A 55,543-nucleotide genomic window follows, 5' to 3' on the forward strand; every position below is an offset into this window, starting at 1 on the left:
GCCTGCACGCGTTCCACCAGCCGAGAGCACAAAGCCTCGTGGCGCACCGCTGGATGCCGCCGTTTCGGTGCCGCGTTCAGCCGGGGTGGCAGATGCGACGGCCCGACCGATAGCGTCAAAGACGCCACCACGCCGGGGCGCGGGTTTTCCGCCGTGGCCAGCACAATCCTTGTGCCCGGCATATCGAAACTTGCCAGATCTTCGCAATCCCATGTCAGCTGGCGATCTTTATCGTGGAACCGCGCCAGCACAGCATCCAGATCAGCCACCAGTCGGGCAAAGTTCAGGTTAGGCGATTGTAGAAACAACAACTCGGCAATCGTACTGAACTGTATGTCGGGATGAACCTTCATCGCGAAACCTCCATCAGTGGTTGCATAGTGTTGCCCGCAGATTGTGCCTGCATCTGGAAGGCATTGCGGCGTTTACAAGTTATTAACCGGAAGTTGAGTGCTGTTTCCGCCTTAATTGCTATTCTTACTTTCGGGGCAGGATTGTCCTCGCTTGTACCCGAAACGCGAAAGGCCGCCCAAGGGGGCGGCCTTTGCGTGCTCTAACCCTTTGGGTTTAGCAGGAGTAATACATCTGATACTCGATCGGGTGCGGCGTGTGTTCGTAGGCGTAAACCTCTTCCCACTTCAGCGCCATATAGGATTCCAGCATCGGACGGGTGAACACGTCGCCCGACAGCAGGAAATCCATGTCTTTGTCGAGTGCTTCCAGAGCCTCACGCAAGGATCCGCAAACGGTCGGGATCACGGCGAGTTCTTCGGGCGGCAGATCATAAAGATCTTTGTCCGAAGCGGGGCCCGGGTCGATTTTGTTGCGGATGCCGTCAAGGCCAGCCATCAGCAGGCCCGCGAAGGCCAGATAGGGGTTCGCCGCCGGATCGGGGAAGCGGGCTTCGACACGTTTGGCTTTCGGCGATTCGGTCCACGGAATACGGACCGCACCCGAGCGGTTGCGGGCGGAATAGGCCAGCAGAACCGGGGCTTCAAAGCCGGGGATCAGGCGTTTGTAGCTGTTGGTCGATGGGTTGGTCAGCGCGTTCAGGGCTTTGGCATGTTTGATGATGCCACCGATGAACCACAAAGCCTCTTGGCTGAGGTCCGCGTATTTGTCGCCTGCGAACAGCGGTTTGCCATCCTTCCAGATCGACATGTTGACGTGCATCCCCGAGCCGTTATCGCCCTTCATAGGTTTCGGCATAAAGGTGACGGTCTTGCCATAAGCGTGCGCCACGTTGTGGATCACATACTTATATTTCTGGATGTTGTCAGCTTGCTCGACCAGACCACCGAAGATCATCCCGAGTTCGTGCTGACAGGTGGCAACCTCGTGGTGGTGCTTGTCAACGCGGATGCCGATGCGCTTCATCGTCGACAGCATCTCGCCGCGCAGGTCTTGCGCTTCGTCCACTGGGTTGACCGGGAAATAGCCGCCCTTGTGGCCCGCACGGTGGCCGTAGTTGCCGCCTTCGGTCACGGTGTCGGTGTTCCAAGCCGCAGCCTCGGCGTCGATTTCGTAGGAAACCTTGCGCGGGGTCACCGAGTAACGCACGTCATCGAAGATGAAGAATTCAGCTTCGGGACCGAAATAGGCGGTCTCGCCGATGCCGGACGACTTCATGAAAGCTTCGGCTTTCTTTGCGATCTGGCGCGGGCAACGATCATAGGCCTCGTTGGTGTCGGGTTCCACCACATCGCAATGGATGCACAGGGTCTTTTCGGCATAGAACGGGTCGATATAGATCGAGGTCGCATCCGGCATCAGTTTCATGTCGGATTGATCAATCGACTTCCAGCCCGCAATCGACGAGCCGTCGAACATGAAGCCTTCTTCAAAGAAGTCTTCGTCGACAAGGTCGGTGACCAAGGTGACGTGCTGAAGTTTGCCTTTGGGATCGGTGAAGCGGATATCGAGATACTCGATTTCCTCGTCCTTGATCAGTTTCAGAGCTTTCGCAACTGCGCTCATCATGCTGCCTTTCGGTGTTTCGGGTTGAAAGTGGCGGCAAGGGTTGGCCTGCCGGGTTTTGGTTGTTCAGATCGCGCCGGGGTTAAATGGCGTCGTCGCCAGTTTCGCCAGTGCGGATGCGGATCGCCTGCTCGACAGGGCTTACGAAAATCTTGCCATCGCCGATCTTGTCGGTGCGGGCCGCGGCAATGATCGCGGCAATCGCGACATCGACCATATCATCGGTCAGCACGACTTCGATTTTCACTTTCGGCAGGAAATCGACGACATATTCTGCGCCGCGATAGAGTTCGGTGTGGCCCTTCTGACGGCCAAAGCCTTTGACTTCGGTGACAGACAAGCCCTGAATACCGGCTTCCTGAAGGGCTTCCTTCACCTCGTCCAGCTTGAACGGTTTGATGATTGCCTCGATTTTCTTCATCGCCTGCTCCCCAAGTCTTTTTACACGCAAATCATGGTCTATGCGGTAGTGATCACTTCCCTGCGGGGGCTTCAATTCTGTAGGAATGGGCGAAGGTGGGTTGCGGTTGGAAAAACGTGATGATGATTAAAATATAGGCGATATGCGCGATGTATGGGCGGTTTGCGAACATAAGGGCTGAAATATGAGCGAAGTGCTGACGGCGGCGCAGATGAAGGCGATTGAGGCGGCGGCGATAGCTTCGGGGGCGGTGACCGGGCTGGAGCTGATGGAGCGCGCCGGGGCAGGGGTTGTCGCCGCAGTGCTGGAGGAATGGCCGGAGCTGGCGCTGAGCTCGCAGCGGGCGGTGGTGCTGTGCGGGCCGGGGAATAATGGCGGCGATGGGTTTGTAGTGGCGCGGCTGTTGGCGGGGCGCGGGTGGGATGTGGAGGTGTATCTGTATGGTGATGCGGGCAAGCTGCCGCCGGATGCGCGGGTGAATTATGAGCGGTGGCGGGAGGTGGGGGAGGTGAAGCCGATGGGTTACTCATACGGCTCTTGCGATCTCGTTGTCGACGCAATTTTCGGCATTGGGATATCGAGACCGATTGATGACCCCATACTTTGGGAGATTCTCTGGGAAGTGGACGACGCTTGTGACGTGTGGGATGGACACGATCTATATGTGTTCCCGGATGCCAGTTCAGCTCAACATGGCAGGGCGCCGAGGACGGTCGCAGTAGATATACCGTCTGGGCTGCATTCAGATACGGGGGAGGTTGTTGGTAGCTGGCCGGACCACGGCCGTCGTGCGCCACGAGTCATGCTGACTGTCACGTTTCAAGCTGAGAAACTCGGACACCTACTTGGCGAGGGTGAGTTGCTGTGTGGGAAGGTGGTTGTCGTTGACCTTGGGATCGAACAGCCAGCGCTCACGTCGAGTGTCCGGTTGACGATCACCCCTAGAAACGGGGATTTAGTAAAATGGGGAGGCCAGCACCACAAATTCTCCCACGGCCACGCCCTGATCGTCTCGGGCGATCACGGTCATGCCGGGGCGGCGCGGATGGCGGCGCGGGCGACTTTGCGGATAGGGGCGGGGCTGGTGACTTTGGCCTCGCCGCTGGGGGCGATGGCCGAGAATGCGGCGCGGCTCGATGCGGTGATGTTGAAGCCGGTGGCAGATGCGGCGGGGTTGGCTGAGGTTTTGGCGGATGCGCGAATCAATGCGATGTGTCTGGGGCCGGGGATGGGGCTGGACGCGCGGGCGGCGGAGGTGGTGCGGGTTGCGCTGGAAACCTCGAGGCTCCGTCTCAAGGCCGGAGCTACGCAGGGATTGCGGTTGGTGCTGGACGCCGACGCGCTGACCTTGATCTCGCGGTATGCGGGGTTGTTTGGACTGTTGCATGAGGGCTGCGTGCTGACGCCTCATGCCGGCGAGTTTGCGCGGTTGTTCCCGGATATTGCCGAGAAGCTGGCGGCTTCGGCGGTGACGGGTCCGGCCTATTCCAAGGTAGATGCCACACGAGATGCTGCGGAGCGGGCGGGCTGTGTGGTGCTCTATAAGGGGGCGGATACGGTGATTGCCGCACCGGATGGTCGCTGTTCGATCAATGCGGCGGTGTATGAGCGCTCGGCACCTTGGCTTGCCACCGCAGGATCAGGCGATGTGCTGGCAGGGTTTATCACCGGGCTTCTGGCCCGGGGATTTCAACCGATGCAGGCGGCGGAGACGGCGGCTTGGCTGCATGTCGAATGTGCGCGCAGCTTTGGGCCGGGGTTGATTGCCGAGGATCTCCCCGAGGAATTGCCGAAGGTGTTTCGGGCTTTGGGGGTTTAGAGCGCCGCTGGCGGCAAGGCGATTTTCGCGCGAAAATCGTGTACGGAATTCGCGCGAATTCCGCTTAGGCGGCGACGGGCGCGCTGGTGCAGACGAGTTCCAGATCGCCCGCATAGATCACCACTTCTTCTTCAAAGCGCAGGGTGTAGAGGCGCAACTCGGGCAGCACCTCGGCCCGGATATACGCGCCATCTACAAGCCGCGCCGCAGGGATCAGCGCAACCTTGTCCCCCGTCAGGGCCTTCGCGCGCCAGTCGCGGATCAGGATGGGCTGATCTGGGGTGACGATCATATCGTCGGCGGGGCGATCCTTGCCCAGTACGCCTGCAGAGATTCGGATCATGCGGGCGTTTTGTACGACGCTCACCTCAATCGCCACCAGCTTGCGCGCTCCGGTGCGGGTGATCACCCGGTCGCCGGGGTGCAGGTACTCAACCGGCATCATGCCATCAAGACTGAGCACCGGAGTACCGATGGCCAGACCATGATCAAGCCCGGTGTTGGACTTGGCGGCGGTCACTTTGGCGTGGATGGTCATCGGCAATCCTCCGGCGCAGCAGCGCGTGGGGCAAACTTACCGCCAAATGGGGCGAGATTGCGGTCACGCCCTGACTTTTCGGGGAATTTCATCCCAAAAGAGTCTTTCACTTTTCCTCTCGCTTCCCTCGCGCGGCTTTGTTAGAAGGGCGCGGATTTCAGGGCGCACTTTCGGCCTTCGGGCAGGAATTTGCGCTTTGTTGACATATGCGGGTATGGCGAAATTGGCAGACGCACCAGATTTAGGTTCTGGCGCCGCAAGGCGTGGGGGTTCAAGTCCCTCTACCCGCACCAAAGGTTGATGAGAAGGACGGACACATGCAGGTCACCGAAACCCTGAAAGACGGCTTGAAGCGCGCCTACACCATCACGGTGTCCGCCGCCGAGCTGGAAGCCAAAGTTCAGGAAAAATTGCTCGAGGCGCAGCCCGAGGTCGAAATCAAGGGTTTCCGCAAGGGCAAAGTGCCGTTGGCGATTCTGAAAAAGCAATTCGGTCAGCGCCTGATGGGCGACGCCATGCAGGACGCCATTGATGGCGCGATGAAAGAGCATTTTGAGAAAACCGGCGACCGCCCGGCCTTGCAGCCCGACGTGAAAATGGTCGGTGGCGAGACTTGGAAAGAAGGCCAGGATGTTGTGGTCGAGATGGCCTATGAAGCCCTGCCGCCGATCCCGGAGCTTGATGCCTCCAAAATCGCTTTGGACCGTTTGTCGGTGAAAGCCGATGAGGCTTCGGTCGAAGAAGCTTTGAAAAACCTCGCGGCCACCGCGCAGAACTTTGAAGACAAGCCGAAGGCCAAAAAGGCCAAATCGGGCGATCAGGTTGTGATCGACTTCAAAGGTTCGGTCGATGGTGTGGCGTTCGAAGGCGGCGCTGGCGAAGATTACCCGCTGGTTCTGGGCTCGAACTCGTTCATTCCGGGCTTTGAAGACCAGTTGCTGGGCACCAAGGCTGGCGAAGATGTCACCGTCACCGTGACCTTCCCCGCAGAATATGGCGCGGCACATGTGGCTGGCAAAGAAGCGGTGTTTGCTTGCACCGTGAAAGTCGTGCGCGAAGCCAAAGCGGCGGAACTCGACGACGAATTGGCGAAGAAATTCGGCGCTGAAGATCTGGCTGCCCTGAAGGGGCAGATTTCCGAGCGTCTGGAAGCCGAATACAAAGGGGCTGCCCGCGCTGTGCTGAAGCGTTCGCTGCTCGACCAACTCGACGGTCTGGTGAAGTTCGACCTGCCGCCTGCGCTGGTCGATGCCGAAGCCAATCAGATTGCGCACCAGCTGTGGCATGAAGAAAACCCCGACGTGCATGATCACAACCACGGCTCGGTTGAGACCACGGATGAGCATAAGAAACTGGCCGAGCGTCGCGTGCGTCTGGGTCTGGTGCTGGCTGAAATCGGCCGTAAAGCCGAAGTCACCGTGTCGGATGCTGAAATGACCCAAGCGGTGCTGGCGCAGGCGCGTCAGTATCCGGGCCAAGAGCGGCAGTATTTCGAGTTCGTGCAAAAGAACCCGAACATGCAGCAGCAACTGCGCGCGCCGATCTTTGAAGACAAGGTTGTCGATCACATCGTGGCTGGTGCTAAAGTGACCGAGAAAGAAGTTTCCAAAGAAGAGCTGCAAAAGTTCATCGAAGCTTTGGACGAGATGTAATCTTAGACTTCTGCTAAGCATACGGGGCCGCCTCTTTGGGGCGGCCCTTTTCTTTCTGAACCGGAGGCTATGATGCCCGAATTCTTGCCCGATCTGCCCGTTGAAGGGATTCTAGAGTGCCTCAAACGTTCACCGGGGCATGAGGTCAATACGGGCAAGATGGATGGCCCGGAATCCTCTAGCGCTTTGACTGCCAACGCGTTTGGCTGGTTTTTGAACCGCGCGCAGGATCTGCCACCTTTGCCGGGGGTGCCAGCGGGGCAGGTGGCGTCGGTGACGCTAGAGGCCGAGATGCGGTTTCCGTGGACGGGCGGGCGGCATCCGTGGCTGGATGTCGCGATTGAAACCCACACCACGCTGATCGGCATCGAAGCGCGGCGGTATGAGCCGTTTCGCCCGATGAAGGCCAATGGCTTTGCCGAGATTTTTGATCGCCCAGTCTGGGGTGAAAAGCTGCCGCGCTTCACCAAGCTGCGCGATGATATGGTGGCGGGTGAGGCCGGGTTTCAGACCCTGGACGCCGTGCAATTGATCAAATCCGCCTATGCCATTCTGACGCGGGCCGAGAAGCGGGCGGTTGGCGGCGTGTTGGTGTATCTCTATGCTGAACCTGCGAATTGGGCATCGGGCAAACCCGTTGACCCCAAACGCATCGCATTGCACCGCCGCGAGGTGGCGCAGTTTGCCAAGCTGGTGACGGGCGACACCGTCAGCTTCGTGCCGATGCGGTGGGAGGATTTGTTGGATCAGTGGGGCAAGTCGGCTAAACTTGCGGGGCATGTGGGCAGGCTACACGACCGCTTCGGCGCTTTGGGGTGATCTGCGGCGTTCTTGCAGCAGCACGGACAGCCCAGCCCCTGCGATGATGCCGATGCCAAGCCAGCCTTGCGCATCCGGCCAGTCGCGCCAGAACAGCCAGCCCCACAGCACTGACCAGATCAGGCCAAGATACTCGAACGGTGCGACGGTGGAGGCTGCCGCGATGCGGTAGGCTTGCGTCAGCAGCCATAGGCCCATTGCGGCGACGACTCCGCAGGTCATCATCAGGGCGAGGTCTGGCGCAGTGGGGGTGATCCAGCCACGGGTGAGGAAGGCGAGGCTGGGGTGGCTGGTGACGGTGTGACTGCCATCGCGATAATACAGCGCCATCAGACCCGCGCAGCTTAAGAACACCGCATTGCCCCAGAACGCCAGTGCTGCTGCGGTCTGGGTGTCGCCCATCTTGCGGGCGGCGATCATCGAGATGCCATAGGTCAGGCCTGACAGGATTGGCAGCAAGGCCGCCCAGTCAAACAAATCCGATCCGGGGCGCACCATGATGATCACGCCGAGAAATCCGGTGAGAACGGCGGCCCAGGCGGCGGCGCTGACTTTTTCGGACAGGAACAGCACGGACAGCACGGTGATGAACAGCGGGCCGGAGTAGTAGAGTGCGACAGTTGTGGGCAAGGGCAGGCCAGCGAGGGCGATGTAAAAGCTGAAGTATGCGATAAACATCACCAGCCCGCGCAGGATCATCTTTGGCGCGCCCGGCGTGAACAGGGTGCGGATGCCGCCATCAAAATGCGCGAAAGCCAGAAGGAACGGGATGGAGGTGAAGCCCCGGATCAGCATCGCCTGATACAAAGGATAGCCGCCGGAGATCAGCTTCAGAATCAGGTCCTGCACCGAAAACACCGAGATACCGGCGATCAGGTAGATGATACCGAGAGAGGTGGTTTTGCGGGTCATTTTTGCAAGCTAGGGCGGGCGCAGGGCTTCGGCTGTTCGATTTGCGACATGGTTTGATCAAAAGCGGTGAGCGGTTGATCGGCGAGGGCGATCAGATCGCGGCGCAGGTGCTGCCGTCTTCGCCAGCACCCGATGATCGGCAGCAGGGTTGCGATCTCGCGCGGGTTTTGCCCGACCGGGCTTGCTGCAATCCAGCCTTAGAACAGGATGATATCCGAAGCGACCATGCTGACGTTGCCGGTAAATCGCATCAGCAGATAGGCCCCGTTGCCGGTATCCGACCACAACAGATCGCTGGTGTCGGTGTTGCTGTCGTATTGCAGCACGAACACCCCCGGTGTGCTGGTGCTGCCGCCGATCTGCAAATCGCCAGGGTCGAGCGGGCCAAGGTCGGGCGCGTAAATGCCGATGCCCGCGCCGGCGTAGCGGATATGATCCTCGCCGCTGGTGAAATCGGTGATGGTGTCGAGACTGTCCTCGGTCAGGCCGAACACGAACACATCCGCGCCAGCACCCCCCGTGCGGAGATCCTGGCCTTTGCCGCCGTTGATCACATCATTGCCGTCGCCGCCAGCCAGCGTGTCATGCCCCGCACCGCCATAAAGCGTGTCATTGCCGCCGCCACCATACAGCACATCATCGCCGGTGAGGCCCATCAGCAGATCTTGACCACCCATGCCAAAGCCAGTGTCATTGCCGCCACCGCCGCGGAAGGTATCATCGCCCGCGCCAAGGCTGGCGATGTCGGCCAGCGACCCGCCACGCGCCTCATAGCGTTCAAAGCCGGTGATCACCGACAGGCTGCCGTCATCAACCCGGCCATTCGCGCCATCAACAATGAAATACAGCGGCGAGTTATCGCTTTGCGCCAACAGCACATCAGCGCCGCCGCCGCCGTTCAGCGTGTTGGCAACGCCGGTGATGATATAGGCAACGGTATCATCACCCGACAGCGCGTTGACCCGGTTGGCACCGCCCGAGACATGCAGCACATCATCGCGCGCGCCGCCAATCACCGTGTCATCGCCGTAGCCTGCCAGCAGAAACAACTGCTCCATCCCGACAAAATTCAAATGCGAGCCATCGGTGGCCGAGGCAAAACCAGTGCGGAAGTCCACCGAAACCGCGTCATCGGTGAAGACCGAGGGCCAAGATAGCAACAAGGTGTCGATGCCCGCGCCGCCAAAAACCGCTGCGTTCTGGGTCTGGGTGACGGTGATCGTATCATCGCCCGCGCCGCCGTAAGCCGTGCCCGCGCTGCCATAGACCAGATCGCCCAGCACGATCAGATCATTGCCGTTGCCACCATAAAGCACATCATTGCCGCCGTCGTTGACCAGCGCATCATCGCCAGCACCGCCATAAGCGGTGTCATCGCCCGAGCCGGTCTCAATGGCATCGTCACCCAGCCCACCATAGATTATGTCGTCGTTTTGCATCGCATAAATGATGTCATTGCCTGCAAGACCATACAGCGTGTCATTTCCCGCGCCGCCGTAGATCAAGTCGTCGCCTGTGGTGGCCATACTGAAATCTCCTGAAAAATGCGTGTATTGGGCAGGAATTATGGTCTGCTGCCGGATCAATGGGCCGATATTCGCCCGATCTCGGTGGCTCTGCCGATCATCACGGCCTTAAATTGAGGCTAAATCTGAAAATCGGTCAAGAAAAAACCGCGCCGGAGGCTCCGACGCGGTTTCTAAAGTTTTGCAGGCTATGCCCAAACCAGCTTAGTCGCGGGTCAGGTCTTCGCCGTCTTGGGCAGCGCCCATTTCCGAGAACAGGTTGGCGATTTCGAAATCGGCTTCGGCTTCTGCCTCGGCTGCGAGTTCTTGGATCGACTTGCCCGAAGCTTGCAGGGCCGCTTCTTCAACCGAACGTGCGACGTTCAGGCTGAATTTCACGGTCACTTCCGGGTGCAGGATCACCGAAACGGTGTGCACGCCAAGCTCTTTGATCGGACGATCCAGCACGATTTGGCCACGGTTGACGGTGAAACCGTCAGCAATAGCCGCATCGGCTGCGTCACGGGTGGTGACGGAGCCGTAGAGAGCGCCCGAATCGGAAGCTGAACGGATGATCACGAAGGTCTGGCCATCCAGCTTTTCGCCGACAGCTTCGGCTTCTTTGCGGGTTTCCAGGTTGGTGAGTTCCAGCTGAGCTTTCTTCACTTCAAACTGGGCAATGTTGCCGTTGTTTGCGCGAAGTGCTTTGCCTTGCGGCAGCAGGAAGTTGCGGGCGTAGCCGTCCTTGACGTTGACGACTTCGCCCATTTGGCCAAGCTTGGCCACACGTTGAAGCAGGATCACTTGCATATCTGGTGCTCCTTATTTCACGGCATAGGGCAGCAGGGCGAGGAAGCGGGCGCGCTTGATGGCCTGAGCCAGTTCGCGTTGCTTCTTAGCCGAGACTGCGGTGATACGGGACGGCACGATCTTGCCACGCTCGGATACATAGCGTTGCAGCAGGCGCGTGTCTTTGTAGTCGATTGCCGGTGCATTGTCGCCCGAGAACGGGCAGACCTTGCGGCGGCGGAAAAACGGTTTGTTCGCCATGGTTTAGGCTCCTTTCCTGAGGCTGGGGATCAACGACGCGGGCCGCCGAACGACGGACGCTCGCCACGGTCACCACCGCGGTCGGGACGGTCGCCGAAGGACGGACGCTCACGACGCTCGCCGCCAAAACCACCCTCGGGGCGATCTCCGCGCTCGCGCTCGTCACGCTTTTGCATCTGAACCGACGGGCCGTCTGCATGGACGTCAACCTTGATGGTCAACACGCGCATGACGTCATCGTGCAGGCGCATCAGGCGTTCCATTTCCAGAACTGCCGAAGCGGGTGCATCGGTTTTCAGCAAGGCGTAATGGCCCTTGCGGTTTTTGTTGATCTTGTAGGCCATCGTCTTGACGCCCCAGTATTCATGCTCGACAACTTTACCGCCGTTGTCGGCCAGAACCGTGGAGAAGTGCTCGATGAGGCTTTCAGCCTGCGCGTTGGAAAGATCCTGACGCGCGATCATAACATGCTCGTAAAGCGGCATGTGTGCTCCGATCTGTCTATGTGGCGCATTTCATAGGACGGGCAAACACTTTCCGCGGCCCGTCCACGAGAGCCTGCGCCGTTACGTGGAAATGCGGAAAGATTGGGGGCTTATAGAGCAAACGAGTGGGGATGCAAGCGCAGCAAGCGGCCTCGGGCGGATTTAGCGCGCGGATTGCGGCAGCCCAAAGATGCGGTCGAAGCTGTAGGTGAAAACGTAGGTATATATGATGAACAAAAGGATCAACCCGGCCTCATATTGCAGCGCCGTCCACAGATCGACCTGAAGCCACCACGCCATGAGCGGAAGCACAAGGATGACGAGGCCGCCCTCAAACAGCAGTGCATGGACCGAACGCCGGGCAAGGCTGCGCCCCTTGGTCGTCTGCCGCGCCTCCCATGCCTCAAACAGCGCGTTGAAGCCCATGCTCCAGCCCATCGCGATGGTGGCGGTGATGGCAGAGAGGATGAGCGATTGGGTGGCGTTTGCCTCTGACATCGCCAAGAGGCCTAGGGTCGCCACCGCGACTCCAAGCGTCTCAAAGCTGACGGCGTAGAGGATTTTGCGCAGGGTTGGGGTCATGGCCCCTGTGTGGAATCCGCGCGCGGGCAAGTCAAGATCGGGCAAGACGTTGCACGAAGGACTTTCGCAGGGTAAGCCAAAGGGAAGAAAAGGGAGGGCCAGATGAGCCGCGCATTCGTATTTCCGGGGCAGGGTGCCCAGACCATCGGCATGGGCCGGGCTTTGGCCGAGGCCTATCCCGCCGCTAAAGCCGTGTTTGATGAGGTTGATGAGGCTTTGGGCGAAAAGCTGTCCAGACTGATCTGGGAAGGCACGATTGAAGACCTGACGCTGACGAAAAATGCTCAGCCTGCGCTGATGGCAACCTCTATCGCTGCGCTGCGGGCACTGGAAAGCGAAGGCATCGGGATTGAGTCGGCCTCGTTCGTGGCCGGGCATAGCTTGGGTGAATATTCTGCACTCTGTGCGGTGGGCTCGCTGGAACTGTCCGATACCGCGCGGCTGTTGCGGATACGCGGGCAGGCGATGCAAGAGGCGGTTCCTGTGGGTGTGGGCGCTATGGCAGCACTCTTGGGCCTCGATTTCGCCGCCGCGACGGAAGTGGCCGCCGAAGCTGCACAAGGCGAGGTCTGCCAAGCCGCCAATGACAATGACCCGGCGCAAGTCGTGGTTTCAGGCCACCGCGGCGCCGTCGAGCGGGCATTGGAGATCGCCAAGGCCAAAGGTGCGAAGCGCGCCCTGCTGCTGCCCGTTTCTGCCCCGTTCCACTGTGCCCTGATGCAACCCGCCGCTGCCGTGATGAACGAAGCCCTCGCAGGCGTGGTGATCTCGGCGCCGAAACTCCCCGTCGTGGTCAACGTCCGCGCCGAAGCCGTGACTGAGCCAGACCGCATCCGGGCTTTGTTGGTCGCACAGGTCACAGGCTCGGTGCGCTGGCGCGAATCTGTGCTGTGGATGGAAGGCGCAGGCGTCACCGAGTTCTGGGAGATCGGCGCAGGCAAGGCTTTGTCCGGCATGATCAAACGCACGGCATCCGGGGCCATGACGCGGACGGTTGGAACGCCAGAAGATGTGCTGGCGGCCAAGGGCTGAGCCAGACGATTTTTGAGAAAAATCGTGGCCCGGCTTTCAGGCGGCGGCGATTTGGATAAACGGCGATGCCGAAGCAGGTTTCGCCTCTGAAAGGACAGAACATGTTTGATCTGACAGGAAAATGCGCGCTGGTGACCGGCGCTTCGGGCGGGATCGGCGGCGAAATCGCCCGCAGTCTCTATGCGGCGGGGGCAACCGTGGGCCTATCCGGCACAAGGCTGGAACCGTTGCAGGCGCTGGCGGCCGAGCTCGGCGAGCGGGCGCATGTGCTGCCCTGCAACCTCTCCGACCTTGCGGCGGTGGACGCGTTGATCAAGCAGGCGACAACGGCGATGGGCAGCGTTGATATTCTGGTCAACAATGCCGGGATCACCCGCGACAATCTGTTCATGCGGATGTCGGATGAGGAATGGCAATCGGTGATCGACGTCAACCTCACCGCGACGTTCCGGCTGATGCGCGGCGCGCTGCGCGGCATGATGAAGGGGCGCTGGGGCCGCATCATCAACATCACTTCGGTGGTGGGCCATTCCGGCAATCCGGGGCAGGCGAATTATGCCGCTGCCAAAGCTGGCACTCTGGCGATGTCGAAGTCGCTCGCCCAAGAGGTTGCCAGCCGCAACATCACGGTGAACTGCGTGGCCCCCGGCCTGATCGAGACGCCGATGACCGAAAAGCTGAACGATGAACAGCGCGCAAAGATTCTGGTCGGTGTCCCCGCAGGCCGGATGGGCAAACCGCAGGAAGTCGCCGCAGGTGTGCTCTATTTGGCATCACAAGAGGCCGCCTATATCACCGGAACAACACTGCATATCAACGGCGGCGGTGATATGTCATAAGGCCGCTAGAAGCGGTTTGAAACCGTTTGCCTAATGCGCGCGCCCTTGCTATAGGCGCGCAAGAATACGCCAGAGGCCATCGCTTTTGGTGCCTGCCGATGCAGGAAAGAGCGCCCGCAAGGGCAGGCAAAAGACCGGGGGCGACCCCTAAACGATATGAGGAAAGAACATGAGCGACATCGCTGATCGTGTGAAGAAGATCGTCGTCGAGCATTTGGGCGTCGAAGCAGAAAAAGTGACCGAGACTGCCTCGTTCATTGATGATCTGGGCGCTGACAGCCTCGACACCGTCGAGCTGGTTATGGCCTTCGAAGAAGAATTCGGCATCGAGATCCCGGATGATGCGGCTGAAACCATTCAGACCTTCGGCGACGCGGTGAAGTTCATCTCCTCCGCTGCCTGATCGCATTTGCAGATCAAACGGAAAGGCACCCTGCGGGGTGCTTTTTTGTTTTTCGTGGTAAGGGGGGATCTTAGGACGGGGCGGTCTCGGGTGGCATCGAGCCACCCTCACCCGGCTGGCGCGGTTGATTTTTGACGGGACAGCGGAACGGACATGACGAAGCCTCCGGCGGGAGTATTTTAAAAAGAGCAACGCCTAAGATCGCCTTATCTATGACAGGCCATCAAAACACTCCGGTTCTTTGCAGTTGCTCTTTTTAAAATACTCCCGCCGGAGGCTCCCTCGTTGATACTCAAAGCAACAGCTTAGAACCAGACAGCGGCAGCAGCGGTCGCGTGGTGGCTCGATGCCACCCGAGACCGCCGCTGGTTCTAGGTCACTCCGCTGCCAGCCCCGGCATGCGTTGCAGTAGTTTATCGTTTTGCTCTGCCTCCAGCGCGGCGATCCGGGCTTCCAGCACTTCTGGCGAGGCAGGTTCAAATTCCACCTCTTTCGGTCCGATGATGCCCCGGAACAGCCGCGCGATCAGGCGGGAAAGGTCGTCCATGATCAGATAGAACGACGGCACCACCACGAGGCTGAGCACGGTGGAGACGATAATCCCGCCGATTACCGCCGTGGCCATTGGCGCGCGGAACGCGCCGCCTTCACCCACACCCAACGCCGAGGGCAGCATCCCCGCCGACATCGCAATCGAGGTCATCACGATCGGCTGCGCGCGTTTGTGCCCGGCCTCGATGATCGCTTCCAGACGCCCCATGCCGTGTCGGCGCATCTCGATCACAAAATCCACCAGCAGGATGGCGTTTTTGGTGACGATCCCCATCAGCATCAATATCCCGATTAGCACCGGCATCGACAAAGCCGAATTGGTCAGGATCAGCGCTGCCGCCACGCCGCCAATCGCCAAGGGCAACGACAGCAGGATGGTGAACGGCTGGATCACTGATTTGAACAGCAGGATCAGCACGGTCAGTACCAGCATGAGGCCCATCAGCATCGCCTTGCCAAAACTTGCGAACAGTTCGGTCTGCACCTCGGCATCGGCGGATTCTTTCACCACCACGCCAGCAGGCAGTTTGGTGGCCTTGACGATCTCGGCCAGACGCGTGCTGGCGGTGCCGAGCGCGACACCTACGGGCAGCGATGCCCCAATCGTCGCTTGCCGCTGGCGATTCAGCCGTTTCACCACCGAAGGGCCTTCGCCGATCACGATATCAGCCACCGCAGACAGCGGCACGGTGGCCCCGGTGTTGGTGGTCAATTTGGTGGCCGCGATGCGGTTCATATCTTCGCGTGAGGCATTGGCCAGTTGCACCCGGATCGGGATCAGGCGGTTGTCGATGGCGAGGTTGGCCAGCGACACATCGAGATCGCCAATCGTTGCCACCCGCACTGTGGTCGCGATGTCCTGAGTGGTGATGCCCAGACGCGCGGCTTCTTCGGCACGCGGGGTGATTTGCACCTCGGGGCGCGGCAATGCCCCTTCGGAACTGACCTCGGCGAGCAAAGGCTCGGCCCGCAGCGCGGATTCCAGCGCCGAGGTGGCGGTGTTCAGATCGGCCTCGGAGCTTGCCAGAATCGAATAGGCAATGTCGCGCTCGCCGCGGTCATTCAGTTTGAAGGCGCGGATGTCGGGCACCGTCGCGAGGCTGTCGAAAATCTCGGCCTCAATAACGTTTTGCGGCACGGTGCGGCCGTGGTTTTCCACTTCGGGCACCAGCATCCCCAAAATGGGGATCCGCCGTCCGAGTTGCGACAGTTTCAGCAGCAGGCTTTGATCGAGTTTCACCAAAGTCACCGTCACCGAGGCGCGGCGCACATCGAGATCGCCCTTTGGCGAGGCACCCCCGATGACAAACACGTTCTCGACCCATGGCACATTCTTAATGTGGTCGCGGATTTCGGCGGTGGTTTTGTCGGTTTCCGCCAAGGTCGAGCCCGGCGGCAGTTCAACTGAGATCGAAATTCGGCTGACATCCTCTGGCGGTAGGAACGAGCCCGGCACTTGCACCATGAAATAGATCGATACGATCAGCACGCCAATCGCCGTCATCAGGGTGAAGTAATAGGCTGGGAAGCGGCGGAATTTGCCGGATTTTCTTTTCGGCAGGAACGGCAGCGGCAGGCCGCCTTGGGTGGTAGATGTCACCAGCCGCAGATAGTTGCGCATGAACCAGCCATCTTGCGCGCCTTCGTGGTGGCCGACATTGGCATCCTTGGCGCTCATCAGGTAAGCCGCCATCATCGGGGTGATCAGACGGGCGACCAGCAACGAGAACGCCACGGCAATCGCCACCGTCAGGCCGAATTGTCGGAAATACTGCCCCGGTATGCCGCCCATGAACGACACTGGCATGAATACCGCGATGATCGTCGCGGTGGTCGCCATCACGGCGAGGCCAATCTCATCGGCGGCTTCAATCGCGGCGCGGTAGGGGGATTTGCCCATGCGAATATGTCGGGCGATATTCTCAATTTCCACAATTGCATCGTCGACAAGGATACCAGTCGCGAGGGTCACCGCCAAGAACGACACCAGGTTCAAAGAGAACCCCAGCAAATCCATCACCCAGAACGTCGGCACCGCAGACAGCGGCAAGGCGACAGCGGTGATCAAAGTTGCGCGCCAGTTGCGCAGGAAGGCCAGCACCACCAGCACCGCCAGCAAAGCGCCCTCAAACAAAGTGCTCAGCGCGGATTCGTAGTTGCCATAGGTGTAGAACACCGTCTCATCGACCAGCTTGATGCCGACATTCGGATGATCGGCGCGGATCTGGTCCAGCGTCTGATTGACGGTTTCGGCCACCGAAACCTCGGATGCGCCCTTGGCGCGGAACACCGAGAAGGTCACGACCTGCTCGCCATTCAGCCGCGAGAAGCTGCGCAGCTCCTTATAGCTGTCTTGCACATCACCGAGATCAGACAGCCGCACATGCCGCCCCGATGGCAGCGCAATCGTGGTGCTGGCCAAGCCCTGCACGGTGCCCGCATCGCCCAAGGTGCGGATCGCCTGTTCGCCCGAGCCAATCTCGGACCGGCCAGAGCCGAGGTTAGTGTTGGTCGCGCGGATCTGTGCGTTCACTGCCGCCGCTGAAATGCCAAAGCTGTTCAGCTTCACCGGGTCCAGCGCCACCAGAATCTCACGATCCGCGCCGCCAAAGCGGTCAATCCGGCCCACGCCGGGGCGGCCCTGCAATCCCCGCACCACCACGTCATCAACGAACCACGAGACTTCCTCGATGGTCATATCGGGGGCCGAGACGGCGAAGGTCATGACCGCGTTGCCTTCAACGTCGATCTTGGTGATCTTCGGCGTGTCGACCGCCGCGGGCAGCTTGCCCCGCACCCGGTCCACGGCGTCTTTCACATCCTGCAAGGCTTTGTCAGTCGGCACTTCGATGCGAAACTCAACCGCCGAAGTGGATTGGCCATCCACCACGGTCGAGGTGATGTTTTTCACCCCGGTGATGCCCGCCACCGCGTCTTCGATGATCTTGGTGACTTGGGTTTCCATCTCGGCGGGGGCTGTGCCCGCCTGAGTGACGGTGACGGCGATCACCGGCACGTCGATGTTCGGAAACCGGGTGATCGGCAGCGCGTTGAACGACTGCCAGCCCAGCACCATCAGGATGAAGAACGCAAGGATCGGGGCCAGCGGATTGCGGATCGACCAGGCTGAAAAGTTCATTGCCGTGCCCTCAGTTGGTGTCGGTGGCCGCAGCCACCACCGGGTTGATATGATCGCCGTCGCGCACGAAGGCGCCCGCCTTGGTCACCACGTCGTCGCCAATCTTCAGCCCGTCCAGCACTTCGATCCAGCCGCCATCGCGCACGCCTGCGGTGATCATGCGCTGTGACACCACAGCGCCTTCCACCAGCATCACCGAAGTTTTGCCGCCCGAGGATTTCACTGCCGTGATCGGCACCGCCGCCGCATCGCCTTCATGCACCAGAATGCTGGCCTCAACATACATGCCGGGGCGCACGGCGCTGGCGTCATCAATCGCAATCCGCACCCGGCCCAGACGGGTCACCGCGTCAATGCTCGGTTCCACAAGGCTGATCTTGCCAGTCAAAGGTTTCGCCATGCCCACCAGCCGCAGATCAGCGGTTTGCCCCACCATCAGCCGGGTCAGATCGGCCTCGGCGACGTCGGCGCGCAACTCCAGCGCCCCGTCGCGGATCAGGGTGAACATCGGCTGGCCAGCAGCCGAAGCAATCGCGCCCAGTTGCGCATTGCGGGCGGTGATTTCCCCCGCGAAGGGTGCTGTGACTTCGGTGCGCGCGAGTTGCAGATCAACATTGGCCAGTTGCGCCTCGACCAAGGTCTGCTGCGCTTTTGCGGCCTCCAAAGATTGCACCGCCACCGAAACCTGCGCTTGCGCCGAGACTGACCCAGCAAGGGCGGTATCCGCTGCCGCTTGGCTGGCCGAGCCTTGGGCTTTCAGCTTCGCGGTGCGGTCTGACGTGCGCTGTGCCTCAGCGGCGGACGAGTTCGCCGCGATCACCTGCGCTTGCGCTTGGGCGATCTGGGCCTTGGCGGCCGCCAAGGATGCCGCAAGCTGCGCCTTTTGCAGATCAAGCGTCGAGGTGGACAGCCGCGCCAGCACTTGCCCCGCCGTCACTTTGTCGCCGACATCGGCAAGCAGGGCTTCAATCGGCTGGCCCTCAATCAAAGGGGCGACTTGAATGGTTTCCTGCGGCGCCACCAGCCCCGAGGCCAGCACCACATCGCGCAGATGCCGGGTTTCCACCGCCGAGACCGTGATCGCAGGCAGCACTTGCGCGGTCGCTGCAGGGACCTCTGGAATGGCAGCTTCAGCGCTGTCGGCCCGCATCGGGCTGGCTGAGACCGTTTGCAGGGCAATAAGCGCAAAAACAAAACGGGAGGTCGTCATGGGTCAGCCTTTCGCGCCGCTGGCGGCAACTTCATCAAGAGTTTGGTCAATGATACGCAGGATCAATGCATTCAGATCGTTGCGCAGAGTCTCATCTTGCTGCGGCATCATCGCCGAAGATTTCACCAACAGCACGATCAGGGCCGCATGGGCGGCAAATCGCGCGCGGGATTGCTCCAGGCTCAGACCGGTGGCTGCGGCAAAAGCCTGCATCAAGTAGTCAGCAATCGTGGTTTCCATCAGACCGCAAGCGACGCCAATTTCGGGCTTGCGCAGGGCGGTCGCGGTGATTTCGGCCCAGAGCGCGCCGTCATGGTTGCATTGGTGCTCGACCAGTTTAATGCGCACCTGTTGCCGCATCGTTGCAATCGGGTCATCCGAGGCGAAAATCGGCTGGAAGTCTCGGGCCATTTCCTCAAGATCAAGCGCAATCAACGCCTGTACGATGGCAGCCTTTGAGGCAAAGTAGCGATAGAAATTCCCCACGCTCATCCCAGCCGCGCGGGCGAGGTCTTGCATTGAGGCTCCGTCAAAGCCCTTTTCGGCAAAAGCCTGCCGGGCTGCGGCCAAAATCTCGGCCACGCGTGCATCGGCAGGTGTTTCGGTGGTTTGCAGCATCAGGGTATCGCATCTATCGGAATGAACGTTCATTCATTATCATTTCTGCACCTGCACGGTCAAGATGAATCACAGGTGCGCGATGAAATCTCGTCCGGCGCGGGCTTGCCACCCATCTGCGGCTTAAGTTGCGCGCGGGCTTTGGGCCGTGTATCAGGCGGAAAACCATTGCGAGGGATATAGATGCGTCGGGTTGTCATTACGGGTCTGGGAATGGTCACGCCGCTGGCTTGCGGCGTCGAGGAAACGTGGAGCCGCCTGCTGGCTGGTCAATCCGGGGCAGGGCCGATCACCCGCTTTGATCCTTCGGGCGTGGTGACGCAATACGCCTGCGAAATCCCCTACGGCGATGGCACCGATGGCACCTTCAACCCCGATCACTGGATGGAGCCGAAAGACCGTCGCAAGGTCGATGATTTCATCCTCTACGGCATGACCGCTGCCGTGCAAGCCGTGCGCGATTCTGGCTGGGAACCCGTCACGGATGAAGACCGCGAGCGCACTGGCGTGATGATCGGTTCGGGCATCGGCGGCTTGACCTCCATCGCCGAAACCGCCGTCTTGATCAAAGAAAAAGGTGCCCGCCGGGTTTCGCCGTTCTTCATCCCCGGCAGCCTGATCAACTTGATCTCCGGCCAAGTCTCGATCCGCTTCGGCTTCAAAGGCCCGAACCACGCGGTGGTGACCGCCTGTTCGACTGGCGCGCACGCCATCGGCGACGCTGCCCGCCTGATCCAATGGGGCGACGCCGATGTGATGCTGGCAGGCGGGGCCGAAGCGCCGATTTCCGAGATCGGCATCGCCGGTTTCAACGCCTGCAAGGCGCTCTCGACCAAACGCGCCGATGATCCGACCAAAGCCAGCCGCCCCTATGACGCCGACCGCGACGGCTTTGTGATGGGCGAAGGCGCGGGCGTTGTGGTGCTGGAAGAATACGAACACGCCCGCGCGCGCGGAGCCAAAATCTATGCCGAAGTCCTTGGCTACGGCATGTCCGGCGACGCCCACCACATCACCGCGCCCTCCGAGGATGGCGAAGGCGGCTTCCGCAGCATGAAAATGGCCCTGAAACGCGCGGGGCTGGAGCCTTCCGCCATTGACTACATTAACGCCCATGGCACCTCGACCATGGCCGACACGATTGAGCTCGGCGCAGTCGAGCGCATGATGGGCGACGCCGCCGCCAAGGCCACGATGTCCTCCACCAAATCCTCCATCGGCCACCTGCTGGGCGCTGCCGGAGCGGTGGAGGCGATCTTCTGCGTCCTCGCCATCCGTGACCAGATTGCCCCGCCCACTATCAACCTCGACACCCCCGCCGTCGCCTCCAAACTCGACCTCGCCCCGAACCACGCTGTCAAGCGCGAGATCAACATCGCCCTCTCGAACTCCTTCGGCTTCGGCGGCACCAATGCCAGCCTCGTGCTCGGCAAGGTCGCCCACTGATGTGGCGCTCGGTCGCCTCCAACGCGCTGACTTTGTTCATCGTGGTGCTGATCCTCGCCTTCGGGCTGATCGCTTGGGGGCGGCAAGCCTTCACCGGGCCGGGTCCGCTGACCCAAGCGATCTGCTTCAAGGTCGATAAAGGGGCCAGCCTTGCCCAGATCAGCCGGGGGTTGGAGGCCGAAGGCGCTGTCAGCGATGCCCGCATCTTCCGCATCGGTGCCGACTATTCGCAAGCCGCTAAAGACCTGAAATTCGGCTCTTATCTGCTGCAACCGCAAAGCTCGATGGGCGACGTTCTCACCGCCCTCACCGCAGGCGGCCAATCCACCTGTGGCCGCGAAGTCAACTTCCGCATCTCGGTCGCCACCGCCGAAGTGGTGCTGCGCGAACTTGATCCCGCCACCAACCGCTATGTCGAGGTCGCCAAATTCGACCCCGCCAAAGATGCCGCCCCCACCGCCTACCTTGATGCAGCACAAGCCCCCGATATCCGCTGGCGCATCACTCTGGCCGAGGGCGTGACCGCGTGGCAGGTCGTCGATGCGCTGAAACGCGCCGATTTCCTTGAAGGTGCCATCGACAAACTGCCTGCCGAAGGCACGCTCTCACCCGACAGCTATGAGGTGGAAAAGGGCTTCGACCGCGCCACTTTGGTCGCCGATATGGAAGCCCGCCAAGCCAAAACCCTGGCGGAACTCTGGGCGACCCGCGCCGAAGGCCTGCCCTATAAAACCCCGGAAGAAGCCCTGGTGATGGCCTCGATTGTCGAGAAAGAAACCGGCATCCCCGAAGAGCGTAAACAGGTCGCCTCGGTGTTCATCAACCGTCTGGCCAAGGGCATGAAGCTGCAAACCGACCCGACGGTGATCTATGGCGTGACCAAAGGTGAGGGCGTGTTGGGCCGTGGCCTGCGCCAATCCGAGCTGAAACGCGAAACCCCTTGGAACACCTATGTCATCGACGGCCTGCCGCCGACCCCGATCGCCAATCCGGGCCGCCTGAGCATCGAGGCCGCCCTGAACCCCGACACCACGCCGTATCTCTACTTCGTCGCCGACGGCTCCGGCGGCCACGCCTTCGCCGAGACGCTGGCGCAGCACAACGAAAACGTCACCAAATGGCGGGCGATTGAGGCCGCCAAAGGCGAAGAAGCGGCGGTTGGGGTGCAGGAGTAGGGGGCGGTTTGCTTTGCGCCAACCGTTTTAAAGCCTCATTGCCGTAGCAATGTGGCGGTTGAAAAGCGTGTTTTCAACCTTGAAACATATTGACTCCTCTCGATGCCTGAATAGGTGGCACTTGAGGCTAAATGCACGGTTGCTGAAATGGCGGCGAGGGTAAGCAATATTACATACTGATCTGACAATGTTCCCGTGAAATGCAGGAAAATTCCAATTATCAGGGTGTGAACCAAGTACGTCGAGTAGGACTTATCTCCTAGCATTGTTAAAAAATCCGTGATGACATGGCGACGTCTTGCAATAGGCTCGAATAACAAGGTCAAACATACAAAGATACCCGCAAGAGCGGTGCGCGTGGTGCCACTTTCATGCGTCAACAGTGCAATGGCTGTTGCGATAAACCCTAAAGCCAAAATCACCATCATTCGCATGACCAATGATATTTTCCCTTGTTTCGTTTGGGCAGAAAACAGACTGGCAATTAATAATCCCATCAAAAACTCATGTAGCCGATAGCTTGATGCGACGGGAGAAAACGCAATCTCCTTCGGATAAACATCAGGTAGTATAAACAAGACGGCAAAGCAAATGACGATTGCAAATTTTCTATTGATAAGCAGGCATGCTGCTAAAAATAAATAGAAAAACATCTCAAAATTTAACGTCCAGCCTACGGTAAGCGTCGGAAATATACCGATGCCAGAAGGGTTGCTATGTGGAATGAATAACAGTGAAGCCAAGATTGAGGATGCATTGATGCCGGTGTAGTCAAATTCGATGGGGAACAGGTAAATACAAGTTATTATCAAAAATGTGTAGAACCAGTAGACTGGTACTATGCGAAAGATTCGATCTACAATGAATCCCGCGGCGGTCTGGCCCGGTCTTTTTACCGAGAAATACATCACAAATCCGCTTAAAACAAAGAACAGGTCGACTCCAAAACTGCCGTGATCCGAGAAAAAATACCCCAGAACAGAATCATATTTGAAATCAAAATATATTTGCATGAAGTGGTGATACACCACCATCCAAGCTGCGACCGCACGTAGGATCTGAAGGGAGCGGTATGTCACTTGAGGTTCAGAATTAATCAAAAAAAAATGCCATATCGAGCCGCTGTTCCCAAAGTACCGATCACCCTGCGAATGTTGACGCAAGATGTGGCCGCGTTCAAGGCACTTTATGCAATGTGCTTTCCGGCCACCCCACAAACCTTAACAAATCCTTAAATTAGCCACCCCATCCCCTTGATATCAAACATATAAAAAAGGTCCCGAGTTGGGACCGGCCCTGAAACCCTTCGCACCTCCAGCGATTTCTTGACACATCGCGGGCAGCGGCCTAGCCTTCCTGCATTGTATTCTCAAAGGCTTTGCCATGGTCGGATTTCCCGCAGCCCGTATCACGGACATGCATACCTGCCCGATGTGTCTGGGGGCGCCTTTCCCGATCATGCCCCCCGCGATGATCACCGTGCTGGTCGGCGGCCTCCCCGCCGCCCGGATGACCGATCTCTGCGCCTGCCTCATCCCCGCCTTGGTGCCGATCCCCTCGGTTGACCCGATTGCCTTCGGCTCGCCCACCGTGTTGATCGGCAAACTCCCCGCAGCACGGCAGTTCGACCCGACGATGAAAGGCGGCGCGATCATCCTCGGCCTGCCCACCGTGCTGATCGGCATCGTGGCGACGCCGTCTCCGGGTGAGCCGGGGGCGCTGAATATTTGGGAGGAGGTGCTGCCGGATGGCACCACCGTCACCCATGTTGGTCCGAACATCACCATCGTCGGCACCAAAGCCTACCGCGACGCCGTGGTGCTGGATTTGAAGCGGCTGGATTCGACGCCCACCGGGCATGATCTGCTGAACAGCCTTAACGCGCCGGGCAAGGGGCCCGTGAAGATCGTAGCCAGCACCGGGGGAAACAGTGTGAACGGGACGGGGCCGGGGGCGAATTTGAAGCCGGACGGCACGCCGGGGTCTGGGTCGGGCAGCACGCTGAACTATAACCCGGACAAGACCCAGATCGGTGATGGCACGAAACCCTATATGGCCCGACCGCCTGCGGTGGGGCTGGGGCATGAGTTGGTGCATTGCGAGCAGGCGCAGAATGGCGGCTGGAGTGGCAATAAAACCGGCGGTGTCGAGAATGACGAGCTGGCGGCGGTGGGGCTGCCGCCCTATCAGAACAACCCGCATACCGAGAATAAGATCAGGTCGGAACTGGGCCAACCGCCCCGGACCGCATACTAGATGCGGAGTTTGGCCCTGATCTTTGGGCTGATGACAATGAGTGCCGCGGCACAGGAGCAGGTGATGGGTGTGCTGAAGGATGGCGATATCAGTGTTGGGGTGGTCTGGGAGGCGGCGGCCTCGGGCGTGGTCGGGCGCTACCGGGTCAGCAATGCCGGTGCGGCTGAGGTCTATGTGTTTGATCGGCTGTATCGCACTGCGGTGACCGGGTTTCGCACGGTGGACCCCGATTATGCTTGGCATTGGCTGGAGGCGGACGGGGTGTTTCGGGTGGCGAAGTTTGTGCCGCGAGTGCCTACAGGGATGAAGGTGGAAAGCCCGGAGGTCGCCTATGCGCGGGTTTTGGCTGCGGGCGGGGTGCTGGAGGGCCGGGTGCTGCTGGCGGGGCGGTTGGATCAGGATTTGCCCTATGGAGGGGCGCCGCCGTTGGCTGCGGTGGACAAGATCAAATCCATCGTGTTTTCGGTGGGGTATGCCGAGGTGGACCCGCAGGCTGAGGCCAATGAGATCAAGGCGGGGGATGAGATGGTGCTGTCTCTGCCCTATGGTTGGCTGATCGAACAGCAGAAGATTGTCAGTGCGGAGCCACAGGCTTTGACGGTGCCGATGCAGCGATAGGGATCGGGGGCTGTGTTTCGACAGTGCTTGCGATGGCGCGTTTGCGGTGAGGTCGAAGCCTCCGGCGGGAGCAATTTGAAAAGAGCAGTTCGGGGCGTTGAGTGTTGTTTCGCTAAGGGTCGGCCTGTTGGCGCGCGCGTTAAGGTTAATGAGAAGTTAATAGATAGTCCGGTAACGCACTGATATAAAACAGTTTATCTTGACTTTGCGCCCGCTCTGATCTATAGATTTGGATATGCTGGATGAGATGTCTGAACGGCCGAGGGGGCAGCCCTTTGCGCCGTTTTTTCATTTTACACGTGCGGGGGCGGCATGAGAGGCGGGCAAAACGGGCATGACACTAAATTTCTCCCTCGGAGAACAGCCGTCAAGCGATCTGCTGGCGGATGCAGAGCAATATTATGAATCCACGGTCTCGGACCTGCTGCGCACGATCAATGCGCTGAAGGCGGGCGAGTTTGAAGCCTCAAAGGCGGTGCCGCAGACGGTACGCGATTTGCGGCTGGCACTGGATTTGGTCCATAGTGAAAGGGGACGCGTTGAAAAACTTCGCAAACAAGTTGCCGGGGCTGTCGGAACCGGCACGCTCGATTTACACGCCGCACGCGATGAGATCGGGCGCCGATTGGCTTGCCTCCGCGACGCAAGCGCAGGTTGATGAGTTTCTCGATGGGCTGAGCGAGAATGCGTTGCTGGCGCTGCCGTGGATGTTTGAGTTCTGGGCGCTGCCGCATCAACTGCCACCTGCGGGGGCGTGGAAAACTTGGGTGATCATGGGTGGTCGCGGGGCGGGGAAAACCCGGGCCGGGTCGGAATGGGTCAGGGCCGAAGTTGAGGGCGCAGGGTCAATGGATGCGGGGCGTTCCCGGCGCGTGGCACTGGTGGGCGAGACGGTGGATCAGGTGATTGCGGTGATGATTGAGGGCGAGAGCGGGATTTTGGCCTGCTCGCCCCCTGATCGCAGGCCGGAATGGCAGGCGACCAAGAAGCAGTTGCTTTGGCCGAATGGCGCGATCGCGCAGGTGTTTTCGGCGCATGAGCCGGACAGTCTGCGCGGGCCACAGTTTGATGCGGCTTGGGTCGATGAATTGGCGAAATGGCCGAAAGCCGAGCAGGCCTGGGATCAGTTGCAGTTTGGTTTGCGGCTGGGCGAGAACCCGCGACAGGTGGTGACGACGACGCCGCAGAATGTAGGCGTGTTGAAGGATATCCTGAAAAACCCCTCAACCGTGATGACCCATGCGCCGACCGAGGCGAACCGGGCCTATCTGGCGGCCTCGTTCTTGCAGGAGGTGCGGACGCGTTATGCGGGGACCACGAAAGGCGCGCAGGAGTTGGATGGGCTGTTGATCGAGGACGCCGAGGGGGCGTTGTGGACGACGGCGATGCTGGAGGCGGGGCGGATCACCGAAGTGCCGCGTTTGCAGCGGATCGTGGTGGCGGTGGACCCGCCAGTGACGGGGCACGGTCGGTCTGATGAATGCGGGATCGTGGTGGTGGGGGCGATCACCGAGGGGCCGACGCAGAATTGGCAGGCGGTGGTTTTGGCGGATTGTTCGGTGAAAGGCGCCTCGCCGGATCAATGGGCGCGGGCGGCGATTGCGGCGATGGATCGGTTTGGCGCGGATCGGTTGGTGGCCGAGGTCAATCAGGGTGGCGATCTGGTGGAGGGGGTGATCCGGCAGATTGATCCGCTGGTGCCGTATCGGGCGGTGCGGGCCAGCAAGGGCAAGATGGCACGGGCGGAGCCAGTGTCGGCTTTGTACGAGCAGGGCCGGGTGTCGCATGTGCGCGGGCTGGCGGCGTTGGAGGCGCAGATGTTGCAAATGACGCGGCATGGTTACGTCGGCAAAGGCTCACCGGACCGAGTGGATGCGTTGGTTTGGGCATTGACGGATTTGATTGTGGAGCCAGCCGAGACCTATCGGCGGCCGCAGGTGCGCGGGATTTAGGCGTTGCGTGCGGTTCGGGCCAGCGCGCGGTGGGTTGGGGTTAATTAAACCTTTCCGCTTTAGAACTGCCTTCAGACAAGCGCGGTCCTGAAAAGTAGGGGCGGTCGAGAAGATAGGAGCTTTGACGCATGGTGTTCGATTTTCTGAAGCGCGCGCCGCAGGTGGTGGAAAAGAAGGCCTCGGCCACCGGGCGGGTGGTGGCTTGGGGCGGCTCGGGGCGGGTGGCGTGGAGCCCGCGTGACCTTGTGTCACTGGCGAAAACCGGGTTTCAGGGCAATCCGATGGGGTTTCGCGCGGTCAAGCTTATCTCGGAAGCGGCTTCGGCGATGCCTTTGGTGTTGCAGGATGAGACGCGGCGCTATGACAGCCATCCGGTGCTGGATCTGATCCGCCGCCCGAATGGTGCGCAGGGGCGGGCCGAGTTTCTGGAGGCGGTGTATGGGCATCTGTTGCTGTCGGGCAACGCCTATATCGAGGCGGTGCCGGGGGCGGGTTCGGTGCCGGGCGAGTTGCATGTGCTGCGCTCGGATCGAATGTCTCTGGTGCCGGGCGCGGATGGCTGGCCGGTGGCTTATGATTATTCGGTCGGTGGGCGGACGCATCGCTTTGCGATGACACAAGAGGTGCAGCCGATCTGCCACATCAAGACCTTTCATCCTTCGGATGATCATTACGGGTTCAGCCCGTTGCAGGCGGCGGCGGTGGCGATTGACGTGCATACTTCGGCGAGCGCTTGGTCGAAGGCGCTGCTGGATAATGCGGCGCGGCCTTCAGGAGCGATTGTTTACAAGGGCGCGGACGGGCAGGCGCAGCTTTCGACTGATCAGTATGATCGCCTCGTAAGTGAAATGGAGATGCATCATCAGGGCGCCAGGAACGCGGGGCGGCCGATGTTGCTGGAGGGCGGCCTCGACTGGAAGCCGATGGGATTTTCTCCCTCGGATATGGAGTTCCAGCAGACCAAAGAGGCGGCGGGGCGCGAGATTGCCACGGCCTTTGGCGTGCCGCCGATGCTGATGGGGATACCGGGGGATGCGACCTATTCCAACTATCAGGAAGCCAACCGGGCGTTTTATCGGCTGACCGTGTTGCCCTTGGTCGCACGGGTAACGGCGGGGATTTCGCATTGGCTGTCTACGTTTACCGGCGAGTTGGTTGAATTGCGACCCGATCTGGATCAGATCCCGGCGCTGGCGGTGGAGCGGGATCAGCTTTGGGCGCGGGTGGGGGCTGCGGCTTTCTTGACCGAAGTGGAAAAGCGCATCCTGCTGGGCCTGCCGCGCTTGCAGGAGGGCGAATGACGCCGCCGCGCAAACCGTCTGAAGGCTCGCGCTATCTCTACGACAGTTTCGATGCCGCAGCCGCGCGGATTGAGGCGAATGAGCGTGTGGCCGAAGAGCGTTGGGCGGCGCTCGATTACCGTTTGGCCCAGATTGATGCGGTGCTGGAGCGGCTGGAGAAGCGGATTTGGGTGGGCGTCTACGGCGTCGCGGCGTTCCTTTTGGCCCAGATGGCCGAGGCCGTGATGCGGGCGGCGGGCAAATAGGGCGGCGGGCAGATGAAAGGTTTCGCGATGAATTGGAAAATGCAGGGCGCGCCGGAGTGCAAGTTTCAGCAACCCGAAGCGCGGCTGGTGGTGACGGATGGCACGCAGGTGGAAGGCTACGCCAGCCTGTTCGGAAAACGCGATCAGGGCGGTGATGTGGTGCAGAAAGGGGCTTATGCCGCCAGCCTGTCGCGCCTGACCTCGCAAGGCCGCGCGGTAAAAATGCTCTGGCAGCACGATCCGACCCAGCCGATTGGGGTCTGGGACGAGGTGCGCGAGGACGGCGTTGGCCTCTGGGTCAAGGGCCGCATCCTGCCGGAAGTCGATAAGGGCCGCGAGGCGGTGGCCCTACTGGCGGCTGGGGCGATTGACGGGCTGTCGATCGGCTACCGCACCGTCAGAGCGGAACGCGATGGCAAAGGGCAACGCCTTTTGTCCGAGCTGGAGCTTTGGGAGGTATCGCTTGTCACCTTTCCAATGCTTCCCGAGGCGCGGGTTTCGGCCAAGGGCGATACGCCCGAGGCTGATTTCTGGCGTAGCATGGCGCAGCTGTTTGACGATGCGCGCCGATCCTTGGCCGAGCGCATCTAGCTTTCGGCTTTCACGACCAAATAACTTCCACGACCAAACGGGGAAATCAAGATGACCGAGACAAAGGCTCGGGCCGGTGAGGCTTTGCCTGCCGCCCAGAATATTGCCGCATATCCGGGCGCGGAAGTGAAATCCGCGATGGCAGGATTTATGCACGCCTTCAAAGGCTTTCAGGACGACGTGAAACAATCACTTCAACAACAGGACGAAAGATTGACCATGCTGGATCGCAAACAGATGACCTACGCCCGCCCCGCTTTGTCAGCCCATGCCGAGTTGGACGTGCCGCATAAGAAGGCGTTTGGCGCATATTTGCGCTCGGGCGATGATGACGGCTTGCGCGGCCTTGTACTGGAAGGCAAGGCGATGAGCACCGCCGTTGCTGCCGATGGTGGCTACCTGGTGGACCCGCAGACCGCGGACAGCATCCGCTCGATGCTGGTGGCGACGTCCAGCCTGCGGGCGATTGCCAATGTGGTGCAGATTGATGCGACCTCGTTTGATGTGCTGATTGACCGCTCGGAAGTGGGCTCGGGTTGGGCGACGGAAGCGGCGGCGACCACGGAAACCGCGACGCCGACGATTGAGCGGATTTCGATCAAGCTGCATGAGTTGTCTGCGATGCCGAAGGCCTCGCAGCGCTTGCTGGATGACAGCGCCTTTGACGTTGAGGGCTGGCTGGCTGGCAAGATCGCCACGCGGTTCATCCGTGCCGAGGCTTCGGCCTTTATCAACGGCACTGGGGTGGATCAGCCGAAGGGAATTTTGCTGCCGACCAAGGTGGCGAATGCGTCCTGGACCTGGGGCAATCTCGGCTACATTCCGACCGGGGCTGCCGCGGATTTTGCCACGACCAATGCGGTCGATTGCATCATCAGTCTGGTTTACGCCCTGGGGGCTGATTACCGCGCGAATGCGAGTTTCATCATGAACTCGAAAACCGCCGGAGCCGTGCGCAAGATGAAGGATGCCGATGGCCGCTTCATGTGGTCGGACGGGTTGGCGGCGGCGGAACCTGCCCGCCTGATGGGCTATCCGGTGCTGATCTGCGAGGATATGCCCGATATCGCTGCCAACGCTTATGCGATTGCATATGGCGATTTCAAAGCGGCCTACACGATTGCCGAACGCCCTGATCTGCGGATTTTGCGCGATCCGTTCTCGGCCAAGCCGAACGTGCTGTTCTATGCGTCCAAGCGCGTGGGCGGCGATGTCACCGATTTTGCGGCGATCAAACTGCTGAAAATCGCGGTTTCCTGATCCTGTAACGACTGCCCGGCTCTCTTGGGGGCCGGGCAATGGACGCGCGCCGGAGGGCCGCGCCGTCTGGCTGCTCCCCTCCGTTCGAGCGGTGTGGGGTGCGCGTCCATAGCCTTTTGCGGCGGGATTTGGGGCAAGGAAGGGATTTGGCGATGATGTTGACGGAAATCACCAGTGTTTCGGCGGGCGCTTTGCCAGTGCAGGCGCTGAAGGATCATCTGCGGTTGGAATCTGGGTTTGCCGATGACGGGATGCAGGATGGGCTGATCGAGGGCTATCTGCGCGCCGCGATGGCGGTGATCGAAGGGCGGATCGGCAAGGTCTTGTTGGCACGGCGGTTCAAGCTGGTGTTGGAGGATTGGCGCCAGCGCGGTGAGCAGGCGCTGCCCGTGGCTCCGGTGACGGCGCTGGTGTCGGTGATGCTGGTTGATGTGGATGCGGTCAGCACTGTGGTTGGGGCGGATCGCTACCGCTTGGTGCAGGACACCCATCGCCCGAAGCTGATTGCTGCAGGGGTGCTGTTGCCGAACGTGCCGACCGATGGGCGGGTCGAAGTGGTGTTTGACGCAGGCTTTGGCGCAGCCTGGGCGCAGGTTCCGGTCGATCTGGCGCAGGCGGTGTTGCTACTGGCGTCGGAGTTTTACGAGAACCGGCATGATCTGGGGCAGCGTGTGGCGGGGCTGCCGCTTGCGGTGCAGGCGCTGATTGAACGCTGGCGCACGGTGCGGGTGCTGGGCGGGGGTGCGGCATGAACCCGGTGCGGTTAACGCGCAAGCTGGTGCTGGAAGCACCGCAGAATATCGCTGATGGCGCGGGCGGGTTTGCGCAGGCTTGGGCGGTGTTAGGCACAATCTGGGGTGAGGTTTCGCCCGGACCGGGGCGCGAGATGGCGGGGGTCGAGGTGGTTTTGGCGCAGGTGCCCTACAAGATTACGGTGCGGGGGGCTCCGGTTGGCAATCTGCGCCGACCAAAGCCGGAGCAGCGGCTGCGCGATGGTACGCGTGTGTTCACCATTCTTGCCGTCGCCGAGCAAGATCAGGACGCGCAATATCTGACCTGCTTTGCCCGCGAGGAGGTGCCGACATGAGCTATCAGGCAGCGGCGGCGTTGCAGTCGGCAATCTATGCACGGCTATCGGGGTTTGCGGGGATGAGTGGGGTAAGCATCGTCGATGCAATGCCGCCGGGGACGGCCCCGGGGACATTTGTGCTGATCGGGCCCGAGCAGGTCGTTGGTCAATCCGACAAATCTGGTGGCGGGGCGGAGCATCGTTTTGAGATTGCGGTGATCAGCGATGCGAGCGGGTTTTTGATCGCAAAGCAGGTGGCGGGGTGGGTGTCAGAGGCGTTGGTGGGGGTCGCGCTGACGCTTACCACGGGGCGGTTGGTGTCGATCCAGTTTCTGCGGGCGACGGCGCGGCGGTTGGAGGCAGGTGATACGCGCCGGATTGATATGACGTTCCGGGCGCGGATCGAGCTTTGACATATTGGCCCCTCGGGGCAGAAACGGGAGATGGTTATGGCAGTGCAGAATGGCAAAGACCTGCTTATCAAGGTTGATATGGTGGGCGACGGCACCTTTGTGACGGTGGCGGGTTTGCGGGCAACGCGGATCAGTTTCAACGCGGAAACCGTCGATGTGACCTCGTTGGAAAGTGCCGGTGGCTGGCGGGAATTGCTGGCGGGGGCGGGGGCGAAGACCGCCTCGATTTCGGGATCCGGAGTGTTCCGCGATGCCACCACCGATGCGCGCGCGCGGCAGATTTTCTTTGATGCCGAGATGCCACTGTTTCAGGTGGTGATCCCCAGCTTTGGCGTGGTTGAAGGCGCGTTCCAGATCACCGCAATTGAATATGCGGGCAGCCATAATGGCGAGGCGACCTATGAGATGACCCTCGCCTCTGCCGGGGCTTTGGCCTTCACGGCGCTTTGATGGCGAACGCTTTTGCAGGCGAAGTGGCGATTGTGCTCGATGGCGTGGCGCATGTCGCCAAGCTGACTCTGGGGGCTTTGGCCGAGTTGGAAGGCGCATTGCAGGCCGGATCGCTGGTCGAGATGGTCGAGCGGTTTGAGTCTGGCAAAGTCTCCACCCGCGATGTGCTGGCGCTGATTGTGGCGGGGCTGCGGGGCGGCGGTTGGCAGGGCACGGCGGAGCATCTGCGCACGGTCGAGATCGGCGGTGGGCCAGTTGAGGCGGCGAGGGCGGCGGCGGAATTGCTGGCGCGGGCGTTTGCTTTGCCGGGCGAAGGATGAAGATCGACTGGCCGGGGCTGATGCGGGCCGGGATGGGCGAGTTGCGGCTGACTCCGGCCCAGTTCTGGGCGCTGTCGCCGATTGAGCTAAGGATCATGCTGGGGGCGGAGGCTGCATTGCCGCCCCTGACGCGGGCGCGGCTGGAAGAAATGGCCGCCGCTTATCCAGATTTCACAAAGGGGGCGGGTGATGGCGACGGTAGACGAGTTGCAGGACCAGATAGCGGCGCTTGAAGCCACGCTATCGGGCACCACGGGGATGGTCGGCGCGTTTGAGGGCGAACTTTCGCGGATGCGGGAAACCATGGTGTTCACCGGGCGCGAGGTGAACGCGCTGTCCAGTGGCATCGGCGGCGGATTGCGGCGGGCGTTTGATGGGCTGGTGTTTGACGGAGCCAAGCTGTCGGACGCGCTGAAATCGGTGGCAAAATCGCTGGCCGATACGGTTTACGGCATTGCGATGAAGCCGATGCAGAACGCTTTGGGTGGGGCGATTGCTTCGGGGTTAAGCGGTTTACTGGGTGGGATCATGCCGTTTGAAAAGGGTGGCAGTTTCGCCCAAGGCCGCGTGATGCCGTTCGCCAAGGGTGGGGTGGTGTCGCAGGCAACGCCTTTTGCAATGCGCGGCGGGCAGGGCTTGATGGGCGAGGCGGGGCCAGAGGCGATCATGCCGCTGGCGCGTGGGGCGGATGGCCGATTGGGCGTGCAGACTTCAGGTGGGCGGGCGGTGACGGTGGTGATGAACATCACGACGCCGGATGTGCAGGGCTTTCAGCGCAGCCAAAGCCAAATCGCAGCGCAGGCGCAGCGGATGCTGTCGCGCGGCCAACGCAATCGGTGAGGGAAGACATGGCTTTTCACGACATCAGATTTCCGGCGAGCGTCAGCTTTGGCTCGCAAGGAGGGCCAGAGCGGCTGACCGAGATTGTCACGCTGGCGAATGGCTTTGAGGAGCGCAACACGCCGTGGGAGCATTCTCGGCGGCGTTATGACGCGGGGTTTGGTTTGCGCAGTCTGGAGGATGTGGATGCAATTTTGGCGTTCTTTGAGGCGCGTCGGGCGCGGCTGCATGCGTTTCGCTGGAAGGATTGGTCGGATTATAAATCCTGTGGGTCCAATTTGGTGATTGCTGAAACCGATCAGCTGATTGGGGTCGGCGATGGAATGACGCTGACGTTTGCGCTGAAAAAGACCTACCTTTCGGGGATGGCCAGCTATATGCGGCCTATCGCTAAACCCGTGGCGGGCACGGTGATTGTGGCGATTGCCAATGATCCGAAAGTGGAGGGGCTGGAGTTTAGCGTCGATACGGCGACCGGGATCGTCAGCTTTACCACCCCGCCCGACATCGGCGCGCTGATCACGGCGGGCTATGAGTTCGACGTCCCGGTGCGGTTTGATGCCGATGTGATCAAGACCTCGGTGGCCTCGTTTCGGGCCGGTGATGTGCCGAACGTGCCGATTGTCGAGGTGCGGGTATGACCGCGCGGCAAGAGTTGCTGGATCATCTGGGGCAGGGTGTGACGACTGTGTGTCGGGCTTGGCTGGTGACGCGGCGCGACAGTGTGCAGTTTGGTTTCACCGATCATGACCTTAATTTGGGCTTTGAGGGGCATGTGTTCAAAGCCAGTTCGGGGATGACCGCGCGCACATTGCAGCAGACCACGGGTTTGGCGGTCGATAACTCGGAAACGATCGGCGCGCTGTCGGATGCGGCAGTTGAGGAGGTCGATCTGATCGCGGGTCGTTTTGATGGGGCAGAGGTGCGGGCATGGCTGGTGAATTGGGCTGATGCAGCCCAGCGCATCGAGCAGTTTCGCGGCAATCTGGGCGAGATTTCTCGTACAGGTGGGGCGTTCAAGGCCGAATTGCGCGGGTTGACGGATCGTTTGAATCAACCGCAGGGCCGGATTTTTCAACGCAGCTGCTCGGCTGTGTTGGGAGACGCGCGCTGTAAGGTTGATCTGTCCGCACCGGGGAGTTTTGTCGAGACGAGCGTGGCGGGCTTTGATGCGTTAAATCGTTTTCTGTTTGACGGACTCTCTACCTTTGCAGACAGCTGGTTCGAACGTGGGCGTTTTGTCGTCACTTCGGGGGCTGCTGCCGGATTGATCGGGGTGATCAAATTTGATCGCCTGTCCTCCGGCCAGCGCATCGTCGATCTGAGGCACGATCTGGGTGCGCAGATCGTGATTGGCGATCAGGTGCGGCTTGAGGTGGGCTGTGATCGCATGTCCACCACCTGCCGTACGAAATTCGCCAATTTCGCCAATTTTCGCGGCTTTCCGCATATTCCGGGTGAGGATTGGCTGGCGTCTTATCCGGTCAGCAGTCGCGCCAATGATGGCGGGAGTCTGGGGCGATGACGCCTGCGCTGATCGTCGCTACCGCGCGGGGGTGGATTGGCACGCCCTATCTGCATCAGGCCAGCGTCAAGGCGGCGGGCGCGGATTGTCTGGGTTTGATCCGGGGGGTGTGGCGCGAGGTGATCCGCGCCGAGCCTGAAAGCATCCCCGCCTATTCGCAAGACTGGTCAGAACCATCGGGCCGCGAAGATCTGCTGGCTGCGGCCCAGCGCTGGTTGATCCAGAAATCTTGCGCAGATGAAGCGCCGGGGGATGTGTTGTTGTTTCGGATGCGCACGGGGGCCGTCGCCAAGCATCTTGGTATCGCGGCGCATATGGGCCCAACCGCCAGCTTCATCCATGCCTACACTGGCCATGGCGTTGTCGAAACGCCCTTAAGCGATCCGTGGCGACGCAAGATCGCCGCACGATTTGAATTTCCTTTAGGAGCCTGAACATGGCCACGATCCTTCTCTCTGCCGTTGGTGCCTCGCTGGGCGCAGGTTTTGGCGGCACGGTGCTCGGCCTGTCGGGTGCCGTGATCGGGCGCGCCATTGGTGCCACGGTGGGGCGGGTGATCGACCAGAAACTGCTGGGCGCAGGCTCCGAGGCCGTCGATGTCGGTAGGGTGGATCGCTTTCGGGTGATGGGGGCAAGTGAAGGTGCCGCGATCCCGCGCATCTGGGGCAGGGTGCGGGTGTCGGGTCAAGTGATCTGGGCCAGCCGGTTTCAAGAGAATGTCGTGCATTCTGGCGGCGGTAAGGGCACACCGAAGCCCTCCAGCAACAGTTTCAGCTATTCAGTCAGTCTGGCGGTGGCCTTATGCGAAGGCGAGATCACCCGAGTCGGTCGGATGTGGGCAGATGGCAATGAAATTGCGCCAGAAAGCCTGAACCTGCGCATCTACAACGGCGATGAGGCGCAACTGCCCGATCCGAAGATTGAGTCGGTTGAAGGTAGTGGCCTCGCCCCCAGCTATCGCGGCACCGCCTATTTGGTGATCGAAAACCTCGATCTGGGGAAATTCGGCAACCGTGTGCCGCAATTCTCGTTCGAAGTGGTGCGGGCTGCGCAAAGCCCTGCTGCCGATTCCCATCCGGGCTTGTCCAAAATCATCCCCGGTGTTTGCCTGATCCCCGGAACTGGCGAGTATGCGCTCGCAACCACGCCTGTGCATTATTCCTACGGTCCGGGCAGCAACCGCTCGGCCAACGTCAATTCGGCAACGGGCAAGACCGATTTTGCCGCATCGCTGGAGCAGTTGTCCGAGGAACTTCCCAACGCAAACGGCGTGTCCTTGGTGGTGTCGTGGTTTGGCAACGACCTGCGCTGCAGCGCTTGCATTGTCCAGCCGAAGGTCGAACAAAAGCAGTACGATGGCCAACCGATGCCGTGGAAAGTCTCGGGCTTGACCCGTGCTGTGGCGCCTGAGTTGCCAAAGCTGGAAGGTGCCACAGTTTACGGTGGCACACCTGCGGATCAATCGGTGGTCGAGGCGGTCAAAGCCCTGAACGCAGCGGGCAAGGCGATCACATTTTATCCTTTCATCCTGATGGATCAACTGCCAGGCAACACTCTGCCCGATCCGTGGAGCACCGCGACCTCGCAGCCGGTTCTGCCGTGGCGGGGGCGCATCACCCTGAATCACGCGCCGGGGCAATCCGGCACCACTGACCGTACTGCCGCAGCGGCCGCCGAGGTGGCAGCCTTCTTCGGCACCGTCGCCCCCGCAGATTTCACCATCGCAGGCGAGAGCGTCACCTATTCCGGTCCTAGTGAATGGTCATATCGCCGCTTCGTCCTGCACTACGCCAACTTGTGCAAAGCCGCAGGCGGAGTCTCCGCGTTCTGCATCGGCACCGAGTTGCGCAGCCTGACCCAAATTCGCGGCACGGGCGACAGCTTCCCCACCGTCATCGCGCTGCGCCAACTGGCCGCCGAGGTGAAAGCCATCCTCGGCCCCAGCACCAAGATCACCTATGCTGCCGATTGGTCCGAGTACTTCGGCTATCACACCGAGGATAGCCTGTATTTCCACCTTGATCCACTTTGGGCCGACCCTGCCATCGACTTCATCGGCATCGACAATTACATGCCGCTTTCGGATTGGCGCGACGGCGACAGCCACCTCGATGCCCATTGGGGCGACATCCACAACACCGATTACCTGCGCGCCAACATCGCGGGCGGCGAGGGCTTTGATTGGTATTACGCAACCCCCACCGATCAGGCCGCCCAAATTCGCACCCCGATCACCGATGGCGCTTATGGCGAGCCTTGGGTCTACCGCCACAAAGATCTGCGCGGCTGGTGGTCAAGTTCGCACCATGAGCGCATCGCAGGCCTGCGTTCTGCCACGCCAACCGCTTGGATTGCAGGCTCAAAACCCATCCGTTTTACCGAATACGGCTGCGCGGCTGTGGACAAGGCCACCAACCAGCCCAACGTCTTCCTAGACCCGAAATCCTCGGAATCCGCGCTGCCGAAATACTCCAACGGGTTGCGCGATGATCTGCTGCAACTGTCCTATTTCCAAGCCATGCACAGCTACTGGACCGATCCGCAAAATAACCCCGAAGCCTTCCTTTACACCGGGCAGATGGTCGATTTCGCCAATTCTATGGTTTGGGCTTGGGATGCACGGCCGTTCCCGACCTTCCCTGGCAACAACAGCCTGTGGTCGGATGCGCCGAACTATGACAAGGGCCATTGGCTGAACGGGCGTGCCTCCAACGAGCCCCTTGCAGCGGTGATCGGCGATATCTGCGATCTGACCGGGATGCAGGCGGTTGACCTCAGCCAAGCCCGTGGCATCGTGCGCGGTTACGCGATTTCTGACGTGGCCTCGGCCCGTGCCGCCCTGCAACCGCTGATCCTCGCCTTCCCAACCGACGTGATCGAGCGCGAAGGCACTCTGCGCTTTCAATCCCGCACAGCCCTGAACGCTCAAACCCTTGAACGCGAAACCCTCGCCATATCGACCGAGATCGACGGCAGTATTGAGCGTACCCGCAGCGCCGATATTGAAACTCCCGAACACATTCGCCTGACCTTCAACGAGGCCGAAACCGATTTCGCCGTCTCCACCGTCTCGGCCTCTTTCGCCGACCGCACAGGCGATGTCGTCTCGCAATCCGAACTTCCCCTAACCCTGACCGCATCCGAGGCAACTACGATTGCCGAACGTTGGATGGCCGAAACCCGCGTCTCACGCGATTCTGCCCGCTTCGCTTTGCCGAAATCCCAGCTTGCCATCGGCGTCGGCGATACCGTCAGCATCGCGGGCGAGTTGTACCGCATCGACCGCGCTGAGTTGTCCGAGTTGCAAACCATCGAGGCCGTCCGCGTTGACCCGAACGTCTACGAGCCCGCCGAAATCTCTGTGCCTGCACGCGGTTGGGTGCCGTTCCAAGCCGCCGTCCCGGTCTATCCGCTGTTCCTTGACCTGCCGCTGTTGAAAGGCAGCGAGGTCGAATACGCCCCCCACGTCTGTGTCGCTGCCTCGCCTTGGCCCGGCGATGTCGCGGTGTGGAGTGCGGTGACAGACGACAGCTACAGCCTCAACACCACGCTCACTCAACCCGCGATCATCGGCACCACGGAAACCGCCCTGATCGCTGCCGAACCCGGCCTCTGGGATCGTGGTGCGACCCTGCGCGTGCGCGTCGAATCCGGCGCTCTATCTTCCGTCAGCGAGCTTTCGGTGCTCTCCGGTGCCAATGCTGCCGCCATCGGTGACGGCAGCCCGGAAAACTGGGAGCTGTTCCAGTTCGCCAGCGCCATCCTTGTCGCGCCCAAAACCTACGATATCTCTTTGCGCCTGCGCGGCCAAGCGGGCACCGACGGCTTGATGCCCGCAACTTGGCCCATCGGCAGCACCTTCGTTCTGCTCAACGACGCCGTCCAACAAATCAACCTACCACTCTCGGCCCGAGGTTTGCCCCGCTATTACCGCTTCGGCCCCGCCGACAAGGGTTACGACAGCAACGCCACAGTCTTACTGACCGAAAGCTTTGACGGCGCAGGCCTGCGGCCCTATGCGGTGTCACACCTCTCCGCCACCAAACAACCCAGCGGCGATCTCGACATCACTTGGCAACGCCGCACCCGCATCGATGGGGACACTTGGCAATCGCTGGAAGTCCCGTTGGGCGAAGACACCGAGCTTTACAGCGCCAAAATCACCCAAGGCCCCGCCACCTTGCGTGAAACCACCACTTCAACTTCCAACTGGACCTACTCTGTCGCGATGCAAACCGCTGACGCTGCCAGTGGAACCATCACCATTGCCATAGCCCAAGTCTCGCAACGTTACGGCAGCGGCCCGTTCCAGACCATCACGGCAGCGCTCTGACGATGCGCCGCTGCCTTCCCGGCGATCTGTTTGAGGCCGCAGGCCTGCTCGCAGCCTCCACCGACCCCTGCGCTCTGATCACCCGACTGCTTGATCAAGCCGATGCCGCGCACCGCTACGCCAAACGCTTCGGGCGCGCGCATCCCACTTGGGGCAATGGCAGCCTTATGGCCCGGGCGCTTGCCGAGACAGGCCCGCGTCACACCCCCCTCCATTCCGCGCGCTTCCTGTCAGCCCTCGCGCTTGTCGCGGGCCAGCTTGCCAGCCGCAAGCGCAGCGCGCCCCTGAAGCACGGCACTCAGGCGAAATAGCAAAATCCCCCCTTGGCACTGTTGCAAACCAACGCCATATGCTAATCTCTCTGCCAGCAGGAGATATATCATGGCCGAAACCAGCGCTAAAATCAGCCCTCTGGATCCCGTTTGGCGCCGCGTGCGCGATGAGGCGTTTGACATGGTCCGGGCCGAACCGCTGCTCGGTGGCCTGATCCATTCCAGCCTGTTGCACCATCCGAGCCTTGAGCGCGCCCTTGCCTATCGCTTCTCGCTGAAACTGGCTTCGGGGGAAATGTCCGAACAAATCCTGCGCGAAATCGCTGATGAGGCCTATTCCTCCGACCCCGAACTCGGCCAATCCGCCCGCGCCGATGTGACGGCGGTGTTTGACCGTGACCCCGCCTGCCTGCGTTTCATCCAACCGATCTTGTTTTTCAAAGGCTATCAGGCGATCCAAGCCTACCGCATCGGCCATTGGCTCTGGCAGAATGGTCGCAAGGATATGGCCTATTTCGTGCAGATGCGCGTGTCCGAAGTTTTCGGCGTCGACATTCACCCCAATGCCCGCATCGGCAAAGGCATTATGATCGACCACGCCCATTCCATCGTCATTGGTGAAACTGCCGTGGTTGGCGACAATGTCTCGATGCTACATTCCGTCACCCTCGGCGGCACCGGCAAAGAAGACGGCGACCGCCATCCGAAAATCGGCGATGGCGTGATGATCGGGGCAGGGGCCAAGGTGCTGGGCAATATCCACGTTGGCCATTGCTCGCGCATCGCCGCAGGCTCAGTCGTGCTGCATGACGTGCCGCACAACACCACAGTGGCAGGCGTCCCCGCCCGTGTGATCGGCGAAGCAGGCTGCGCGCAGCCCTCGGTCACCATGGATCAGTTGATCAACGGCGAACTTTAATTCCCTAAACTCAAACGAAAAAGGCCCCGAGATCGCTCTCGGGGGCCGTTTCTATTTCAAACCCTACGCCAGCATCGCCAGCGGGTTCTCGAGATTGTCCTTGATCGCATTGACCAACAACGCCCCCAAAGCTCCGTCGATCACCCGGTGATCCACCGACAACGTCACTGACATCACCGTGCCAACCACCACGACGCCATTCTTGACAATCGCCTTGGCCACGCCCGCGCCCACCGCCAAAATAGCCGCATGAGGAGGGTTGATGATCGCATCGAAGTTATCAATGCCGAACATCCCGAGGTTAGAGATCGCAAAGCTGCCGCCCTGATACTCATGTGGCGCCAGCTTGCGATCCCGCGCCCGCTTCGCCAGATCTTTCATTTCTGCCGACAGGGCCGACAAAGACTTCGCCTCGGCGTCGCGCAAAACTGGCGTAAACAGCCCGCCCTCAATCGCCACAGCCACGGCAACATCCGACTTCTTGAACTGCAATACCCGGTCGCCCGCCCAAACCGCATTCGCCGCAGGCACCTGTTGCAAGGCCAAAGCGCAGGCCTTGATCACGAAGTCATTCACCGACAGCTTGACACCACGGCCTTCCAGCTTGGCGTTCAATTCAGCCCGGAACGCCATCAACGCATCGAGCTCAATGTCACGCCGCAGATAGAAATGTGGCACGGTTTGCTTGGCCTCGGTCAGACGCGCCGCAATCGTCTTGCGCATCCCATCGAGCTTCACTTCGGTAAACGGCCGATCCGCATAGGTTTTCAGCACGGTTTCGATCGAAGGCCCAGCAGCCATTGCCGGAGCCGCAGCCACCTTCGCCTCCGCCACAGGTGCCGCCGCAACCGTCACGACCGGAGCCGCAGCACCCGCCTTGGCCGCCTCAACATCCGCCCGCACAATCCGCCCATGCGGCCCCGAGCCTTGCACCGAGGCCAAGTCCAAGCCCTTCTCCGCCGCAATCCGCCGCGCCAAAGGCGAGGCAAACACCCGAGCCCCCGCCGCTTTCGGAGCCGCAGCGACGGCCGTGGCAGCCGCAACTGGCGCAGCAGCCGGAGCCGCAGTAGCAGCCGCCACCGGAGCCGCTGCGGCTACGGCAGCCTTGGCAGCAGGAGCCGCATCCGCAGCCTCGCCATCCTCCAGCAACACCGCAATCGCCGTGTTCACCTTGACGCCCGAAGTCCCCTCAGCCACCAGAATCCGGCCAATCACGCCTTCATCCACCGCCTCGAACTCCATCGTCGCCTTGTCCGTCTCAATCTCAGCCAGAATCTGGCCGGATTTGACGACATCGCCTTCCTTCACCAACCATTTGGCAACGGTGCCTTCCTCCATCGTCGGAGAAAGCGCGGGCATCAGAATTTCAATCGCCATCATCGCCTCCTTAACGGTAGCAAACAGATTTGACGGCAGCGACCACATCGGCGGTCGTCACCAGCGCCAGCTTTTCAAGGTTGGCGGCGTAGGGCATCGGCACGTCTTTACCCGTGCAAGTCACCACCGGCGCATCCAGATAATCAAATGCCCGCTGCATGATCGTGCTGGCCAGATGGTCGCCAATCGAGCCCACCGGGAAGCCTTCTTCCACCGTCACGCAACGGTTGGTTTTCTGTACACTTGCGAGGACCGTATCGTAATCAATCGGGCGCAAAGTGCGCAGATCAATCACCTCAGCCGAAATGCCGTCTTTCGCAAGTAAATCAGCGGCTTCCAGTGCATACTTCATGCCAATGCTGAACGACACGATGGTCACATCCGTGCCTTCACGCCAAATCCGCGCCTTGCCGAACGGAATGGTGAAATCCGGCAGATCTGGTACTTCAAACGATTGCCCATACATAATCTCATTTTCAAGGAAGATCACCGGGTTCGGATCGCGAATAGCCTGCTTCAGCAAGCCCTTAGCATCCGCCGCCGAATAGGGCATCACCACTTTCAGCCCCGGAATCGCCGCATACCATGCGGTGAAATCCTGAGAATGCTGCGCACCAACCCGCGCCGCAGCCCCATTCGCACCCCGGAACACAATCGGGCAACCCAACTGGCCGCCCGACATATAATTCGTCTTCGCCGCCGAATTCAGAATGTGGTCAATGGCTTGCAGCGCGAAGTTAAACGTCATGAACTCGACAATCGGGTTCAAACCGCCCCAAGCTGCGCCCACCGCGATGCCAGTAAAGCCCATCTCGGTGATCGGTGTGTCAACCACACGTTTCGCCCCAAACTCAGCCAGCAAGCCTTGGGAAATCTTGTAAGCGCCCTGATATTCGCCGACTTCCTCGCCCATCAGCATCACGTTCGGATTGGCGCGCATTTCTTCGGCCATCGCCTCACGCAAAGCCTCGCGCACGGTCATGGTTTTCATCGGCGTGCCTTCCGGCCAATCCGCCGAGGCTTTCGAGACCACCACCACTGGGGCAGCCGCAGGCGCCGCAGCAACAGCCGGAGTCGCCACGGGCGCAGGTGCTGCAACCGCCACGACCGGGGCAGGCGCTGCATCCGCCACGACCGGGGCAGGCGCTGCATCCGCCGATTCCCCAGCCTCAACCAGCACCATGATCGCGGTGTTTACCTTCACGCCCGAGGTGCCCTCAGCCACCAGAATCCGGCCCACAATGCCTTCATCTGCCGACTCAAACTCCATCGTCGCCTTATCGGTCTCAATCTCGGCGATGATCTGGCCGGATTTGACCGCATCACCTTCCTTGACCATCCACTTCGCCAAAGTGCCTTCTTCCATCGTCGGAGAAAGCGCCGGCATCAATACTTCAACTGCCATGTTGTTCCCCCTCAGGCGTAAATGTCGGTCCAAAGCTCAGCTAATGCGGGCTCCGGGCTGGCCTTGGCGAACTCAGCGCTCGCGTTCACAACGTCCTTGATCGACTTATCAATCGCCTTCAGCTCCTCATCCGAGGACAGCCCGGCGTTGACCAGCAGATCGCGCACATGCTCAATGGCATCCTTCTCGGATTTCATCTTCTCAACCTCTTCCCGCGTGCGATATTTCGCCGGGTCCGACATCGAATGGCCGCGGTAGCGGTAGGTCATCATCTCAAGGATATACGGGCCCTTGCCAGCCCGGCAATGCGCCACAGCCTTGGCACCTGCAGCTTGCACCGCCAGCACATCCATGCCGTCCACCTGCTCGCCCGGAATACCATAAGCCAAACCGCGCCCGAACAGGGTCTCGGATTTGGTCGAACGCGCCTGCGAAGTGCCCATCGCGTAGTGGTTGTTTTCAATGACGAAAATCACCGGAAGCGCCCACAACTCGGCCATGTTATAAGTCTCATAGACCTGACCTTGGTTCGCCGCACCATCACCGAAATAGGTGAAGGTCACATTGTCATTGCCCTTATACTTATCCGCAAACGCCAGCCCTGCGCCCAGCGGCACCTGAGCGCCGACAATGCCATGCCCGCCGTAGAAATGCTTCTCGCGGCTGAACATATGCATCGAGCCGCCCTTGCCGCGCGAATAGCCACCCTCGCGCCCGGTCAACTCGGCCATCACGCCATTGGCTTCCATACCGCAAGCCAGCATATGGCCGTGGTCGCGATAAGAGGTGATCCGCTTGTCGCCTTCCTTGGTGCAGGCCTCAAGCCCGACAACCACCGCTTCTTGCCCGATATAGAGGTGACAGAAGCCACCAATCAGACCCATGCCATAAAGCTGACCGGCCTTTTCCTCGAATCGGCGGATCAGCAGCATCTCGCGGTAGAACTTCAGCAGTTCTTCCTTCGAGACGTTTGATTTCTCTGGGGCTTTTTTTGCAGCCAACTCGGCATCCTCCCGTCACGCTGTTAAGATAGTTTAATGTTAAACCATCTATACCGCATCGGGGAAATAACGCAAAACAGAAAATGCAGCAGGGATCGCGGGGCAGGGCCGTCCTACAAAATTGCGCTCCGTCTAAAAAGCGGGCCGCGTTTACGGTCATCCTCTGTGCTCAAACATCTCCGCCGGAGGCTGCAACGCCTCCAACATGCCCAGCCTATCAGGGAAAAGCAAAGGTATCCCGAAATGTAGGGTGTGCTTCAGCGCACCCGCCGCCCTAGCGGATCACAACCTCATCGGCGCGCAGATAGCCCAGCACATCGCGCAACTGCTCGTCCAGCAAATCAATGTCGAGATAATCATCCGACAGCCGCTTGGTCAGATTCTGCATCCGCGCCAGTTCCGCCTTCAGCAGATCGCGCTCCACCCGCAGATCCGCCGCTTCAGCGTTGATCTGCACCCGGCGGAACACACCATAATCGCCCTGAATCGCCGCAAAGGCGAAATAGCTGCCCAGCGTGAAGGTGGCCATAAAAAACAACATGCCGCCAAACGCGGGCCGGGATTGGGTCTGGATCATCTGTCTCGCCTCAAATCCACCCCTCATCTGCGGGGGTGGTTGCGGCGATGATGCCACAAAGCCAAACCCTTGGGAAACAAGAAAATGCGGCTTGGCAGAAAAAGCCAAAGGGCGCGCCGGAACCTATCCGACGCGCCCTTCAAACCCGATCAGACGAGGACTCAGGCTTTGCCCTTATAAATATCAACCAGCTTGCTCAGCATCGCCAAGGCATCCTCGCGCTTCCGCTGGAAGCTGTTGCGCCCAATGATCGACCCATTGCCACCACCATCGCGAATGGCGCGTGCATCGTCATAAACCGCATCCGCGCCTTTGGCCGCCCCACCCGAGAACACCACAATCCGACGACCCGCAAAGCTTGCATCCATGCAATGCTTCACCCGTGCCGCTTGGGTCGCGATATCAATCTGCTCTTTCTCATAGACCTTCTTCGCCTCTGGCAGCATCAGATGGTCGGTAGAAAGCTTGATCTTGATGATATGCGCGCCGAGCAAAGCCGCGATCTGCGCCGCATAGGCCGCCACGTCAATCGCGGTTTCGCCATCCTTGGTGATCGCCTCGCCACGCGGGTAAGACCAGATCACCGTCGCCACGCCCTTGGCCGCAGCCTCGCGCCGCATGGCGACGATTTCTTCATACATCTCCAACTGCATGTCCGAGCCGGGATAGATCGTGAAGCCAATCGCCGCACAACCCAGCCGCAAAGCGTCATCCACGCTCGCCGTCACCGCCTGATTCTTCCCCGCAGTGTCAGACATCAGCGAGTTGGCAGAGTTCACTTTCAGAATCGTCGGGATTTGTCCGGCAAAGGTATCCGCGCCAGCCTCCAGCATCCCCAACGGCGAGGCAAAGGCGTTCAGCCCGGCGTCAATCGCCAGTTGGTAATGGTAATGCGGGTCATAGCCCGCCGGGTTGACCGCGAAATTCCGCGCTGGCCCATGCTCAAAGCCCTGATCCACCGGCAGAATGATCATCTTGCCAGTGCCGCCGAGTTTACCCTCCATCAGCATCCGGCACAGATTGGCCTTCACGCCGGGGGTTTCGCCTTCATAATTGGCAAGGATTTTCTGAACTGCTTTGGTCGCGCGCATCTTATGCTCCATCCGGGAAAGGTCAGTTTGGTGGTAGAAAGCTTCTGGGCGTCGCGCAATATTGGTTGCGCTAACAATGCTTTACCAGCGCTTTTTCAGGAAGATCCCTGCCACAAAAGCGACCATCCGGCGCGGCGCAATGCGGGGGGCGAACGCAAACACCTTGTTCATACCGCCTACCACCTTCACCCGCCGACCTTTATTCATGGCAGCCCAGCCCGCCTGCGCGACACTTTCAGCCGAAGGCAGCGGCATGCGTGAGATCACCAGCTTCTTCTCGATCTCAGCCGAGGCAAAGAACTGTGTCGCCGTTGGCCCCGGACAAACTGCCGTCACCGTTACGCCAGAACAGCGCAATTCCTCGGACGTGGCTTCGGACAGGCTCAGTAGATAAGCTTTGGTGGCATGATACACCGCCATATGCGGTCCCGGCATGAACCCTGCGGTCGAGGCAACATTGATAATGCGTCCAGACCCTTGCGCTTTCATATGCGCCGCCGCCCGCTTCAACAGGATCGTCGCTGCAATGATATTCACCGCAATGCTGTCGGCTTCCCGAGCCCACCCCTCGGCATCCGTCAAATCCCCATTGTGCCCGAGGCCCGCATTATTGACCAACACACCAATCTGCCGTCCGTCACATGCATCATCCCAGAGGCGTTCGACAGCCACCGGATCGGTCAAATCGGCAGGGATAACCTCGACCGCCACATTATAAGCCCGCCGCAGACTGGTCGCATGGGCCTGAAGCTTATCCACCGAGCGCGCCGTCAAGATGACATCAAAGCCGTCCTTGGCGGCCAAATTGGCAAACTCCCGCCCCAGCCCCTCGGAAGCCCCGGTCACCAAAGCCCAGATCGCCATGCCACACTCCCCACTCTACGCCACGATCATGCAAAGCCACAGCTCCCGACGCCAGCAAAATACACACTGCACCGGGGCTTTCGCGTCCAAGACGGATAAGGCCGCCCAGCGATAACCACCCCCCACGGGTGCAGCCTCTGCAGTGTGAAAACGGCAGACAGTCCAAACGCCTAGCCCTCAGCCTGCGCCGAATATGCAAACGCGCCGGGGGCGAAACCGCCATCCCAGCGCGTCATAAGGTTAACAGATCCTTACCGCGATCTTGTAAGCCCTTGATTTGTCATAAACCAAGGCTCTGTCCACGCGTGGACACCTCACCCCAAGGCAGCAACGCCCGGCAAAGTCTTCCCCTCCATCCATTCCAAAAATGCCCCGCCAGCGGTGGAAATAAAGGTGAAATCCTGCGCAGCCCCAGCCTGATTCAAAGCCGCCACCGTATCGCCCCCACCCGCGACCGAAACCAGCTTGCCCGCCTTCGTCAACCTTGCCGCAGCCCGCGCCGCCGCATTGGTGGCCGCATTGAACGGCTCAATCTCAAACGCGCCCAGCGGCCCGTTCCAGATCAGCGTCTTGCAGCCCTCAAAAACCTTGGTCAGCGCCGCCACAGTCTTCGGCCCCGCATCCAAAATCATCGCATCACTGGGGCAATCCTTGACGCCGACCGTCTCATTCGCAGCCCCCGCCTTAAACTCCCAAGCCACCACCACATCCACCGGCAGATGGATCACACAGCCCGAAGCCTTGGCCTTCTCAACGATCTCCAGGGCAGTAGCCGCCATATCCCGCTCGGCCAAGCTCTTGCCAACCTCGATGCCTTGGGCCACGAGGAACGTATTCGCCATCCCGCCGCCGATCACCAGATGATCAACCTTGCCGACCAGATTGCCCAGCAGTTCCAGCTTGGTGGAAACCTTCGCGCCACCCACCACAGCCACCACTGGCCGCACCGGATCGCCCAACGCGGCCTCCAGCGCTTTCAACTCGGCTTCCATCAACCGTCCCGCCGCCGAGGGCAGCAGTGCCGCGATTCCAGCGGTTGAGGCATGCGCCCGGTGCGCCGCCGAAAAAGCGTCATTCACGAACACATCGCCCAATGCCGCCATCTCTGCCGCCAATTTAGGGTCATTCTTTTCCTCGCCAGCATGAAACCGGGTGTTTTCCAGCAACACCACATCGCCCTGCGCGGCCTCAGAAATCGCAGCTTTGGCGACATCGCCGACACAATCCGCACCGAACACAACCTTGCGCCCCAAAGCAGCCTCCAACGCGGGCTTCACACGGATAAGGCTCATCTCCGGTACAATCTTGCCCTTGGGCCGATCAAAATGCGCCAGCAGCACCACCTTGGCTCCGCGCGCGATCAGATCCTCAACCGTGGGCACGATTTTCTCGATCCGCGTCGCATCGGTTACCACGCCATTTTCCATCGGCACGTTGATATCCACACGGGTCAGCACGGTCTTGCCGGCAAGGCCCATATCGTCGATCGTCTTCCAGGCCATTGATGCCTCCATAACTGTTTGCAACTGTTTCCGCCGATCTGGCGCATTCGTCAACCTATAGCCCTTTCCCTTCTGGCCTTGGATGGTTACTTTCCGCCCCAGATCAAAATAAGGATTTGCCCCATGGCCGAGATCAAAGACCCAGAGAACACCATCATCATCACCCTCAAGGACGGCGAGGTTGTGCTGGAGATGTTGCCAGAGATCGCACCGAAACATGTCGAGCGGATGAAAACCCTTGCACGGGCAAAGGCATACGACAATGTGTGCTTTCACCGCGTGATCGACGGTTTCATGGCGCAGACCGGCGATGTCGCCAATGGCAACATGGAAAGCGACTTCAACCTGCGCCGCGCAGGCACGGGCGGGTCCGAGCATCCCGATCTGCCAGCAGAGTTTTCCGGCATCCCACATGACCGTGGCACCATTGGTGCGGCGCGTTCGTCCAGCCCAAACTCGGCCAACAGCCAGTTTTTCATCAACTTTTCCGACAACCACTTCCTGAACCGCCAATACACGGTCTATGGCCGCGTGATCAAAGGCATGGAGCATGTCGATAAAATCACCAAGGGCGAGCCGCCAGCAAATCCCGATCGCATGATCACCGTGCGGGTGGCTGCCGATGTTGCGTAACATCCTTGCAGCCCTGCTGCTGACCGCTGCCCCCGCTTTTGCCGAAGGGGACGGCCCCGGCCCAAACTTGGTGATTGAGGTTTCCGGTGCGGCCAAGGGCGAGATCGTGATTGATCTCGACACCAAAGACGCACCGAAACATGTCGCCCAAATCGTCGCTTTGGCGCAAAAAGGCGCTTACGACGGCGTGGTGTTCCACCGCGTCATTGACGGCTTCATGGCGCAAACGGGTGATGTGCAATACGGCAAAGCTGGCGGCGAGACTGGCCAAGCAGGCATGGGCGGCTCTGATATGCCGAACATTCCGGCGGAATTCTCGGCTGTGCCGTTTGAGCGTGGCACTGTTGGGATGGCCCGCTCGGCCGATCCTGACAGCGCCAACAGCCAATTCTTCATCATGTTCGCGCCGGGTGATTTCCTCAACGGCCAATACACCGTAGTTGGCAAGGTAATCAAAGGCATGGACGTGGTCGACGCCATCCAACGCGGCGAGCCACCAGCCAGCCCTGACGTAATGACGAAAGTCACCGTTCAGGAATAAGAACATCCATTCATATTGATGGAACATTTATTCACAAACAAAAAAGGGGGCCGGAACGGCCCCCTTTTTCATATTCTACATGAAAGCCTTAGTCCAAAATCACCAAAGCATGACGCTTCTTGCCCGCCGTCAGCTTTAACGGTTCCACCAGCATCCCAGCCCCCACGCGCAGGCCCGCATCGGTCACCACTTCGTCATTCATCCGCGCGCCGCCTTCTTGAATCAGCCGCTTGGCATCCTTACCCGTGGCCGCCAACCCTGCGCGCACGAACAGTTGCACAATGCCCAGACCCTCGGCCATTTCCGACGCCAACACCCGAAGAGTTGGCAAATCATCCCCCACGCCACCCTTCTCAAACACCTCGCGGGCCGTCGCCTCCGCAGCCAGAGCTGCCTCAGCCCCGTGCAGGAGGGTAGTCACCGCATTGGCCAGCACGATCTTGGCATCATTGATCGCTGAGCCTTGCAATGCGCCCAAGCGTTCACATTCCTCCAGCGACAATTCGGTATACAGCTTCAGGAACTTTCCGACATCGGCATCGGTGGTGTTGCGCCAGAACTGCCAGAACTCGTAGGGCGAATACATGTCGGCATTCAGCCAAACCGCCCCCGATTGCGATTTTCCCATCTTTTTGCCGTCGCTGGTGGTCAGCAGCGGTGAGGTCAAACCATAGACTTCATGGTCAATCACCCGGCGGGTCAGATCGACGCCGTTGACGATATTGCCCCACTGATCGCTGCCACCCATCTGCACCAGACAGCCATAGCGGCGGTTCAGCTCCAGAAAGTCATAAGCCTGTAAAATCATATAGTTGAACTCAAGGAAGCTCAAACTCTGCTCCCGATCCAACCGCGATTTCACGCTCTCAAACGACAGCATACGGTTGACGCTGAAATGCTTGCCAATATCGCGCAGAAAGCCAAGGTAGTTCAGATCATCCAGCCATTCGGCATTGTTGACCATCACCGCATCGGTCGCGCCATCGCCAAACGTCACATAGGGCGAAAACGCCCGCTTGATCCCGGCGATATTATCATCAATCTGCGCGTTCGTCAGCAAAGGCCGCTCATCGGCGCGGAAACTAGGATCGCCCACCTTGGTCGTCCCGCCGCCCATCAGCACAATCGGCTTGCCACCGCACTTCTGCAACCAGCGCAGCATCATGATCTGGATCAGCGATCCGACATGCAGCGACTTTGCCGTGGCATCAAAACCGATATAGCCCGGCACCACGCCCTTGGCCAAAGCCTCGTCAAGCGCCTGATAGTCCGTGCAATCGGCAAGAAAGCCGCGGGTCATCATCACACGCATGAAATCAGATTTTGGATGGTAGGTCATGGCACACTCATGCTTTAAGGTCCGGGTGGTATAGCGGGCGAGGGGGCCAAGGGGAAGATGGCGAAACAAGGTGCGATTTGGGTTTTAGGCACAATGTCGGGCACTTCGCTGGATGGCGTTGATGCCGCCATGCTGCGCACCGATGGCCATGCGATCTTCGAGTTCGGCCCCGATGCCTACCGCCCCTATACCGCCGCTGAGCAAGCCACCATCCGCAAAGCCTTCGGCCAATGGCCCGGCGATGCAGATGTGGCCGCGGCTGCCGAAGTCGTCGAAACTGCCCATGCCGAAATCCTCGCCCGCTTTTCCGGCGCCGAGATGATCGGCTTTCACGGCCAAACCCTTGCGCATGACCCGGCCCATGCCCGCACCCATCAGGCAGGCAACGGTCAGCTATTGGCCCAGACCCTAAACCTGCCCGTGGTCTGGGATTTCCGCTCCAGCGACGTGCAAATGGGCGGCCAGGGCGCGCCCTTGGCCCCGTTCTTTCACTTTGCCTGTGCCAAATGGATCAAGGCAACCGACCCCCTCGCCATCCTCAACCTCGGTGGCGTCGGCAACATCACATGGATCGACCCAAGCCAGCCCAGTCCCGATTCCTCCGGTGCCCTCTTGGCGTTTGATACCGGCCCCGCCAACGCGCCCGTGAATGATCTGATGCAAATTCGCTTGGGCCTGACCCAAGATGCAGGTGGCGCATTGGCCGGAACGGGTCGCGTCGATGAAAAACTGGTACAAGCCTTCCTCGGCCAAGCCTATTTTCACAAAATTCCGCCGAAGTCGTTAGACCGCAATGACTTCCAAAAGTTCTTCAAGAAGACCCATAAACTCTCCAACGCCGATGCCGCCGCCACCCTGGCCGCCATCGCTGCCGCCTCGGTCGCCAAAGCCGCCGAACATTTCCCCCAACCCATCACCCGCCTACTCGTCGCCGGAGGAGGCCGCCACAACGCCACCATGGTGGCCCAGCTTACCCAACGTATGAACTGCACCGTCGAACCCATTGAAACCGCAGGCCTAAATGGCGATATGTTGGAAGCACAAGCCTTCGCCTATCTCGCCGCTCGCGTCGCCTACGGCCTGCCCACATCCGCCCCCAGCACCACAGGCGTGCCCGCAGCCGTCGGCGGTGGCCAAATCAGCCGCCCCTAATCCATAAAACTTAGCTGAAATTTCGTTGCTCTTTTTAAAATACTCCCGCCGGAGGCATCCGCAGCTTGCGACCTCGCAGCGCTGACGGCTACTTCCCCACAGCCCGCGCCTGCCGCACCATCGACACCGTATAAATCACCAACGCCACCCAAATCATCGGAAACGCAATCATCTTGCCGCGACCAAACGGTTCACCAAAGACAAACACTGCCGTGAGGAAAATCATCGTCGGCGCGATATACTGCATGATGCCAATGGTGGAGAGCCGCAGCAGTTTCGCGCCATTGGCATAGACCATCAGCGGCACCGCCGTCACCAAACCGCAAGACAGCAGCAGCACGGTATCCGCAGTCACTCCAGCCATGAAATGACTGCGCCCCGTGACCTGTGCCCAAATCACATAGGCCAGCGCAAACGGCAGCAGGATCAGCACCTCAAGGAAAAACCCTTGGTTCGGCCCAATCGGCAGCGACTTCTTCAGATACGCATATATCCCCCAAGTCACCGTCAACCCCAAAGCCACCAGCGGCAACTTGCCCGCCTCAACCGTCAGCACCAACACCGCCAAAGCCGCCAGCGCAATCGCCCACTTCTGCGCCACGCTCAACCGCTCGCCCAGCAGCATCGCTCCCAGAAACACCGAAAACAGCGGATTGATGTAATAGCCCAAAGCCGCATCCAGCGCGTGCCCCGCTCCAATCGACCAGACATAAATCCCCCAGTTGACCGAGATCAGCGCCGCCGTCGCGAAGCCCATAAGCAGCATCCTCGGCGTGCGCATGGCCACCCACAGATCCGCCGTCCGCCCCGTCGCCCACAATACCGCCCCTGCAATCGGGATCGACCAGATCACCCGATGCGCGATCACTTCCGCAGGCGAAATATGCGCTACCGCCTTCATGAAGATCGGCAAAAAACCCCACAATAGATAGGCAGTCAGCGCGAAACCAAAGCCGCGCAACGAGTCTTCATTCTTTGGGGGCAATTTTTCCATGCCTCTAGCTATCCGCGCGAAGGCCCCCACGCCACGCCTAACTTGTAATCATTACATTCGCCGCGCCAGATACCCCTTGGTGAACGCCGCATAGCCCTCCGCCGTCTCGCGCAACTCATCCTTCATCAACCGATGCAACGCGGGCAATTGATGAAACGGCACAGCCGGATAGACGTGGTGTTCGACATGATACGGCATGTTCCACGCCAGAAACCGCATCAGCGCAGTCGTAAAGGTGGTGCGGGTGTTCTCAAACATGTTCACCACTTGCGGGCAGTCGCCATGCTCGGCCAGCAGATACAGCCGAAGGGCGGGTTGGCCCAGCAGCACCGGCAGCAGCCAGACCCAGAACAGCAGCGGGCTGATCAGCAAGCTGGCCAAAACCAGCGCGTAGCCCGCCAGCATCCAGCGCGCCTCGGCCACAATCCGGGGCAGGGCGCTGGCGGGCAGATACTCCCCCTCTGCCCGACCCCGCGCCAGATCAATGATCAGCCGCACCTCAGAAATCCAATAGGGCAAGCCCGAGACATGCCAGACCCAGGCCCTGATCCCGTTTGGTTTTTCCGAAGCCAACTCCGGGTCTTTGCCCCCCAGATTGGTCCAGCGGTGATGCGCCAGATGAAAGTAGCGAAACCATTGAAACGGCAGCAACAGCGCAAAGCCGCACAGGCGCCCCACCGACTCATTCAGCCGCTCGGAGGCAAACGGGGTCTTATGCGTTGCCTCATGCTCCAGCGTGAACAGGAAGACGAGCAGCACACCCTGCACTGGCAACAAAATCCACCATCCCGGAACGCCGAAACCAATCATCGCACCCACGGCAAGGATAGCCCCCAGATGCCCCGCCAGATGCCAAAGCCCCACCCGATCCGACCGCGCAATCAGCCGCGCCCGCAGGTCTGGCGCAAGGTTTGCAACAAAGCTTTTGTGATCCATCACCGCAATCTGCCGCAGCCGATGACCCCACACAAGCCCCCCTTTCCAACCCTGAACCCCCATGCCACCTTGCATGAAAAAGGGAGTTCCCATGCCGCAATCCGTCCTGATCATCGGCGCAGGTATCATCGGTGCCAGCCTTGCTTTTCGCCTGTCGCGCCAAGGCGCCACGGTGACGGTGTTAGAGGCCACATCCCCCGCTAGCGCCGCCTCTGGCCGCAGCTTCGGCTGGATCAATGCCAGCTTCTACGAGTCCCCCGCCCATCACCACCTGCGGGTTGAGGCTATGACCGCCCACCACCGTCTCGCCGCGCTGCTGCCCGATACTGCGCCAAACTGGCAAGGCACGCTTTGGTTCGAGGCTGAGGGCGCCGGCTTTGAGCAAAAAGCCACAGACCTCGCCGCCCTTGGCTATCCCACCAAGCCCATCGCCCGCGCCGAAATCGCTAAGCTGGAGCCCCACTTGGCCAATCCCCCAGCCCAAGCCCTGCATATCGCAACCGAAGGTGCCGTCGATCCCGCAGCCCTGACCCGCGCCTTGCTCGCAGCCTCGGGGGCTAAAGTGCTAAGCGGTATCGCCGCCAAATCGCTGATTGAAAACGGCGGTCAGATCAAAGGCGCGCGCACGGCGATTGGTCCGTTCACCGCCGATCATACAGTGCTGGCCGCCGGCATTGCCGCGCCCGCACTGCTCACCCCACTCGGGCTTGATCTGCCAATGCTCACCCGCCCCGGCATCATGGTTTACACCAAACCTGTCGGCTGGCGCGTTAATCATATCCTCGTCACCCCCGATCAGGAAATACGCCAAGATACCAGCGGCGCCATCCTTGCCCCCGGCATCGTCAACCACCAAGCGGATGCGTCAGACTCCATTGCTGACCCCGCCGCGATGGCCGAAGCCACGCTGCGCCGCCTGCGCGCCCGCTTCAACGCGCCCGATCTGACACTGGACCGCTTCGCCCTTGGCTATCGCCCGGTCCCCGCGGATGGCCTGCCGCTGATCGGCACTGTGCAACCGGGGCTTAGCCTCGCCGTGATGCACTCAGGGATAACCCTTTCCGCTTTGGCTGGAGAGGCTTTGGCGGCTGAAATCATGGGGCAGGGCGACCACCCCTTACTGGCCGATTTCCGCCCCAGCCGCTTGCTGAAGCCACTTTAACCACGAAAAAGCCACGCAAAGCGGAGCTCTGCGTGGCTTAAAAATCGCTATCAGAAACCCTTAGCCGCGCAGGATAGACCGACCAGCATATTCTGCCGTCTCACCCAGCATTTCCTCAATGCGGATCAACTGGTTGTATTTCGCCAACCGGTCCGAGCGCGACAGCGAGCCGGTTTTGATCTGACCGCAGTTGGTCGCAACCGCCAAGTCAGCAATCGTGCTGTCTTCGGTTTCGCCCGAACGATGCGACATCACATTGGTATAACGCGCGCGGTGCGCCATATCCACGGCCTGCAATGTCTCGGTCAGGGTGCCGATCTGGTTGACCTTCACCAGCATCGAATTGGCGCAACCGGCCTTGATGCCCTCGGCCAAACGACGCGGATTGGTCACGAACAGGTCGTCGCCGACCAGTTGGATTTTGCCGCCCA

At 60.3% G+C, this 55,543-nt stretch carries 57 protein-coding genes and 1 tRNA gene (2 of these 58 cut by a window edge); 33 read left to right on the forward strand and 25 right to left on the reverse strand.

What is annotated here, in order from left to right; all coding sequences use genetic code 11:
* The 3 genes from ACS5RD_RS14875 to ACS5RD_RS14885 all read right to left on the reverse strand — a co-directional run.
* On the reverse strand, positions 1-353 hold the 5' portion of the coding sequence (locus ACS5RD_RS14875) for a hypothetical protein (protein WP_054008594.1). 478 nt of this gene lie to the left of the window's left edge; the window shows 353 of its 831 coding nt (coding positions 1-353); the start codon lies at positions 351-353; the stop codon falls past the left edge of the window.
* A gap of 214 nt (positions 354-567) precedes the next feature.
* A complete protein-coding gene (glnA, locus tag ACS5RD_RS14880; RefSeq protein ID WP_489928068.1) occupies positions 568-1,977 on the reverse strand; it encodes a type I glutamate--ammonia ligase in 1,410 nt (469 codons plus the stop codon).
* 82 nt (positions 1,978-2,059) lie between these two features.
* Entirely contained in the window at positions 2,060-2,398 is a 339-nt protein-coding gene (locus tag ACS5RD_RS14885) for a P-II family nitrogen regulator (protein ID WP_054008596.1), read from the reverse strand.
* 184 nt (positions 2,399-2,582) lie between these two features.
* Here ACS5RD_RS14885 and ACS5RD_RS14890 point away from each other — a divergent pair, with 184 nt between their 5' ends.
* On the forward strand, positions 2,583-4,217 hold the full coding sequence (locus ACS5RD_RS14890; RefSeq protein ID WP_489928069.1) for an NAD(P)H-hydrate dehydratase: 1,635 nt from the start codon (positions 2,583-2,585) through the stop codon (positions 4,215-4,217).
* 64 nt (positions 4,218-4,281) lie between these two features.
* Here ACS5RD_RS14890 and ACS5RD_RS14895 read toward each other — a convergent pair whose 3' ends face one another.
* Positions 4,282-4,755 carry a Hint domain-containing protein gene (locus tag ACS5RD_RS14895; RefSeq protein WP_489928070.1) on the reverse strand — a complete coding sequence of 158 codons (474 nt, stop codon included), beginning with the start codon at positions 4,753-4,755 and terminating at the stop codon, positions 4,282-4,284.
* 208 nt (positions 4,756-4,963) lie between these two features.
* Here ACS5RD_RS14895 and ACS5RD_RS14900 point away from each other — a divergent pair.
* The 3 genes from ACS5RD_RS14900 to ACS5RD_RS14910 all read left to right on the forward strand — a co-directional run bounded on the left by ACS5RD_RS14900 (position 4,964) and on the right by ACS5RD_RS14910 (position 7,226).
* Positions 4,964-5,048, forward strand: a tRNA-Leu gene (locus tag ACS5RD_RS14900).
* 24 nt (positions 5,049-5,072) lie between these two features.
* Positions 5,073-6,407 carry a trigger factor gene (gene tig, locus ACS5RD_RS14905; protein ID WP_489928071.1) on the forward strand — a complete coding sequence of 445 codons (1,335 nt, stop codon included), beginning with the start codon at positions 5,073-5,075 and terminating at the stop codon, positions 6,405-6,407.
* Positions 6,408-6,479: 72 nt separating this feature from the next.
* Positions 6,480-7,226, forward strand: coding sequence for a hypothetical protein (locus tag ACS5RD_RS14910; RefSeq protein WP_489928072.1), 747 nt, complete (start codon positions 6,480-6,482; stop codon positions 7,224-7,226).
* Here ACS5RD_RS14910 and ACS5RD_RS14915 read toward each other — a convergent pair.
* The 6 genes from ACS5RD_RS14915 to ACS5RD_RS14940 form a co-directional block, all read right to left on the reverse strand.
* A complete protein-coding gene (locus ACS5RD_RS14915; RefSeq protein WP_489928073.1) occupies positions 7,197-8,138 on the reverse strand; it encodes a DMT family transporter in 942 nt (313 codons plus the stop codon). The two genes, ACS5RD_RS14910 and ACS5RD_RS14915, sit on opposite strands and share 30 nt — an antisense overlap.
* A gap of 197 nt (positions 8,139-8,335) precedes the next feature.
* Positions 8,336-9,664 carry a calcium-binding protein gene (locus ACS5RD_RS14920; RefSeq protein WP_489928074.1) on the reverse strand — a complete coding sequence of 443 codons (1,329 nt, stop codon included), beginning with the start codon at positions 9,662-9,664 and terminating at the stop codon, positions 8,336-8,338.
* Between the two features lie 204 nt (positions 9,665-9,868).
* Positions 9,869-10,453, reverse strand: coding sequence for a 50S ribosomal protein L9 (gene rplI / locus ACS5RD_RS14925; RefSeq protein ID WP_489928075.1), 585 nt, complete (start codon positions 10,451-10,453; stop codon positions 9,869-9,871).
* 12 nt (positions 10,454-10,465) lie between these two features.
* Positions 10,466-10,693 carry a 30S ribosomal protein S18 gene (gene rpsR / locus ACS5RD_RS14930; protein WP_054008603.1) on the reverse strand — a complete coding sequence of 76 codons (228 nt, stop codon included), beginning with the start codon at positions 10,691-10,693 and terminating at the stop codon, positions 10,466-10,468.
* 29 nt (positions 10,694-10,722) lie between these two features.
* On the reverse strand, positions 10,723-11,178 hold the full coding sequence (gene rpsF, locus ACS5RD_RS14935) for a 30S ribosomal protein S6 (RefSeq protein WP_054008604.1): 456 nt from the start codon (positions 11,176-11,178) through the stop codon (positions 10,723-10,725).
* 162 nt (positions 11,179-11,340) lie between these two features.
* A complete protein-coding gene (locus ACS5RD_RS14940) occupies positions 11,341-11,760 on the reverse strand; it encodes a PACE efflux transporter (RefSeq protein WP_054008659.1) in 420 nt (139 codons plus the stop codon).
* A gap of 102 nt (positions 11,761-11,862) precedes the next feature.
* Between ACS5RD_RS14940 and fabD the strand changes: the two genes are divergently transcribed.
* From fabD to ACS5RD_RS14955, 3 genes are all read left to right on the forward strand, one after another.
* Positions 11,863-12,792: an ACP S-malonyltransferase gene (gene fabD, locus ACS5RD_RS14945; protein WP_489928076.1), complete on the forward strand. Its 930-nt coding sequence runs from the start codon at positions 11,863-11,865 to the stop codon at positions 12,790-12,792.
* A 101-nt stretch (positions 12,793-12,893) separates the two neighbouring features.
* Positions 12,894-13,631 (forward strand): 3-oxoacyl-[acyl-carrier-protein] reductase, encoded by a 738-nt coding sequence (gene fabG / locus ACS5RD_RS14950; RefSeq protein ID WP_489928077.1) that lies wholly within the window; start codon positions 12,894-12,896, stop codon positions 13,629-13,631.
* A gap of 169 nt (positions 13,632-13,800) precedes the next feature.
* Positions 13,801-14,034, forward strand: coding sequence for an acyl carrier protein (locus ACS5RD_RS14955; RefSeq protein ID WP_054008607.1), 234 nt, complete (start codon positions 13,801-13,803; stop codon positions 14,032-14,034).
* Between the two features lie 376 nt (positions 14,035-14,410).
* On the opposite strand, the gene ACS5RD_RS14960 is transcribed toward ACS5RD_RS14955, so the two are convergent.
* From ACS5RD_RS14960 to ACS5RD_RS14970, 3 genes are all read right to left on the reverse strand, one after another.
* Positions 14,411-17,725, reverse strand: coding sequence for an efflux RND transporter permease subunit (locus ACS5RD_RS14960; RefSeq protein ID WP_489928078.1), 3,315 nt, complete (start codon positions 17,723-17,725; stop codon positions 14,411-14,413).
* A gap of 10 nt (positions 17,726-17,735) precedes the next feature.
* Entirely contained in the window at positions 17,736-18,875 is a 1,140-nt protein-coding gene (locus tag ACS5RD_RS14965) for an efflux RND transporter periplasmic adaptor subunit (RefSeq protein WP_489931384.1), read from the reverse strand.
* A gap of 63 nt (positions 18,876-18,938) precedes the next feature.
* Positions 18,939-19,586, reverse strand: coding sequence for a TetR/AcrR family transcriptional regulator (locus ACS5RD_RS14970; RefSeq protein ID WP_082351802.1), 648 nt, complete (start codon positions 19,584-19,586; stop codon positions 18,939-18,941).
* Positions 19,587-19,736: 150 nt separating this feature from the next.
* Here ACS5RD_RS14970 and fabF point away from each other — a divergent pair, with 150 nt between their 5' ends.
* Together fabF and mltG are read left to right on the forward strand one after the other, a co-directional pair.
* Positions 19,737-20,999 carry a beta-ketoacyl-ACP synthase II gene (gene fabF / locus ACS5RD_RS14975; protein WP_489928079.1) on the forward strand — a complete coding sequence of 421 codons (1,263 nt, stop codon included), beginning with the start codon at positions 19,737-19,739 and terminating at the stop codon, positions 20,997-20,999.
* Positions 20,999-22,174 (forward strand): endolytic transglycosylase MltG, encoded by a 1,176-nt coding sequence (mltG, locus tag ACS5RD_RS14980; RefSeq protein ID WP_489928080.1) that lies wholly within the window; start codon positions 20,999-21,001, stop codon positions 22,172-22,174. The genes fabF and mltG overlap by 1 nt, the downstream gene beginning before the upstream one ends.
* 35 nt (positions 22,175-22,209) lie before the next feature.
* On the opposite strand, the gene ACS5RD_RS14985 is transcribed toward mltG, so the two are convergent.
* Complete coding sequence (locus tag ACS5RD_RS14985) at positions 22,210-23,253, reverse strand: acyltransferase family protein (protein WP_489928081.1); 1,044 nt, start codon at positions 23,251-23,253, stop codon at positions 22,210-22,212.
* Positions 23,254-23,557: 304 nt separating this feature from the next.
* Between ACS5RD_RS14985 and ACS5RD_RS14990 the strand changes: the two genes are divergently transcribed.
* From ACS5RD_RS14990 to cysE, 20 genes are all read left to right on the forward strand, one after another.
* Positions 23,558-24,430 (forward strand): M91 family zinc metallopeptidase, encoded by an 873-nt coding sequence (locus ACS5RD_RS14990; protein ID WP_489928082.1) that lies wholly within the window; start codon positions 23,558-23,560, stop codon positions 24,428-24,430.
* Between the two features lie 63 nt (positions 24,431-24,493).
* Entirely contained in the window at positions 24,494-25,048 is a 555-nt protein-coding gene (locus ACS5RD_RS14995) for a hypothetical protein (protein ID WP_489928083.1), read from the forward strand.
* Between the two features lie 608 nt (positions 25,049-25,656).
* Positions 25,657-27,000, forward strand: coding sequence for a DNA-packaging protein (locus tag ACS5RD_RS15000; RefSeq protein WP_054008614.1), 1,344 nt, complete (start codon positions 25,657-25,659; stop codon positions 26,998-27,000).
* 128 nt (positions 27,001-27,128) lie between these two features.
* The gene (locus ACS5RD_RS15005) at positions 27,129-28,301 is read left to right on the forward strand and encodes a phage portal protein (protein ID WP_489928084.1); all 1,173 of its coding nucleotides are present in this window, start codon (positions 27,129-27,131) and stop codon (positions 28,299-28,301) included.
* Entirely contained in the window at positions 28,298-28,546 is a 249-nt protein-coding gene (locus tag ACS5RD_RS15010) for a GTA head formation protein, RCAP_rcc01685 family (RefSeq protein WP_489928085.1), read from the forward strand. The genes ACS5RD_RS15005 and ACS5RD_RS15010 overlap by 4 nt, the downstream gene beginning before the upstream one ends.
* A 12-nt stretch (positions 28,547-28,558) precedes the next feature.
* Entirely contained in the window at positions 28,559-29,137 is a 579-nt protein-coding gene (locus ACS5RD_RS15015) for an HK97 family phage prohead protease (RefSeq protein ID WP_489928086.1), read from the forward strand.
* A 51-nt stretch (positions 29,138-29,188) separates the two neighbouring features.
* A complete protein-coding gene (locus ACS5RD_RS15020; protein ID WP_489928087.1) occupies positions 29,189-30,397 on the forward strand; it encodes a phage major capsid protein in 1,209 nt (402 codons plus the stop codon).
* A gap of 152 nt (positions 30,398-30,549) precedes the next feature.
* Positions 30,550-31,149 carry a head-tail connector protein gene (locus tag ACS5RD_RS15025; RefSeq protein WP_489928088.1) on the forward strand — a complete coding sequence of 200 codons (600 nt, stop codon included), beginning with the start codon at positions 30,550-30,552 and terminating at the stop codon, positions 31,147-31,149.
* Entirely contained in the window at positions 31,146-31,484 is a 339-nt protein-coding gene (locus ACS5RD_RS15030; protein ID WP_489928089.1) for a head-tail adaptor protein, read from the forward strand. The genes ACS5RD_RS15025 and ACS5RD_RS15030 overlap by 4 nt, the downstream gene beginning before the upstream one ends.
* On the forward strand, positions 31,481-31,879 hold the full coding sequence (locus ACS5RD_RS15035) for a DUF3168 domain-containing protein (RefSeq protein WP_489928090.1): 399 nt from the start codon (positions 31,481-31,483) through the stop codon (positions 31,877-31,879). The genes ACS5RD_RS15030 and ACS5RD_RS15035 overlap by 4 nt, the downstream gene beginning before the upstream one ends.
* A gap of 36 nt (positions 31,880-31,915) precedes the next feature.
* Complete coding sequence (locus ACS5RD_RS15040; protein WP_489928091.1) at positions 31,916-32,329, forward strand: phage major tail protein, TP901-1 family; 414 nt, start codon at positions 31,916-31,918, stop codon at positions 32,327-32,329.
* On the forward strand, positions 32,329-32,649 hold the full coding sequence (locus tag ACS5RD_RS15045) for a gene transfer agent family protein (protein WP_054008622.1): 321 nt from the start codon (positions 32,329-32,331) through the stop codon (positions 32,647-32,649). Before ACS5RD_RS15040 ends, ACS5RD_RS15045 begins: the two co-directional genes overlap by 1 nt.
* On the forward strand, positions 32,646-32,882 hold the full coding sequence (locus ACS5RD_RS15050; RefSeq protein ID WP_054008623.1) for a rcc01693 family protein: 237 nt from the start codon (positions 32,646-32,648) through the stop codon (positions 32,880-32,882). The genes ACS5RD_RS15045 and ACS5RD_RS15050 overlap by 4 nt, the downstream gene beginning before the upstream one ends.
* Positions 32,839-33,489, forward strand: coding sequence for a phage tail tape measure protein (locus ACS5RD_RS15055; RefSeq protein WP_489928092.1), 651 nt, complete (start codon positions 32,839-32,841; stop codon positions 33,487-33,489). The genes ACS5RD_RS15050 and ACS5RD_RS15055 overlap by 44 nt, the downstream gene beginning before the upstream one ends.
* Before the next feature lie 8 nt (positions 33,490-33,497).
* Positions 33,498-34,130 (forward strand): phage distal tail protein, Rcc01695 family, encoded by a 633-nt coding sequence (locus tag ACS5RD_RS15060; protein WP_489928093.1) that lies wholly within the window; start codon positions 33,498-33,500, stop codon positions 34,128-34,130.
* The gene (locus tag ACS5RD_RS15065) at positions 34,127-35,014 is read left to right on the forward strand and encodes a DUF2163 domain-containing protein (protein ID WP_489928094.1); all 888 of its coding nucleotides are present in this window, start codon (positions 34,127-34,129) and stop codon (positions 35,012-35,014) included. Before ACS5RD_RS15060 ends, ACS5RD_RS15065 begins: the two co-directional genes overlap by 4 nt.
* A complete protein-coding gene (locus ACS5RD_RS15070) occupies positions 35,011-35,448 on the forward strand; it encodes an NlpC/P60 family protein (protein ID WP_489928095.1) in 438 nt (145 codons plus the stop codon). The genes ACS5RD_RS15065 and ACS5RD_RS15070 overlap by 4 nt, the downstream gene beginning before the upstream one ends.
* A gap of 2 nt (positions 35,449-35,450) precedes the next feature.
* On the forward strand, positions 35,451-39,347 hold the full coding sequence (locus ACS5RD_RS15075) for a baseplate multidomain protein megatron (protein WP_489928096.1): 3,897 nt from the start codon (positions 35,451-35,453) through the stop codon (positions 39,345-39,347).
* A gap of 2 nt (positions 39,348-39,349) precedes the next feature.
* Positions 39,350-39,658: a DUF7742 family protein gene (locus ACS5RD_RS15080; RefSeq protein WP_054008629.1), complete on the forward strand. Its 309-nt coding sequence runs from the start codon at positions 39,350-39,352 to the stop codon at positions 39,656-39,658.
* Between the two features lie 70 nt (positions 39,659-39,728).
* Entirely contained in the window at positions 39,729-40,538 is an 810-nt protein-coding gene (gene cysE, locus ACS5RD_RS15085; RefSeq protein WP_054008630.1) for a serine O-acetyltransferase, read from the forward strand.
* 63 nt (positions 40,539-40,601) lie between these two features.
* Here cysE and ACS5RD_RS15090 read toward each other — a convergent pair whose 3' ends face one another.
* From ACS5RD_RS15090 to ACS5RD_RS15120, 7 genes are all read right to left on the reverse strand, one after another.
* On the reverse strand, positions 40,602-41,915 hold the full coding sequence (locus tag ACS5RD_RS15090; RefSeq protein WP_489928097.1) for a pyruvate dehydrogenase complex dihydrolipoamide acetyltransferase: 1,314 nt from the start codon (positions 41,913-41,915) through the stop codon (positions 40,602-40,604).
* A gap of 10 nt (positions 41,916-41,925) precedes the next feature.
* Positions 41,926-43,320 (reverse strand): pyruvate dehydrogenase complex E1 component subunit beta, encoded by a 1,395-nt coding sequence (locus tag ACS5RD_RS15095; RefSeq protein WP_489928098.1) that lies wholly within the window; start codon positions 43,318-43,320, stop codon positions 41,926-41,928.
* Positions 43,321-43,331: 11 nt separating this feature from the next.
* Positions 43,332-44,321 (reverse strand): pyruvate dehydrogenase (acetyl-transferring) E1 component subunit alpha, encoded by a 990-nt coding sequence (gene pdhA, locus ACS5RD_RS15100; protein WP_054008632.1) that lies wholly within the window; start codon positions 44,319-44,321, stop codon positions 43,332-43,334.
* A 274-nt stretch (positions 44,322-44,595) separates the two neighbouring features.
* Positions 44,596-44,898, reverse strand: a complete 303-nt coding sequence (locus ACS5RD_RS15105) for an FtsB family cell division protein (RefSeq protein WP_489928099.1) — start codon at positions 44,896-44,898, stop codon at positions 44,596-44,598.
* Positions 44,899-45,059: 161 nt separating this feature from the next.
* Positions 45,060-45,989 (reverse strand): class I fructose-bisphosphate aldolase, encoded by a 930-nt coding sequence (locus ACS5RD_RS15110; protein ID WP_489928100.1) that lies wholly within the window; start codon positions 45,987-45,989, stop codon positions 45,060-45,062.
* 81 nt (positions 45,990-46,070) lie between these two features.
* Positions 46,071-46,853: an SDR family NAD(P)-dependent oxidoreductase gene (locus ACS5RD_RS15115; protein WP_489928101.1), complete on the reverse strand. Its 783-nt coding sequence runs from the start codon at positions 46,851-46,853 to the stop codon at positions 46,071-46,073.
* Between the two features lie 314 nt (positions 46,854-47,167).
* Positions 47,168-48,355 (reverse strand): phosphoglycerate kinase, encoded by a 1,188-nt coding sequence (locus ACS5RD_RS15120; RefSeq protein ID WP_489928102.1) that lies wholly within the window; start codon positions 48,353-48,355, stop codon positions 47,168-47,170.
* 123 nt (positions 48,356-48,478) lie between these two features.
* On the opposite strand from ACS5RD_RS15120, the gene ACS5RD_RS15125 reads away from it, so the two are divergent.
* Positions 48,479-48,988 (forward strand): peptidylprolyl isomerase, encoded by a 510-nt coding sequence (locus tag ACS5RD_RS15125; protein WP_054008635.1) that lies wholly within the window; start codon positions 48,479-48,481, stop codon positions 48,986-48,988.
* Entirely contained in the window at positions 48,978-49,529 is a 552-nt protein-coding gene (locus ACS5RD_RS15130) for a peptidylprolyl isomerase (RefSeq protein WP_054008636.1), read from the forward strand. The genes ACS5RD_RS15125 and ACS5RD_RS15130 overlap by 11 nt, the downstream gene beginning before the upstream one ends.
* Positions 49,530-49,617: 88 nt before the next feature.
* On the opposite strand, the gene tyrS is transcribed toward ACS5RD_RS15130, so the two are convergent.
* Entirely contained in the window at positions 49,618-50,868 is a 1,251-nt protein-coding gene (gene tyrS / locus ACS5RD_RS15135; protein ID WP_489928103.1) for a tyrosine--tRNA ligase, read from the reverse strand.
* 57 nt (positions 50,869-50,925) lie between these two features.
* Here tyrS and ACS5RD_RS15140 point away from each other — a divergent pair, with 57 nt between their 5' ends.
* Positions 50,926-52,020: an anhydro-N-acetylmuramic acid kinase gene (locus ACS5RD_RS15140; RefSeq protein ID WP_489928104.1), complete on the forward strand. Its 1,095-nt coding sequence runs from the start codon at positions 50,926-50,928 to the stop codon at positions 52,018-52,020.
* An 88-nt stretch (positions 52,021-52,108) separates the two neighbouring features.
* Here ACS5RD_RS15140 and rarD read toward each other — a convergent pair whose 3' ends face one another.
* On the reverse strand, positions 52,109-53,014 hold the full coding sequence (gene rarD / locus ACS5RD_RS15145) for an EamA family transporter RarD (protein ID WP_054008639.1): 906 nt from the start codon (positions 53,012-53,014) through the stop codon (positions 52,109-52,111).
* 51 nt (positions 53,015-53,065) lie between these two features.
* Positions 53,066-54,043: a fatty acid desaturase gene (locus tag ACS5RD_RS15150; protein WP_489928105.1), complete on the reverse strand. Its 978-nt coding sequence runs from the start codon at positions 54,041-54,043 to the stop codon at positions 53,066-53,068.
* Here ACS5RD_RS15150 and ACS5RD_RS15155 point away from each other — a divergent pair.
* A complete protein-coding gene (locus ACS5RD_RS15155; protein WP_489928106.1) occupies positions 54,042-55,112 on the forward strand; it encodes an NAD(P)/FAD-dependent oxidoreductase in 1,071 nt (356 codons plus the stop codon). The genes ACS5RD_RS15150 and ACS5RD_RS15155 overlap by 2 nt on opposite strands.
* Before the next feature lie 60 nt (positions 55,113-55,172).
* On the opposite strand, the gene eno is transcribed toward ACS5RD_RS15155, so the two are convergent.
* Positions 55,173-55,543, reverse strand: partial view of a phosphopyruvate hydratase gene (gene eno, locus ACS5RD_RS15160; protein ID WP_054008641.1) — the 3' portion only. The gene runs 907 nt beyond the window's last position; the window shows 371 of its 1,278 coding nt (coding positions 908-1,278); its start codon lies beyond the right edge, outside the window — the gene reads right to left on this strand; the stop codon is at positions 55,173-55,175.

The sequence above is a fragment of the Cypionkella sp. PAMC25878 genome (genome assembly GCF_058135695.1).

Bases quoted from the DNA above. Each gene is read 5' to 3' on its own strand.
- cysE (WP_054008630.1), top strand. From the start codon at position 39,729: ATGGCCGAAACCAGCGCTAAAATCAGCCCTCTGGATCCCGTTTGGCGC.
- ACS5RD_RS15070 (WP_489928095.1), top strand. From the start codon at position 35,011: ATGACGCCTGCGCTGATCGTCGCTACCGCGCGGGGGTGGATTGGCACG.
- ACS5RD_RS15090 (WP_489928097.1), bottom strand. From the start codon at position 41,915: ATGGCGATTGAAATTCTGATGCCCGCGCTTTCTCCGACGATGGAGGAA.
- ACS5RD_RS15045 (WP_054008622.1), top strand. From the start codon at position 32,329: ATGGCGAACGCTTTTGCAGGCGAAGTGGCGATTGTGCTCGATGGCGTG.
- ACS5RD_RS14995 (WP_489928083.1), top strand. From the start codon at position 24,494: ATGGGTGTGCTGAAGGATGGCGATATCAGTGTTGGGGTGGTCTGGGAG.
- rplI (WP_489928075.1), bottom strand. From the start codon at position 10,453: ATGCAAGTGATCCTGCTTCAACGTGTGGCCAAGCTTGGCCAAATGGGC.
- ACS5RD_RS15040 (WP_489928091.1), top strand. From the start codon at position 31,916: ATGGCAGTGCAGAATGGCAAAGACCTGCTTATCAAGGTTGATATGGTG.
- ACS5RD_RS14920 (WP_489928074.1), bottom strand. From the start codon at position 9,664: ATGGCCACCACAGGCGACGACTTGATCTACGGCGGCGCGGGAAATGAC.
- ACS5RD_RS15030 (WP_489928089.1), top strand. From the start codon at position 31,146: ATGAACCCGGTGCGGTTAACGCGCAAGCTGGTGCTGGAAGCACCGCAG.
- ACS5RD_RS15025 (WP_489928088.1), top strand. From the start codon at position 30,550: ATGATGTTGACGGAAATCACCAGTGTTTCGGCGGGCGCTTTGCCAGTG.
- ACS5RD_RS15105 (WP_489928099.1), bottom strand. From the start codon at position 44,898: ATGATCCAGACCCAATCCCGGCCCGCGTTTGGCGGCATGTTGTTTTTT.
- rpsR (WP_054008603.1), bottom strand. From the start codon at position 10,693: ATGGCGAACAAACCGTTTTTCCGCCGCCGCAAGGTCTGCCCGTTCTCG.
- ACS5RD_RS15155 (WP_489928106.1), top strand. From the start codon at position 54,042: ATGCCGCAATCCGTCCTGATCATCGGCGCAGGTATCATCGGTGCCAGC.
- ACS5RD_RS15000 (WP_054008614.1), top strand. From the start codon at position 25,657: ATGAGATCGGGCGCCGATTGGCTTGCCTCCGCGACGCAAGCGCAGGTT.
- ACS5RD_RS14940 (WP_054008659.1), bottom strand. From the start codon at position 11,760: ATGACCCCAACCCTGCGCAAAATCCTCTACGCCGTCAGCTTTGAGACG.
- ACS5RD_RS15120 (WP_489928102.1), bottom strand. From the start codon at position 48,355: ATGGCCTGGAAGACGATCGACGATATGGGCCTTGCCGGCAAGACCGTG.
- ACS5RD_RS15060 (WP_489928093.1), top strand. From the start codon at position 33,498: ATGGCTTTTCACGACATCAGATTTCCGGCGAGCGTCAGCTTTGGCTCG.
- ACS5RD_RS15075 (WP_489928096.1), top strand. From the start codon at position 35,451: ATGGCCACGATCCTTCTCTCTGCCGTTGGTGCCTCGCTGGGCGCAGGT.
- ACS5RD_RS15015 (WP_489928086.1), top strand. From the start codon at position 28,559: ATGAAAGGTTTCGCGATGAATTGGAAAATGCAGGGCGCGCCGGAGTGC.
- ACS5RD_RS15065 (WP_489928094.1), top strand. From the start codon at position 34,127: ATGACCGCGCGGCAAGAGTTGCTGGATCATCTGGGGCAGGGTGTGACG.
- rpsF (WP_054008604.1), bottom strand. From the start codon at position 11,178: ATGCCGCTTTACGAGCATGTTATGATCGCGCGTCAGGATCTTTCCAAC.
- tig (WP_489928071.1), top strand. From the start codon at position 5,073: ATGCAGGTCACCGAAACCCTGAAAGACGGCTTGAAGCGCGCCTACACC.
- ACS5RD_RS15050 (WP_054008623.1), top strand. From the start codon at position 32,646: ATGAAGATCGACTGGCCGGGGCTGATGCGGGCCGGGATGGGCGAGTTG.
- ACS5RD_RS14990 (WP_489928082.1), top strand. From the start codon at position 23,558: ATGGTCGGATTTCCCGCAGCCCGTATCACGGACATGCATACCTGCCCG.
- ACS5RD_RS15010 (WP_489928085.1), top strand. From the start codon at position 28,298: ATGACGCCGCCGCGCAAACCGTCTGAAGGCTCGCGCTATCTCTACGAC.
- ACS5RD_RS15130 (WP_054008636.1), top strand. From the start codon at position 48,978: ATGTTGCGTAACATCCTTGCAGCCCTGCTGCTGACCGCTGCCCCCGCT.
- ACS5RD_RS14965 (WP_489931384.1), bottom strand. From the start codon at position 18,875: ATGCGGGCCGACAGCGCTGAAGCTGCCATTCCAGAGGTCCCTGCAGCG.
- ACS5RD_RS14895 (WP_489928070.1), bottom strand. From the start codon at position 4,755: ATGACCATCCACGCCAAAGTGACCGCCGCCAAGTCCAACACCGGGCTT.
- fabF (WP_489928079.1), top strand. From the start codon at position 19,737: ATGCGTCGGGTTGTCATTACGGGTCTGGGAATGGTCACGCCGCTGGCT.
- ACS5RD_RS15005 (WP_489928084.1), top strand. From the start codon at position 27,129: ATGGTGTTCGATTTTCTGAAGCGCGCGCCGCAGGTGGTGGAAAAGAAG.
- ACS5RD_RS15150 (WP_489928105.1), bottom strand. From the start codon at position 54,043: ATGGGAACTCCCTTTTTCATGCAAGGTGGCATGGGGGTTCAGGGTTGG.
- ACS5RD_RS15020 (WP_489928087.1), top strand. From the start codon at position 29,189: ATGACCGAGACAAAGGCTCGGGCCGGTGAGGCTTTGCCTGCCGCCCAG.
- ACS5RD_RS14970 (WP_082351802.1), bottom strand. From the start codon at position 19,586: ATGAACGTTCATTCCGATAGATGCGATACCCTGATGCTGCAAACCACC.
- fabG (WP_489928077.1), top strand. From the start codon at position 12,894: ATGTTTGATCTGACAGGAAAATGCGCGCTGGTGACCGGCGCTTCGGGC.
- fabD (WP_489928076.1), top strand. From the start codon at position 11,863: ATGAGCCGCGCATTCGTATTTCCGGGGCAGGGTGCCCAGACCATCGGC.
- ACS5RD_RS14885 (WP_054008596.1), bottom strand. From the start codon at position 2,398: ATGAAGAAAATCGAGGCAATCATCAAACCGTTCAAGCTGGACGAGGTG.
- ACS5RD_RS15095 (WP_489928098.1), bottom strand. From the start codon at position 43,320: ATGGCAGTTGAAGTATTGATGCCGGCGCTTTCTCCGACGATGGAAGAA.
- ACS5RD_RS15110 (WP_489928100.1), bottom strand. From the start codon at position 45,989: ATGCGCGCGACCAAAGCAGTTCAGAAAATCCTTGCCAATTATGAAGGC.
- ACS5RD_RS15115 (WP_489928101.1), bottom strand. From the start codon at position 46,853: ATGGCGATCTGGGCTTTGGTGACCGGGGCTTCCGAGGGGCTGGGGCGG.
- rarD (WP_054008639.1), bottom strand. From the start codon at position 53,014: ATGGAAAAATTGCCCCCAAAGAATGAAGACTCGTTGCGCGGCTTTGGT.
- mltG (WP_489928080.1), top strand. From the start codon at position 20,999: ATGTGGCGCTCGGTCGCCTCCAACGCGCTGACTTTGTTCATCGTGGTG.
- ACS5RD_RS14890 (WP_489928069.1), top strand. From the start codon at position 2,583: ATGAGCGAAGTGCTGACGGCGGCGCAGATGAAGGCGATTGAGGCGGCG.
- ACS5RD_RS14955 (WP_054008607.1), top strand. From the start codon at position 13,801: ATGAGCGACATCGCTGATCGTGTGAAGAAGATCGTCGTCGAGCATTTG.
- ACS5RD_RS14915 (WP_489928073.1), bottom strand. From the start codon at position 8,138: ATGACCCGCAAAACCACCTCTCTCGGTATCATCTACCTGATCGCCGGT.
- ACS5RD_RS14960 (WP_489928078.1), bottom strand. From the start codon at position 17,725: ATGAACTTTTCAGCCTGGTCGATCCGCAATCCGCTGGCCCCGATCCTT.
- ACS5RD_RS15080 (WP_054008629.1), top strand. From the start codon at position 39,350: ATGCGCCGCTGCCTTCCCGGCGATCTGTTTGAGGCCGCAGGCCTGCTC.
- ACS5RD_RS15125 (WP_054008635.1), top strand. From the start codon at position 48,479: ATGGCCGAGATCAAAGACCCAGAGAACACCATCATCATCACCCTCAAG.
- ACS5RD_RS15035 (WP_489928090.1), top strand. From the start codon at position 31,481: ATGAGCTATCAGGCAGCGGCGGCGTTGCAGTCGGCAATCTATGCACGG.
- glnA (WP_489928068.1), bottom strand. From the start codon at position 1,977: ATGAGCGCAGTTGCGAAAGCTCTGAAACTGATCAAGGACGAGGAAATC.
- ACS5RD_RS14910 (WP_489928072.1), top strand. From the start codon at position 6,480: ATGCCCGAATTCTTGCCCGATCTGCCCGTTGAAGGGATTCTAGAGTGC.
- ACS5RD_RS15140 (WP_489928104.1), top strand. From the start codon at position 50,926: ATGGCGAAACAAGGTGCGATTTGGGTTTTAGGCACAATGTCGGGCACT.
- tyrS (WP_489928103.1), bottom strand. From the start codon at position 50,868: ATGACCTACCATCCAAAATCTGATTTCATGCGTGTGATGATGACCCGC.
- ACS5RD_RS15055 (WP_489928092.1), top strand. From the start codon at position 32,839: ATGGCGACGGTAGACGAGTTGCAGGACCAGATAGCGGCGCTTGAAGCC.